This window comes from Celeribacter naphthalenivorans, from assembly GCF_020524585.1.
GTDB lineage: Bacteria > Pseudomonadota > Alphaproteobacteria > Rhodobacterales > Rhodobacteraceae > Celeribacter > Celeribacter naphthalenivorans.
Window position 1 is genome coordinate 1 of record NZ_JAIVLK010000011.1, and the last position, 56,510, is coordinate 56,510.

Here is a 56,510-nt window from a genome sequence, read left to right on the forward strand (position 1 = left end):
AACCAATAAATACCGATAAGTAACAGATAGTTAAGCGCCTCCCCCGGGAGAATTTTGTCGTTTCAAATTGCCGAAACGCACACAGCCAAAATCAAAATCGCATACATAGTGGCAGGCCGGCAACAAGCTTCCCTCACGTCACCTCCGCGCACACCAAGGTGTATGTCTTTGCGTCTCCGCACAGCTACTATGACCGCGAGTGATATTGTGAATACGGGGGAATGGGTGTGAACACCTATTATCGAAAAATTAAGCAAACAGCAGGGTTGGCTCTGTTTGGAGTTTTGGCAACGGCGGGCGCGTCGCAAGCGATGAATGTCAATAATGTCCGCCTTTTTACTGACGGCGACTGCGGTGGATCAAGCCCGTCGACCTTTCTCATCAGCGTTCAGGGAAACGCCGGGGAGTTTCCAGATCAGGATGTTCTGATCGATTTTGGTGGAGGTAATACGCAGTATTATGACGCCCATATGTGGTATGTCATGGATGCCACGAACAAGATCATCGGCACCACTTACGGGAATAATTTTGCAACAAATACAGGAGTCTACGGAGACTCCTTCTTCTCGGTCAACATGCGTCCGTCGGTCACAGGCAACTTCACCGTTGCGCTTCAGGACGAGGCGGATGGCACGGCGGATCAATCCCTTGGCGCGACTTATGTCGCGGGTTCGGGACAGCGGGCATCGACGTCATTTAACGCCGCCGCACTAGACGCGGATTGTGTGCCCTCTGCGCCGTCAGACAGCGAACAACCCGTCGTCACAGTCCCCTCGAACATCACTGTCTCGACGGATACGGGCGTGGCAACGGCCGTCGTCAACTATGCGACGATCACGGCGACCGACAATGTGGGTGTGACCTCTGGGCCGACGCTGACCGCGGGGCTTGCCTCCGGGGCAGCCTTCCCCCTCGGAACCACCACGGTAACCTATGAGGCCTCGGATGCCGCAGGCAACACCGGCAGTGCCAGCTTTACGGTGACGGTCGAGGACAATGAGGCGCCTGTCATTCGCCCGATCGCGCCTTTGACACTGGAGGCCGAGCCTGCGGGAACGCGCCAACTCGGTTTTTCCACCCTTGTCGATGATAACGTCGACACGGGTTTGGTGCCGGTGTTCTCATTGAATGGTTCTGTCATCACAAGCCCTTATGCCTTCCCCATCGGGACCAATGTGATCAAAATAAACGCCACGGACACGGCAGGAAATGATGCGTCCGAGGTCGAGTTCATCTTTACCGTGACGCCCGGCACGCTTCCGGATGCGCCAGTATTGACCACCTCCGACATCAACGCCAACCGGTCGATGACAATCGCGGGAACCGCTGTTGCTGACGGTCTCGTGACGGTCACATTCCCGGACAGCACCAATCAGCAGGTGACCGCCACAGGAGGCGTGTTCTCGGTGACATCTGCAGCGGATATGCAGGGAGGGACCGTCTCTGTGACGGTGAAGGATACCCGCGGATACACCTCGCTGCCGGCGACGGTCGATCTCTATCCTGATTACGTTCAGCCCACAGTGAGCTTGAGCACGGCAGCGGCTTTGACGTCCGGACCCTTCGAAGTGACCGCCAGCTTTAGCGAAGATGTCACGGGGTTCGACCTGTCACACGTCGTGGTCGGAAATGGTGCGGCGTCGGCTCTGATCTCTGACACCGCCTCGAGCTATCGCTTCACCGTGACGCCCGCAGCGGATGGTACGGTGACGGTCGATGTGACCGCTGCCGCCGCGCAGGATGCGGCGTCGAACGATAGCTTGGCGGCGACGCAGTTGAGCGTGACTTCGGACAGCACAGCGCCGACGGTGACGCTCTCGGGCCCGGCAACTCCGCCGTCCGGTCCGTTCGAAGTGACTGCCAGCTTTAGCGAAGACGTCACGGGGTTCGACCTGTCGCATGTCGTGGTCGGCAATGGGGCGGCGTCGGCTCTGATCGCGGACACCGCCTCGAGCTATCGCTTCACCGTGACGCCCGCAGCCGATGGCGTGGTGACGGTCGACGTGACCGCCGCTGCTGCGCAGGATGCGGCGTCGAACGACAGCTTGGCGGCGACACAGCTGAGCGTGACTTCGGACAGCACAGCGCCGACGGTGACGCTCTCGGGCCCGGCAACTCCGCCGTCTGGTCCGTTTGAGATGACCGCCAGCTTTAGCGAAGACGTCACGGGGTTTGAACTTTCTGATGTTCTGGTGACGGCTGGTGTTGCGTCGGCCCTCATTGCGGACACCGCCTCGAGCTATCGCTTCACAGTCACGCCGGATTTGGGCGCGCCTGTCGTGATCGACATCGCAAGTGGCGCGGCAGAAGACATCGCCGGGAACCTGAGCGAAGCTGCCTCGAGTTTTATCATCGACACGGCCTCGCCCTTGACTGTGTTTGACGAGAATGAAGAGGTCATTCGCGAGATCGTTCAGAGCATTGCCGTTGCCTCCACCCGCGAACGCCTTTTGGTGCGGGAAGGTATGATGGCCGATGCCCGGGGGCGCTTTATCAGGGATCGCTCCGGGAGCGGGGCTGAAACTTCGCGTGGCGGGTTTAATGGCTCTGCTACAGACGGCTCTGTGATGATGAGCGGGTATTACGGTCTGAGCCACGGCGACGCCGACGGTGGGGTTCGCCGGTTGGTGTTCGGCGAGTTCAATATCAGCAAAACCAGCGATGAGATCACCACGGGCACGCTGTCTGGGACGGCGGCTTGGGAAAAACTGGTCTTTGGCAAAACGCTGGCCGGTGTGTTCCTCTCTGCCGATGTGAGCAACGCCAACATCGATGCGACCTTTGAGGGCTCTCAATTGTCCTTCGGCGCGAGTGCCGGGGCCTATGCCGTGACGGAGTTGCGGGAAAATCTGTTCCTCGACGGCTATCTGTCCGTCGGCATGGGGACGCATGATCTCGATATGAGCAACGGCATTCTGGACCTCTCATCGGAGTATACCACCCGAAATGCCGAGGCCGGTGTGACCCTTTCTGGCACGGTGGACGGCAAAGGGTTCCAGCTGCGCCCTGCGCTTTCGGCGTCTTACGGATATGTCGATCTCGGCAATATCGGGATGACGGGCACGGCCTATGGTCTGGTCGATGACACGCTTGTCTTGGATGCGGGCCATGTCTCTGTGGGGCGTTTGAGCTTTGTCCCCGAATTCATCGTTCCGCTTGATGGCTTGAGTGCCGAGCTGACCCAAACCTCTTTTGCGCTTCAGCCGAAGCTGAGCTGTGAGTGGGTCGATATGGGCACAACAGAGGAAGATTGCGGTGCCGGGCTAGGCCTGTCGATCATGTCTGTCGATACCGACAGTGGTGCCCGGTTCAACGCCGAATACGCCTATGAAAAGATCGGATCGGTTGAAACCACATCGGTTAGCATGAAGCTGGTCTTCGAATTCTGATCGGTCTGAAATAGGTCCTGAAAATGAGAAACGCGCCAGAGATAATCTGGCGCGTTTTTTTGTGCGTGTCCCCAAATGTCGTTCAGCCGAAGGGGATATGTGCTGGCCTGTCGCGAGAACCGGCCAGCGTCCGTGGGATCACCCCTGCGGCAGGGCGTAGGCGATCAGGTAGTCCCCGCGATCCGGCGACTGACGGGCACCGCCAGCGGAGATCACGATGTACTGACGCCCGTCTTCCTGAGACACGTAGGAGATCGGCGTGCCTTGCGAGCCAACCGGCAGGCGGACTTTCCAGACCTCTTTGCCGGTCGCGCTGTCAAAGGCACGCAGCCAGTAGTCTTGCGTGGCAGCAAAGAAGACCAGACCGCCCTGCGTCGACAGAGACCCGCCGATGGTCGGCATGCCCACAGGCATCGGGAGACGCATCTTCATGCCGAAGAGAACCGTGTCCTGAACCGTGCCAAGCGGCGCTTCCCACGCAACGGACTGCGTGTCGAGATTGACAGCGGTCAGCGTGCCGAACGGCGGTTCCTGACAGGGAATGCCCAGCGGCGAGAGGAAGCGGTTTTTGTTGACGGAGTAGGGCGTGCCTTTGAGCGGAACGCCACCCATCACGGTGTTAACGGCTTCGGAGCCATTGGAGGCCGCAGCATCCGGGTCCTGTTCCATCATATGCACCCAGAGGCCCAGACGCATGTCGTTGATGAAGATGGTGTTCGCGGTCGGGTCATAGGACAGACCGCCCCAGTTCATCCCGCCAAGCGAGCCCGGGAAGGACAGCGAATAATCGGTGTCCGGCGCGGTGTAGAGACCCTCGTAGCGATAGCCTTTGAAAATCACACGACACATCAGCTGATCGAACGGGGTTGCGCCCCACATGTCTTTCTCGGTCAGATGCGGCGCACCGATTTGCGGCATGCCAACGGAGAGCGGCTGTTTCAGGGCGTATTTCTCGCCCGGAATGGTCGCCGGTTTGACGTCGATCTCTTCGACCTCGGTCAGAGGCTGACCCGTCGCACGGTCGAGCACAAAGATCTGTCCGGCTTTGGTGCCAAAGATCAGCGCAGGTGTACCTTTGAAGTCGATCAGCGTCGGCTGCATCGGCACGTCAAAGTCCCACAGATCGTGGTGCACGGTCTGATAGACCCATTTCTCGTCACCGGTGGTGGCATCGAGGGCGAGGATGGAGGCGCCGTATTTCTCGTCTTCCGGCGTGCGTTCCACACCCCAGAGGTCGATGGCGGCGTTGCCGACCGGCATGAACACGGTGTTGCTTGCCGCGTCATAGGTCATCGGCGCCCAGACGTTCGGCGTGGACCGCGTATAGGCCGAGCCATCGGCAGGCGCATTGCGATCTTCGGGGTTGCCCGGATCGAAAGCCCATTTCATCTCGCCGGTGATGGCGTCAAAGCCACGCATTACACCGCCCGGCATATCGAGCGCCACGTTGTCGGCGACACGACCACCCACAACGATGGTGGAGCCCGCGAGAAGCGGCGGAGAGGTCAGCGAGTAGAGCGGCGCTTGCGCGTCCCCCAGACCCTGTTTCAGGTCGATCATGCCCGCGTCACCAAAGGTTTCGCAAAGCGCGCCGGTTTCGGCATCCAAAGCCACGAGCACCGCGTCGATGGTGTTCATGTAGATGCGTCTCTCACAGGCAGCGCCTTCCGGCAGGTTGAACGGGGTCACAGGTGTTGCGCCTTCGACGGTCGGCTGTTCGAGCGGAATAGACGTGTCGAGATAGGCCAGACCGCGACACCGCACCCAGGTGCGGGTGTCGGTCGGGAAATCATGACGCCAGTTCTCTTCGCCGGTCGTCGCGTTCACGGAGATCACGATGTTATTGGGCGAACAGAAATAGAGGTCTTCACCGACTTGCAGCGGGGTGCCCTGATCCTCGGAGCCGCCGCCATTGGGGGAGTCCGGAATGTCGCCAGTGCGGAAGGTCCAAGCGATCTCAAGCTCGTCGACGTTGTCGGGCGTGATCTGATCCAGCGCCGCAAAACGCGTGGCGTCGGGCGTAGAGCCATAGCTGCTCCAGTCCGTCGGCGCGCCTTCGGCGACGGGTGTTTCCCCCGAAGCGATCTCGAAATTATGCTGGCCATGCGGCTGGAACATGCCCCAGACCATGCCCAGAACGACAACCAGAGACACCGCGGCAATGCCGAGGAACGGTCCCGTCATCGGCGCACGACCGGCGCGTTTGAGCGTCAGCGGGTGCAGCGCCATCATGAGCATGAAGATGATCAGGAAGGTAAAGATCCGGGCGTGCAGCGGCCAGAAATCGAGGCCCGCTTCCCAGAACGCCCAAATCACGGTGAGGGCAAAGGCGATGACGTAGATGAATGTGCCGCTCGGCGAGCCGCGCATGATCTGAACGCCGGAGGCCACAAGTGCGAGGCCCATGAGCAGATAATACCAGCTGCCGCCGCGCGTGATCAGCATCACGCCGCCACCAGCCAGCCCGAGACCCACCAGCGCCAATACTGCGCCAAGCAGGACGAGCAGCCATGTCCATGACTGCTTCGAGGAGGTTTCTTCGGTCATTTCGTTTCCTAAGAGACAGTGTTTTCACTGTTATCTGAACCGCGTCGAACGATCGCCCCTCCTCCCCAAGACGATCACGTGGCACAAATGAACACCGCGCTCTTCTCACGTGCGGCAAGTTGCCTCAAGGTCAAGAAACGAACATTGGTGTGCGCTAACATGCACATGTTAACGGATACCTGTGCGGAGACGGGACGCAGCCTCTCCTGTGGAGGGGCGTTCGCGCCCTACCCACGCGTCGCAATCGAAGAGATGAAGCGCAAAGCTTTTCTCATCTCCCCGAATGCGGGACGCATCTGGGCTTTCAGACGGTGTGCTGTCATTTGGTCAGGATCAGCTTTCCGGCGCGGGTGATGCGCAGGGTGTAAAGCTGGCCGTCCAAATTGATCTGGCGCGTGCTGCCATCGGCAATCAGGCTGCGGGCATCGACGGGGGGAAGTTGACCGGCGTCTGCGGTCATCGAAGTTACATGTGCGTTCATATCAGAGGCCTTTACGGTCTTGTCGGTTTCATCGGTCATATTGACCCGCCTGCCTTGCGGGTGGGCGGTGCGTTTATCGCGCGGTTAAAATCACCAAGACTGGCTGGACGTGTCTCGTCTCTGCTTGCCAAGGATGCCGCGCTGTCCACGCGACTCGCCGAAATGCTTCGGTCCTTGTCTCTGGATATTAAACCTTAGTTTTTCTGTCAACTTTATCTGTAGGTGAAATTTTAAAAGATCTCGGAGAGCATCGCGTACACAAAAGGAAATGCGATTAAATTTAATATTGACGGAAGTGTCATTTCTAATGTTTGAAAGATATAGACCAAAGTGCATATCAAGGCGACGGCCAATGTTGCGGCCGCGAAAATGTCAGGAGACGGACATGATCCCGCGAAAGACAGTTGGAAAAACAGTCGGATGGCTCGCGATGGCGTTGCTGCCCATCTCCGCTTTCGCGGAAACGCCTGTGGTCGTCGAACTGATCAAGGCTCAGTCGCACCCCATCGAACAGGAATTGCGATTGGTGGGATCGGTCGAGGCCTCCGACAGCTTTCCGGCGTCGTTTCGGCGCGGTGGCCAGATCGACGTGTTCAACGCCGAGATCGGCATGCATTTCAAAGCAGGCGAGGTGATCGCCCGGATCGATCCGACCAATATTGTGGCCGAGCTGGACGCAGCCGAGGCCAATCTCGATGCCGCAGAGGCCGCTCTTGTTCAGGCGGATCAGGCGCGCACCCGTGCTCAGAGCCTTTTGGATCGCGGCGTCGGCACACAGGCGCAATATGACGAAGCGCAGCAAAGCTATCTGGCCGCAAAAGCCACGCGGGATCAGGCCGCAGCGCTTTTGGAAACGGCGGAACAGGCTAATGACGACACGATTCTACGTGCGGATCGCGACGTGATCGTAACGGATCGTTTTGTGGACCTTGGCGAGGTGGTCTCCGCCGGCAAAGCCGTGGTGCAGCTCGCGCCAGAAGGCGACTTGCAGGCCATTTTCCTCGCCCCCGATGCGGCCGGTCTGTCGCGGATGCGCGGGCGCGAGGTCGAGCTGGACCCGAACGGCCCGCTGCCGCCTTTCGTCGCGACGGTCACAGAGGTTTTGCCCGTCTTGAACGCCACCGGGACCGTCGAAATCCGTGCCGATATTCCGGTCGAACGGACCGAAGACATCCCCATCGGCACGTCGATTTCCGGTCGCGCTGCGGTCATGACGGACACCCGGATCGTTCTGCCCTGGACGGCCCTGAGCGCCAATGCCGAGGGGCCAGCCGTCTGGCGGGTCGACCCCGTTGGTTTCACCGTCTCCCTGACGCCGGTGACGATTGCGGGCTATGACGATACGCAAATCGAATTGTCGGATGGGCTGAATGACGGCGATCTTGTCGTCGGTGCCGGATCGCATCTTTTGTATGACGGGCGTGCCGTCCAGACCATGGAGGCGACACAATGAAAAGGATCGTTTTGAGCCTTTGTCTCTGCCTCGCCTCGCCAATGTTTGCCGCAGGTTCGGCTCAAACCTCCGAAGTCGTGGTCGAGGGGGTGCGCCCGGTCGTCACGGAATTCATTTCTGCAAATCCAGTCGAAGAGCGTCAGTTCTCCGGCGTGATCCGGGGCGAAGATGTCGCCGCTCTGGCGTTTCAGACCAGCGGGCGTTTGGCCGCGATGAATGTCGAGGCGGGGGACCGGATCAAGGCGGGGCAGGGGCTTGCGACGCTGGATCAGATCACGTTGGCGCAAGATGTTGCGGTGGCTGAGGCGGCTCTGTCCTCGGCCGAGGCGCAGGCGGAATTTGCGCAGTCGCAATATGATCGTGTTGCGGCGCTTTTGGCCCGCAATGTCGCCACCACGGCCCAGATCGAGGCGGCGCGTGCCGCCCGCGATGCCGCCGTGGCTCAGGCGGAAAGTGCCCGCGCCGATCTGGTCCGCGCGCGCGAGGCGGCTGGCTATGGCCAATTGATCGCGCCGCGTGACGGCATCGTTTTGAGCACGGATGTCGAACCGGGCACGATGGTCAGCCCGGGTGTAAGCGTGATGGAAATCGCCGACCCTATGGGGCGTGAGGCGATCATCGATGTGGCGGAAAGCTTTGCCACGATCATCCCAGCGCATGCGCGTTTCACGGTCTATCACCGCGCCGAAGGCGTGGCGCCGGTCGAAGCGGAGCTGAGCGTCATCGAACCTGTTGCTGAGACCAGCCTCGACACGCGGCGGCTGCGTCTGATCCTGATCGACCCGCCGGAGGACTATCGCATCGGTACCTTGATCACCGCGAGTTACAACAGCGACAGAGCGCCCGTGATGACCCTGTCGCAAACGGCGATTGGCGGAACGGCTGAGGCACCGGGCGTTTGGCGCGTCACGACAGAGGGCGACACGCGGGTCGCGCATTTCACACCCGTCACGTTGGGTGCCGAGGTTGGGGATCGCATCGTGATCACAGAAGGCCTCGCAGAAGGCGATGAGATCATCACGCACGGGGTTCACGGATTGGAAGACGGCCAAGAGGTCGGGGAGCGTTTGCAATGAAGGGGTTCAACCTGTCCGATTGGGCGCTGGGGCATCGCTCCTTTATCTGGTTTCTGATGATCGTCGCGGTGATCGCTGGCGCCTTGAGTTACATGCGTTTGGGGCGCGAAGAAGACCCGTCTTTCACCGTCCGCACCATGATCGTCACCGCCAGCCTGCCGGGCGCGACTGCCGAGGAGACCGTGACGCAGGTCACCGACCGGATCGAACGCAAATTGCAGGAATTGCCGACGCTCGATGGCACGCGCTCCGTGACCTATCCCGGCATTTCGATGGTCTATGTCGACCTGCGCGACGATGTGCCCAATAGCGAGATTACGCCGTCCTGGACCCGCGTACGTCAGATGATGTCCGACATTCGCCCTGAATTTCCCTCGGAATTTCAAGGCTTTTCCTTCAATGACGATTTTGGCGATGTGTTCGGCACGATCTATGCCTTCACCTCCGACGGGTTCCGCCCGGAAGAGGTGAAAGACTATGTCGAGGACATCCGCGATGTGGTGCAAAGCCTCGATGCGGCGGGCAAGGTCGAGCTGTTCGGCACCCGCGATCAGGTCATTCATCTCGAATTCTCCGCACTTCGACTGGCGGCCTTTGGCCTCGACGCCGGTGCGGTGCTGTCCTCCCTGTCGGCGCAAAACGAGATTGTGCCTTCGGGGATGATTTCCACCGAAGACGAGAACATCCTGCTGCGTGTCACTGGCCAGTTTGACACCGTTGAGGCGCTGGCCCAGGCGCCGTTGCGCTCGGGCGATATTTTCTTCACGCTTTCGGATGTCGGCGAGATTTCCGAGGGCTATGATGATCCCCCGAGCGAACTCTTCCGTTTCAATGGCGAGCCCGCCATCGGGCTCAAGATCGGCATGTTGGACGGCGGCAATATCCTCGATTTCGGCGCGGAACTTGACCGCACGATGATCGAGCAGGCCGCGCTTTTGCCGATGGGGATCGAGATGCATCACGTCGCCGATCAGCCGAAGGTGGTGGACGACTCCGTCGGACATTTCGTTAAGGCGCTGATCGAGGCGGTGGTGATCGTTTTGGCGGTGAGTTTTGTGTCCTTGGGCATGCGCGCGGGCTTTGTCGTCAGCCTGACGATCCCGCTCGTGCTGGCACTGACCTTCGTGTTCATGGAAATTCTGGGCATCACGTTGCAGCGGATTTCCCTGGGCGCCTTGATCATCGCGCTGGGCCTTTTGGTCGATGACGCGATGATCGCGATCGAAACGATGATCTCGCGGCTCGAACTGGGCGAGGGGCGGCGCAAGGCGGCGTCTTATGCCTGGACCTCGATTGCCTGGCCGATGCTGACCGGCACGCTGATCACCACGGCGGGGTTCATTCCCATCGGGCTTAATAGCTCTCAGGCGGGCGAATACACCCGCACGCTGTTCTATGTGATCGCGATTTCTCTGGTGCTGAGCTGGATCGTCGCGGTGCTCTTTGCGCCTGTGCTGGGCGCCACTTTCCTACCGAAGAAATGGAAACATCACGATGGCGAGGCGGGATGGCTGCGGCGTCGGTTCCACGTCATGTTGCGGCTGGCGATGCGCTATAAAGTCCTCACCGTGCTTTTGACATTCGTGGTGTTCGGCCTCTCGGTCGTGGGGATGACCAAGGTCGAGCAACAGTTTTTCCCAAGCTCGGATCGCCCCGAAGTCGTGGTCGATGTGACCCTGCGCCAGAATGCAAGCATCTACGCGACCGACAGCACCATCGCCAGTTTCGAGGCCTGGCTGAAGGATCAGGACGAGGTGGTCTTTTGGACGTCTTACGCTGGAACGGGTGCGCCGCGTGTTGTGTTGACGCTCGAATCTCTCACGCCCGGCCCCAACATCGGCCAGCTTTTGATCATGACGCCCGATCTGGGGGCGCGGGATCGGTTGATTGCGAAAATCCGTGCCTATTCCGAGGCGTTGCCGTCGGCGGAATTTTATCCAAAGACCTTTGAGATGGGGCCGCCGGTCGGCAAGCCCGTGCAATACCGGGTCTCCGGGCCGGACTATGCCGAGCTGCGCGATCATGCGCGGGAATTTGCGGCGGCGATTGCGGCGGATGATCGGCTGACGGCGATTGCCCTCGATTGGAATGAGCCGACGCGGGTGGTGCGGGTCGATCTCGATCAGGCGCGTTTGCGGCAGTTGGGGCTGACCCAGTCCGATGTGGCGGGCGTTCTGTCGTCGCTCTTCGAGGGCTCGACGGTGACCCAAATCCGCCAGAACCGCGACCTGATCAATGTCGAAATCCGGGGCGCCGAAGAGGATCGGAAAACACTCACTGCGCTGGAGAACCTGCAATTCGCCAACACCCAAGGCGTGGCCATCCCGCTGTCCTCCATCGCGACGCTCGATTGGGTCACCGAACAGCCGTTGATCCGACAAGAGGACCGCGCGCCGGTGATCACGGTCAAGGCGGCGATTGCCAATGACGATTTGCCGGCCACGATTGTCGATGATCTCGCCCCCATCGTGGCGGAGTTCGCCGAGACATTGCCGCGCGACTATACGGTCGAGGTCGGCGGCACGGTGGAAAGCAGCGCCGACAGTCAGGCGCCGATCATGGCGGTGATGCCGATCATGCTGCTGATCATTCTGACGCTGACGATGATTCAGGTGCAGAGCTTCCGCCTGATGTTCGTCGTCATGGCCGTGGCACCATTGGGGCTGATCGGTGTCGTTGCCTCGCTCTTGACGGCAGGGGCGCCAATGGGCTTCGTAGCACTACTTGGGGTTTTGGCCCTCTTCGGCATCCTGATCCGCAATTCGATCATCCTCATTCAGGCCATCGAGGATTTGCGCCGCGAGGGCAAATCGCGCTGGGCGGCCGTCTTTGAGGCCTCCGACAGCCGCGCGCGTCCGATCCTTTTGACGGCCGCAGCGGCCTCTTTGGCGCTGATCCCGATCTCGCGTCAGGTGTTCTGGGGGCCGATGGCCTTTGCCATGATGGGCGGCATCATCGCGGGGACGTTGATCACTCTTTTGTTCGCGCCCGCGCTCTATTGCATCGTGTTCGGCGTCAAACCTGAGGCGGAGTCCGGAGTGGAGACATGAACGATATGCCCGAGCAACAGAAAGAAGATCACCGCACGCGGGTCGGCCAAGAACGGCGGCAAAAGACGCTGGATCGGTTGATCGAAGCCGCCATTCTGGTCTTTGCCGAACGCGGCCTGAATGGCACGGTGATCGACCATGTGGTGAGCCGCGCGGGCGTGTCGCGCGGGACGTTTTACAACTATTTCGACACGATCGAAGATGCATTGGAAACGGCGCGGATTGCGCTGGGCCGCGAGGTGGTTTTGCTGGTCAAGGATTCTGCCGACCTGAGCCAGCCGCCGGCGGAACGCATTGCCCATGGCATTCACGTGTTCATCGAGATCGCCCGGCGCAATACTTTGTTTCTCGAATTCACCGCGCGTCTTGGGCGGCGCAGTTTCAGTTTCGCCGCTGTGCTTTGTGAAACCGGGCCGCGATTTATCTCCGACGGGATTGAGTGCGGTGCGTTTCAGGATGTGCCAGAGAGCCTGATTTTCGACATGCTCGAAGTCGGCACCATCGCGATCCTGCGGCGGATCATGGCGGGCGAAGCGGTGGATGTAGAGGCTTTCGTGGCGGCCATGCTGCGCGTTCTTGGGCTCGATTTTGAGAGCTCTGTTGCGGTGGCAAAGCAGGCCGTGCCGCAAAGCCTGCCCGACATTCCTGAGGATAGCCTGTTGGCGCGCGGCAATGCGGCCTGGCTTGGCTCGCACTAAACGTTTAGCTCGTGTGTTGCTGCATCCGGCCCATCGCCTGCGCAAGCGCGGTGGCCGCCCGCACCCCGTCGATCAGCACCAGCCCGGTTTGCGCGGAGAGCACCGCGTGATGCGCCGACATGCCCGCACAGCCGAGGATGATCGCGGACGCGCCCGCATCGCCCATGCGTCTGATGTTCTCGGCCAACCGGTCCAGCACTTCGGGGCGGCCCTCTTCGACGTCGAGCACTGGAATGCCGCTGGCTTTGACGCCGAGGCACGGACCGCTGAAGCCTTGTTGTTGGATGTTCCCTTCGATCACCGGCACGGAGACGTCGAGCGTGGTCACCACGCCAAAGTTTTGCCCCATCAAAAGCGCCATGTGATAGGCCGCCTGTCCGATGCCGATCACCGGGCAATGCGCCTCTGCGCGCATCTCATTGAGGCCGGTGTCGTCGAAACAGGCGATGACGATGACATCGACGCCCTCGGCGCGCGCTTTCGGCAAAAGCGCCATTTGCCCGGCCAGAGCCGCCGCGCCATCTTCGGGGCCTTGAATGGCGGGCGGGCCATCATGGTTGGTCCAGCCGAGGATGTCTGCCTCCGGCAAGGTGGCGCGGGCGGTCGCCACGACGCTCTCGGTCATGGCCTCGGTCGAATTGGGGTTGAGAAAGAGAATCTTCACGTTTCGGCCCTCAGACACCTTTGCCCGCATCCGACCCGAACCGGGCGCGGCGTTTGCCCAAGATCCAGACGGTCAACAGGAACGCCCCAATGATCAGCAATGAGAACAGCGTGGTCATCGTGCCCAAAGCATAGATCACCGGCGTGGTCACATTGGTCGTCATGCCGAAAATCTCCAGAGGCAGCGTGTTGTAGGAGCCTGCAGTCAAAAGCGTGCGCGCGAATTCGTCATAGGACAGCGTGAAGCCAAAGAGGCCAACCCCGATGAGCGAGGGCGCGATGATCGGCAAGACCACATAACGCACGGTTTGCCAAGGGGAGGCGCCTTGGTCGCGGGCGGCTTCCTCGAAGGATTTGTCGAAGCGGTTGAATACGGCGAACATGATCAAGAGACCAAAGGGCAGGGTCCAGGTGAGCTGCGAGCCAAAGCCCGAGGTGGCCCAGTGAATTTTCAACCCGAACTGGTTGAAGATCAGGCCCACGCCCAAAGAGATCAGGATCGAGGGGATCACCAGCGAGGCAATGATCAGGTAAAACAGAATGCCGGAGCCTGCAAAGCGTTTGCGGAAAGCAAAGCCACCCATGACAGAGACCACAACGGTCGTCACCATCACCATGAGGCCAAGCGCAAAGGAGCGGCGGAAACTGCCCCAGATGTCGCCCACGGCTTGTTCCTGAAACAGTTCGCGGAACCAGTTGAGCGAAGTGCCCTGCATCGGAAATGTAAGCCCTCCGCCGGGGCCCTGGAACGACAGGATGCCGATGGTCAGCGTCGGGCCGTAGAGGAAGAGGATGAACAGCCCAAAGAAGGCGGTGAGCACGTAGAAGGATTTGGATTTCTTTTCCATGGCTCAGAGCTCCTTACGGATGTCGACGAAGCGCAACAGGATGCCGATCACGATCAGGACGGTGATCAAAAGGATCACGGCGGTGGCCGCAGCAGACGGATATTGCAGCAGGGAAATGTCGTTCGAAATGAGCCGCCCGACGTTGGCCTTTTGCGACCCGGACATAAAGCGCACGGTGATGAAATCGCCCATCACGAGGGTCAGAACAAAGATCGTGCCGATCATGATGCCGGGCTTTGTGAGGGGCAAAATCACGTGGGTTAGAGTCTGAAATCCGCTGGCGCCATTGTCGCGGGCGGCTTCGATCAGGGAATGATCAATCCGCGTCATCGTGTTGAAAATCGGCACGACCATGAAGAGCGTGTAGAGGTGCACAAAGGCAAGGATCACGGAAAAATCGGAATATAGAAGCCATTCCAAAGGCTGATCGATCACGCCCCAACTTTGCAGCATGGAGTTCGCGATGCCGTTACGCCCGAGAAACGGAATCCACGAAATCATCCGAATGATGTTCGAGGTCCAGAACGGGATGGTGCACAAGAGAAACAGCGCGATCTGCGTCGTCTGGTTCTTGATGTGAAAGGCCAGATAATAGGCGACGGTAAAGCCGATCGCGAGGGTCAGCGCCCATGTGATCGCGGCATATTTAAAGGTCGCGAAGAACACTTTGTAAGTCACCGGAGAGCCGAAGAGGAATTCGTAATTCTCAAGCGTAAACGCCGGGATGATCGAAAACTCGGTGGCCTGCCAGAAACTCACCACCACGATGGTGATGATCGGCAGGATCAGGAACCCGATCAGGATCAGGGTCAAAGGCGAGGCCTGAAGCCAGCCCTGGATGTGACGGTTCTTGAGCATCGTGTGCCTTCTTCTGTCTCAAAATATCCCGGGGGAGGAGACGTGCAGGCATACCGCCTGCACGGTGGAGGGGGCAGCGCCCCCTCTTTACATTAGGACGCGATGAACTCGTTCCATTTGCGAACCATATATTGGTTCTCGTCCATCACAGCGTTCCAGCAGGCCACAGCCCCCATGCGGTCGTAGAACGACCCACCATCGCGCGTGTCGCCCGCTTGGGCCAGCACGTCGCCGGTCGGGGAGGTGATGACGTCGGTCGCGGGCTTGCCCTCGAACCAGTAGCCCCATTCGTTCTCGGTCATGAAGTCTTTCGAGGTTTCCGGAACTGCGGAGTAGTAGCCCTGACGCATCAGATAGCCGCCGACCCAACCGGAGAGATACCAGTTGATGTATTCGTAGGCCGCGTCGAGTGCCATGCCGGAGAGCGAAGAGGACAGGCCGATGCCGCCGCCCCAGCTCCGATAGCCCTCTTTCAGCGGCTGGTAGACACAGTCGATGCCGCGCGATTTCACCGCGGTGATCGCCGGCGACCACATGGATTGGATCACAACCTCGCCCGAGGCCATCAGGTTCACGGACTCGTCGAAGGTCTTCCAGAAGGCGCGGAACTGGCCGTTCTTTTTCGCCTCGGTGAAGATCGCCATGGTCTTGTCGATCTCTTCGCGGGTCATGTTGCCCTTGTCGCCATATTGGATCTCGCCCATGGCTTCGCAGACCATCGCCATATCCATGATGCCGATTGAGGAAATGTCGAGGATCGAGGCTTTGCCTTTGAATTCCGGGTTCAAAAGCTCGGTCCAGCTTTCGATCGGACGACCGATCAGGTCGGGGCGGATGCCCAGCGTGTCCGCGTTGTAGATCGTCGGGATGAGGGTCATCCAGCCGGTCTCTTCATCGGCAAATGAGGTGCCGCCCGGGCCATCGACGAAGCCCACGGAATGCGGTGCTGTGCCCTGCGCGATGGTGCTCTCGGGCGTCAGTTTGCCGCTGCGGAAAATGCCGACGATCTTGTCGTAATTGGCGATTTTCGAGGTGTCCATGGCCTGAAGGTTGCCGGTCGGCCAGACTTTCTTACAGATCCAGTATTCGATGTCGGCGATGTCAAAGCTGTCGGGCTGGGTCGCGGCGCGCTGGGTCACGGAGTCAGAATCCAGTGCGGTCATCTCAAGCGTGAAGCCGAGGTCTTCTTTCACCTTATTGGCCACATCGTTGAGGTTCGACACGCCGGTGCCGAATTGGCGCAGCGTGATGTCCTTGATTTCCTGGGCCCAGACCATCGGCGCCGGAAGAGCCGAGGCGGCAACGGCGGCGGCACCGCCTTTGAGCACGGCACGCCGAGAGTAACGCATTTTAGACATGTAAGTTCATCCCTTGTTGGAGTGGTTTTTATCAGGCTTGGAGGCGGTGTAGCCGCCCCTCGTCCCAAGCGAGGCTCACCGCATCGCCCGGATTTTTCGGATTGGAAAAGAAGGTGCTTTCGGGCACGAGGGCCAGCACCTCTTCGCCCGCTTCCGTCATCGAGGTCATCGCCACATGGGCGCCCTGATATTCGACGGAGGTGACGGTGGCGGGCAGACCTGTGTCGCCAAGCTTTACCTCATCGGCGCGCAGCGCGACCTTGGCGCCATCCAGAGAGATCACATTGTGACCGCCCATGAACCGCGCGACAAATTCGGTTTTCGGCGTGTTCCACACATCGCGCGCCGGACCGGCCTGTTCGATGACGGAATTGTTCATCACCACGATCTCGTCAGCCAAAGCCAAGGCCTCGTCCTGACCGTGGGTCACGTGCAGGAAGGTGATGCCCAACTCGCGTTGAATGCGTTTCAGCTCCGCACGCACCTTGATGCGCAAAAACGGATCGAGCGCGGAGAGCGGTTCATCGAGCAACAGGACGCGGGGCTTCGTCACCAGAGCGCGGGCCAGAGCCACACGCTGTTGTTGGCCGCCGGAGAGTTGTGCCGGAAGGCGGTCGGCGTAATCGGTCATATGCACCAGCTCAAGCATCTCGCCCGCCGCTTTGTGGCGCTCCGCCTTGTCGACACCTTTCATGCGCAAGGAAAACGCCACATTGTCGCGCACGTTAAGGTGCGGGAAGAGGGCGTAGCTTTGAAACATCATCGCCGTGCCGCGTTTGGCGGGCGGCAGATGCGAAATGTCGAACCCGTCCAAGAGGATCGAGCCGTCGGTGACGCTTTCATGTCCGGCGATCATCCGGAGCGTCGTGGATTTGCCACAGCCCGACGGGCCCAAGAGGCACACATAGGTGCCATTCCTAAAGACGTAATTGATCGCGTCCACGGCGGTGGTGTCGCCATAGCGCTTGGTCAGTGCCACGAGTTCCAGGTCTTTACCAGAGCGCATATCTCACCTGCTGCTTGCGTTTCGATGGGTTTACGCTTGTCCGGTTTTTGTCTGAGCCGAAGTTTTTTTCGCAGTTGCAGCGCCGCTGGGCATAAAATGCCTGCTGTTTGTGCGCTTCGTACATAAGAGTGCATTAATTATGCGCTAAAATCGTATACAATGACGTAAACAATATTATTTCCCTTCCAGACTTGAGAATCGGAAGCGAGGGCGGAAACTAGGACAACGGTCGAGTGTGAAGGATAAAAACATGCAGGGTCAGGCGGATCAGAGGGAAAGCGGGAGCGCAAGGGTCGCGGAGAGCCTTGCCATAGCCATCCACGAACATCGCCTGTCGCCGGGCATGAAGCTGAGCGAGGACGAGGTCGGTGAGATTTACGGCGTGAGCCGCACCGTGGTGCGCGCCGCGTTGCAGGAACTGGCCCATGACCGTCTGGTCGAGTTGAAACGCAATCGCGGTGCCTTTGTCGCGCAACCTTCCGTCAAAGAAGCGCGCGAAGTTTTCGAGGCACGGTCTCTGTTGGAGCCCCGCACCGCGAAATCTGCGGCTGAACGCGCCACGCCCGAAGACATCAAAATTCTGCAAAAGCATATCGACGAAGAACATGCCGCGCTGCACGCCGGCGACACGGGCCGCGCATTGCACCTGTCCGGCATGTTCCATGTCGAGATCGCCCGCATCGCCGATCAATCCACTGTCGCCGACTTCATCGCCCAGCTGGTGTCGCGCTCGTCGCTGATCATCGCGCTCTATTGGCAACGGCGCACGGCGCTTTGTGAAAGCCATGCCCATGATGCACTGATCAAGGCGCTGGCCCGCCGGGATGGCGCTGCCGCAGAGGAATTGATGAAACATCACCTTCTGGACCTTTTGACCTCGCTCGATCTGCGCGATCAGCCGTCTGTGCCGAAATCCCTGAAAGAGGCGCTCAATTGATCCTGCGCGGCGCAAGCCCCGCAGAGGTTGCGACGATGCTCGACTGGGCCGCCGAAGAGGGGTGGAACCCGGGGCTTGAGGATGCAGACGCCTTCGCATGTGCCGATCAGGACGGCTTCTTTGTCGCGGAAAAGAAAAGCGGCTTGGCGGCGGCGATTTCTGTCGTGAACCATTCGCCGGGCTTTGCCTTTCTGGGGCTTTACATCTGCAAGCCGAAATATCGCGGACGGGGCATTGGTCTCAAGCTTTGGAGTCACGCGCTTGAGCACGCAGGAGCGCGCACCGTGGGCCTTGATGGCGTGACGGAGCAGCAGGCAAATTATGCCAAATCCGGCTTTGAGAAAACCGGCGCCACCCTTCGCTTTGAGGGGCCTGTGCCAGAGGTGACCTGCGAGGGCCTGCGGGGGCTTGGTCCGCGTGAGGCCGCCGATCTCGGTCAGCTCGATCTTTTGGCCAATGGCTTTCTGCGTCCTCGGTTTCTGTCCTCCTGGCTTTTCGACACGGAGACCCGCCGCACCGTGGTGTTGGACGGGCCTGACGGTCCGGTCGGTTTTGCCACCGCGCGGCTCTGTCGTGAGGGCTGCAAGATCGGACCTCTGATTGCACCTGATGCCGAGGCGGCTTTGGCGCTGATGTCCACTGTGGCACGGGCGCTGGGCCAGACCCGCGCCATTCTGGACGTGCCGAGCGTGCAGGGTGCGTTTTGCAATCGCCTCGTGTCGCTCGGCTGGCAGGCCACTTTTGAGACCGCCCGCATGTATCGCGGCACGCCGCCACAGCCGGGCCATCCCGAAACACTGTTCGGTGTGGCGACGCTTGAGCTTGGCTGATGGTATTCGCTCTGCCATAAGGCGCGCAGCAACCAGCGTGACGGAGGGGCGATGTTCGATCTGGTGATCTTCGATTGTGACGGCGTTCTGATCGACAGCGAGGTGATTTCCGCGCGCATGTTGATCGACGAATTGGCCGGCTTTGGGGTCGAGATCGACGCGGAGTATGTGGCGCGGCATTTCCTTGGGCGCAGCTATCCGGTCGTGATGCAACAGATCCGCGAAGAGTTCGGCCTGACCTTGCCGGAGGGATTCGAAGCCGCCTATCGCGCGCGTCTGATCGCGGCCTTTCAACAAGAGTTGCGCCCCATCCAAGGCGTGCGTGAGGTGATCACAAGGCTCTCCGTACCCTATGCTCTGGCCACAAGTTCAAGCCCGCCGCGTCTGGCGGATTCGTTGCGCATCGTGGGCTTCAGCGATCTTTTCGAGGGGCGATGCACCACCGCCTCTGAGGTCTCGCGCGGCAAACCTGCCCCTGATCTTTTCCTTTTGGCGGCTGAGAGAAACCGTGTCCCTCCAAGCCGTTGCCTCGTCATTGAGGACTCGCTTGCGGGGGTGCAGGCGGGATTGGCGGCGGGCATGACCGTCTGGCGTTTCACCGGCGGAAGCCACCTGCGCGGGCTTGATTTGAGCGGGTCAAACGGGGCGGAGCCGCATCGCATGTTTGCATCATTCGCGGATTTCTTTCATTCTGCATCGCATCTTTGCGGGGGAATATCCGGGTCATGACCAAAGGAAATGTGCAAGGCTGTGTCGAGGACAGCGATGTCTCGCCGCGCGATTTGGCGGCCCGTGCAGCGTGGCTGTCCTTTGTCGGCGGGATGACGCAGGACCAGATCGCGCAGGAGCTGGGCATTTCCCGTCAACGCGCACAGCGGCTTGTCGCGCGCGCCTCTGCCGAGGGGTTGATCCGGGTGCGGATTGACCATCCGATTGCGCGCTGTCTGGAGTTGGAGCGTGATCTCAAGGACCGGTTTGGGTTGGAGGCGGCCTGGGTCTCGCCGGGGATCGGGACGGGGGCCGATCCGTTGATCGGGCTGGCGCCCTTTGTTGCGCCGGTGTTGGAACGGTTCTTCGAGGACACGCAGTCAAAAACCTTTGCGCTGGGCACCGGTCGGACGCTCAAGACCGTGGTCGAACATCTGCGCACCGTCGATGGCGCGCATCACAAGCTGGTGTCGCTCATTGGCAATGTCGCGCCGGACGGCTCTGCCTCGTTTTACGAAGTCATCATGCGCTTTGCGGAAAAGACCCGCGCCAAGCATTACCCGATGTCCGCCCCGGTCTCGGCGCGCGATGATGCGGAGCTGGTGCTTTATCGGTCCCTGCCGCATGTGAAGGCCTCGCGTGCCTTGGCGAAATCGGCCGATCTCGCCATCGTCGGCATCGGACAGATGGGCGATGACGCGCCGCTTTATGTGGACGGGTTTCTGACCGCTGAGGAGCTCACCGATCTGCGGGCCGCAGGGGGTGTTGGCGAGATTTGCGGGCATATTTTCGACGGCGCTGGTCGCTACCTCGATCACCCGGTGAATCACCGCATGGTCGGGGTGCAAGTGCCGGTGCAGGAGATGCCGGTTTACTGTGTCGCGGCGGGCGACTCCAAGCTTCCGGCGCTGCGTGCGGCTCTGGGCGGAGGGTTGTTGGCCGGTGTTTTCACCGATGAGCGCACTGCCAGGGACTTGATTTCCCAATAAGATTTTCCAGAACAGATGACATCATGGGCGTTTTGGAAAAGCGTCTTGACAGAAATGCGCACATAGGTGAGCATTAGTTCATGATATGGGCAAATGCTCAAATCTAATGGGAGGATATCATGAACACGACTTTCCGCGCCCTCATGGGGGCGTGTGCTCTTGCTGCATTGGCGACAGGGGCCACTTCCGAGACCATCACGGTCGCCACCGTCAACAACGGCGACATGATCCGCATGCAGGGTCTGATGGATGATTTTTATGCCAAACATCCCGACATCGAGGTGGAGTGGGTCACGTTGGAGGAGAACGTGCTGCGCCAGCGAGTGACGCAGGACGTGGCCACCAAAGGCGGCCAGTTCGACGTCATGACCATTGGGACCTATGAGGTGCCGATCTGGGGTGAGCGTGGCTGGCTTGTGTCGCTGAACGATCTGCCGGAGAGCTATGATGTCGACGATCTGTTGCCTGCGATCCGCGACGGTCTGACCGTCGACGGCGAGCTTTATGCCGCGCCGTTCTATGGCGAAAGCTCGATGGTGATGTATCGCACCGACCTGATGGAAAAAGCCGGACTTGAGATGCCGGACGCACCGACCTGGGCCTTTATCAAAGAGGCCGCCGCCGCGATGACCGACAAGGACAACGAAGTCTACGGCATCTGCCTGCGCGGCAAGGCAGGCTGGGGCGAGAACATGGCGTTCCTCTCGGCGATGGCCAACTCCTATGGCGCGAAATGGTTCGACATGGATTGGAAGCCGCAGTTCGATAGCGAGGCCTGGGCCAACACGCTCAACGACTATCTTGAGTTGATGAACAATTACGGTCCTCCGGGCGCGTCGGGCAACGGGTTCAACGAGAACCTCGCGCTGTTCCAGACCGGCAAATGCGGTATGTGGATCGACGCCACCGTCGCGGCCTCTTTCGTGACCAACCCGAATGACAGCCAAGTGGCCGACAGCGTCGGTTTCGCGCAGGCGCCGGACAATGGTCTTGGCCCGCGTGGCAACTGGCTTTGGGCGTGGAACCTCGGCATTCCGGCGGGCACGCAGAAAGTCGATGCGGCGAAGGCCTTTGTCGAATGGGCGACGTCGAAAGACTACACCGAGCTCGTCGCGTCCAAAGAAGGCTGGGCCAATGTACCGCCGGGCACGCGTCAGTCGCTTTACGAGAACCCGGAGTATCAGAGCGTGCCTTTCGCGAAGATGACGCTCGAGTCCATCCTGTCCGCGGACCCGAAGAATCCGACTGTGGATGAGGTGCCTTATGTGGGCGTGCAATTCGTCGCGATCCCGGAATTTCAGGGCATCGGCACCGCTGTCGGTCAGCAATTCTCTGCGGCTCTGGCCGGTCAGATGAGCGCCGAACAGGCTTTGGACAACGCCCAGAAACTCACCGAGCGTGAGATGATGAAGGCCGGATACATCAAGTAAACCGTCCTCCTCGCGGGCCGGTTCCCCCAGTTCCGGCCCGCATTTTTCCCTCTGATCGCCGAGGCACATCACATGGCCACGAAACATTCTCGCATGAGCGCGCGGCTCATGATCTCGCCCGCTGTTCTTTTGCTTTTGGGCTGGATGCTGATCCCGCTGTCGATGACGCTCTATTTCTCATTCTTGCGCTACAACCTGTTGATGCCGGGGATGGAGGAATTCACCGGGCTCACCAACTATCGCTTTTTCCTCACGGACCCTGCGTTCTTTGCCGCGCTTTGGAACACGATCGCGCTGGTGGTTGGTGTGCTCGTGGTCACTGTGATCGGCGGCATCCTTTTGGCGCTTTTGCTCGATCAACCGTTTTTCGGTCAGGGCATCGTGCGCATTCTGGTCATCGCGCCGTTCTTTGTCATGCCAACCGTCTCGGCGCTGGTGTGGAAGAACATGTTCATGAATCCGGTGAACGGCCTCTTCGCCCATGCCGCCAAGGCGCTTGGATTGCAGCCCTTTGACTTTCTGTCCTCGGCGCCGCTGGCCTCGATCATCGGCATTGTGAGCTGGCAATGGCTGCCCTTTGCGACGCTGATCCTGCTGACCGCTTTGCAGTCGCTCGATCAGGAACAACTCGAGGCGGCCGAAATGGATGGTGCGCCGTGGATCAAGCGGTTTTGGTACATCATGCTGCCGCATCTGGCCCGCGCGATCACCGTAGTGATCCTGATTCAGACGATTTTCCTCTTGTCGGTTTTCGCCGAGATCCTCGTGACCACCAACGGCGGTCCGGGCACGGCGTCCACGAACCTCACCTACCTCATCTACATGCAGTCTCTGCTGCAATTCGATGTGGGCGGTGGGTCCGCCGGTGGCGTCGTCGCCATCATCCTCGCCAATATCGTTGCGATCTTCCTGATGCGGATGATCGGCAAGAACCTCGACGCGTAAGGAGGCGATCCCATGGCACGTTCCGTTTCGACCCGGCGCAAACTCATCACCACCGTCTTCGCCTGGGCCATCGGCATCGCGATCTTTTTCCCGATCCTCTGGACCATCCTGACCTCGTTCAAGACCGAGGCCGCCGCCATTGCTGATCCGCCGGTGTGGTTCAATTTCCATTGGACGCTGGACAATTACGCCACGGTGCAGGAGCGCTCGAATTATTTCCGGCACTTCATGAACTCGGTGATCATCTCCGGGGGCTCGACGCTTTTGGGTCTGATCATCGCGGTGCCCGCCGCATGGTCGATGGCCTTCGTCCCCGCCAAGCGCACCAAGGACGTTTTGATGTGGATGCTCTCGACCAAGATGCTGCCGCCCGTCGGCGTGTTGGTCCCGATCTATCTGTTGTTCCGCGACCTTGGTCTTTTGGACACCCGCATCGGTCTGGTGATCGTTCTGACGCTCATCAACCTGCCGATCATCGTCTGGATGCTCTACACCTATTTCAAGGAAATCCCCGGCGAAATTCTCGAAGCCGCGCGGATGGATGGCGCCAGTTTGCGCTCTGAAATCATCCATGTGCTGACGCCGATGGCGATCCCCGGCATGGCTTCGACGGTGCTGTTGAACATCATCCTCGCGTGGAACGAAGCGTTCTGGACCCTCAACCTGACCGCTGCGAAAGCGGCGCCGCTGACGGCCTTCATTGCCAGTTACTCAAGCCCCGAGGGCCTGTTCTACGCGAAGCTGTCCGCCGCCTCCACCATGGCCATCGCGCCGATCCTGATCATGGGCTGGTTCAGCCAGAAACAACTCGTCCGGGGCCTGACCTTCGGCGCTGTGAAATAATAAGAAAAGGACCTTCGACATGGGACGCATCACACTTGATAAAGTGCGCAAGGCCTTCGGAGATATCGAAGTCATTCCGCCGCTGGATCTGACCATCGAGGATGGCGAATTCGTGGTCTTCGTTGGCCCGTCGGGCTGCGGGAAATCCACTTTGCTGCGGCTGATCGCGGGGCTCGAAGATGTCTCCGGCGGCCAGATCCGTATCGACCGCGAAGACGCCACCAACCTGCCGCCCGCCAAGCGCGGTCTGGCGATGGTGTTCCAATCTTACGCGCTCTATCCCCATATGTCCGTTCGCAAAAACATCGCCTTTCCGATGAAAATGGCGGGTCTGCCGCAGGACGAACAGGAGCGCCGGATCGAGGGAGCGGCCAAGGCGCTCAATCTCACCGATTACCTTGACCGCAAGCCGGGGCAGCTCTCGGGCGGCCAGCGTCAGCGGGTCGCCATAGGTCGCGCCATCGTGCGCGAACCGGCGGCGTTTCTCTTCGATGAACCGCTCTCGAACCTCGATGCGGCGCTGCGGGTGGGGATGCGGTTGGAAATCTCCGAGCTGCACAAACGCCTCGCCACGACGATGATCTATGTGACCCACGATCAGGTCGAGGCCATGACCATGGCCGACAAAATCGTCGTTCTGCGTGCGGGCAATATTGAACAGGTCGGCTCGCCCTTGGAGCTCTACAATCGTCCCCGCAATGTCTTCGTCGCGGGCTTCATCGGCTCGCCGAAAATGAACCTGATCACCGGAGCTGAGGCGGCCAAACATAATGCCACCACCATCGGCATCCGGCCCGAACACCTTGCGATTTCGACCGAGGGCGGCGCGTGGAAGGGCGAGATTGGCGTGTCCGAACATTTGGGCTCTGACACCTTCTTTCACGTGACTGTCGAGGGTCAGGTCGAGCCTCTGACTGTGCGGGCCTCCGGCGAAGTGTCTTTGTCCTATGGCGACACCGTTTGGTTGACGCCGAATGAGGCCAATCTGCATCGGTTTGACGCCGAGGGGCTTAGGATCGCATGACGCGGCTTGTCGGGAAACTGTCGGGTAAAACTGCGCTCATCACGGGGGCGGCGCGCGGCATCGGGCTGGCCTTTGCCAAGGCCTATGTCGCCGAAGGGGCGCGCGTGGCCATCGCCGACATCGACATCGAGCGCGCGCGTCTGGCCGCGACCGAGATCGGCGCGGCGGCGATCGCGGTCGAGCTTGATGTGACGGATCAAGCCAGCATTGATCGCGCTGTGTCAGAGACTGCGGAGCGACTCGGCGGCATCGACATCCTGATCAACAACGCCGCGATCTTTACCGCAGCCCCCCTCGTCGAGATCACCCGCGACGACTATGACCGCGCCTTTGCGATCAACGTTTCCGGTCCGCTCTTCATGATGCAGGCGGTCGCGAAACACATGATCGCGCGCGGGCAGGGAGGCAAGATCATCAACATGGCCTCGCAGGCCGGGCGGCGCGGCGAGCCTCTGGTGGCGGTCTATTGCGCGACCAAAGCGGCGGTCATCAGCCTGACCCAATCGGCGGGGCTGAACCTCATCTCTCACGGCATCAACGTTAACGCCATCGCGCCCGGCGTGGTGGAGGGCGAACATTGGGATGGGGTCGATGCGTTCTTTGCCAAATATGAAAACAAGCCCTTGGGACAAAAGAAAAAAGAAGTCGGCGAGGCCGTGCCTTTCGGGCGCATGGGCCGGGCGGAGGACCTGACCGGCATGGCCGTGTTCCTTGCCACGCCCGAGGCCGATTACATCGTGGCGCAGACGTATAACGTCGATGGCGGCCAGTGGATGAGTTGAGCGGATGAGATGAGAAGGACAAGAAGATGAAACTCTCGAATGCCACTTTGAAAACCCTGCCTGACGCGATCAAACGCCCGGAGTATGACCGAAGCGCGCTCACGCCGGGCATCGTTCATATCGGTCTCGGCAATTTCCATCGCGCGCATCAATCCTGGTATCTGCACCGTCTGATGCAGATGGGGCTGGCGCAGGATTGGGCCATCGTAGGCGCCGGTGTGCGGCCCTATGATGAGGAGATGCGCCAGAAATTTGTGGCGCAGGAGTATCTGACCACACTGATCGAGCTGGACCCTGCGGGGTCTTCGGCGGAGGTCGTGGGCGCGATGATCGACTATGTGCCGGTCGAAGAGGGCAATGGCGCCCTGATCGAACGCATGGCGCAGCCCGACATTCGCATCGTCGCGCTTACTGTCACAGAGGGCGGCTATTACATCGATCCGGCGACCAAAGGGTTTGACGCCACGCATCCGGATATTGTCCATGACGCCGAAAACCCGTGGCGCCCGCGCACGGCTTTTGGTGCGATTGTCGCGGCGCTAAAGCTGCGCCGGGAACGTGGGGTCGGGCCTTTCACGGGGCAGTCCTGCGACAATCTACAGGGCAACGGCGAGGTGTTGCGTCAGACGGTGGTCTCGCTCGCCAAGCTGTCCGATCCCGATCTGGCGGAGTGGATCGAGGCCGAGTGCAGCTTCCCCAACGCCATGGTCGATTGCATCGTGCCCGCGACCGGGCCGCAGGAGTTGGAGTTGGTGCAAGACTTCGGCATCGAGGACTCTGTGCCCGTCACGCATGAGAATTTCCGGCAATGGGTGATCGAGGATAATTTCTGCGCGGGCCGTCCCGATTGGGACAAGGCGGGCGCGGTGTTCTCCGAGGATGTGCACTCTTACGAGACGATGAAAATTCGTATTCTCAACGGCGGGCATCAGGTGATTGCCGCGGTCGGCGAATTGCTTTCCGTTGCGACGATTTCCGGCTGTATGACGCATCCTCTGATCGGCGCTTTGTTCGAAAAAGTCGAGCGCGAGGAAATCATGCCCCATATCGCGCCGGTGCCGGAGTTTACGCCAGAGACCTATGTCACGTTGATCAAAGAACGGTTTTCCAATCCGAAGATCATCGACACGACGCGCCGTGTGGCCTTTGACGGCTCGTCGCGGCAGCCGGGCTTTCTTGTGCCGTCGATCCACGCCTGTCTCGCAGGGGGGATTGCGCCGGAGGGGCTTGCGCTTAGCTCTGCGCTTTGGGCGCGCTATTGTTTGGGGGCACGCGAAGATGGGACCGAGATTGCGCCCAATGATCCGTTCTGGTCGGATCTGACGGCGCTGGCGGCCAAGGCCAAAATCGACCCGAAAGCTTGGCTTTCCATGCGTCACATCTATGGCGATCTGGCGGAGGAGCCGCAGTTTGCGGAGGCTTTCGCGCGCTGGCTTTCGATGATCTACCGCGAGGGTGTGGAGGCGGCGCTCAGCTCTTATTTGACCTGAGCGCGCAGAAGCCGCACCAAATTGGCCGCCACGAACAACAGAGCAGCAACGCAAACGATGGTCGGGCCGGTCGGCGTGTCAAAGGTGAATGCACTTTGAATGCCGCCCAGGACGGAGAGCACGCCGATCACCATCGCGATGGCGGCCATGCGCTCGGGCGTGCGCGAGAAGGTGCGCGCACTTGCGGCCGGGATCAACAGCATCGCGGCGATCAACAGCGTGCCGACCACTTTGATGGCGACCGCGACGACGAGGGCCAAGGCGAGCGACAGGATCATCTGTTCGCGCTTGGGCGAGATGCCGGAGGCATAGGCCAAATCGGGGTTCAGCGTCGCGGTCAAAAGTGCCGACCAGCGCCAATACAACAGCCCGACGACCAAAGCCGCGCCAAGCCAGATCACCAAAAGATCGCTGCGCCCGACGGCGAGGATGTCGCCAAAGAGATAGGCCATGAGATCGACCCGAACGCCCGGCACAAAGGAGACGGCGACGAGGCCGAAGGCCAGCGAACTGTGCGCCATGACGCCGAGGATCGTGTCCATGGCAAAGCCCCGACCCGAGAGTGCGGAGACGGTCACGGCCATGATCAGGGCGATGCTCAGAACACCGGCGAAAATCGAGATGTTGAAAGCCAGTGCCAGAGCCACGCCCAACAAGGCCGCATGCGCCGTGGCGTCGCCGAAATAGGCCATGCGCCGCCAGACGACGAAACAGCCCAGAGGGGCGGCGGCCAGAACGAGGCCCAGCCCGGCCAAGACCGCGCGGACGATGAAATCATCCAAAAGGCTCATGCGCTTTCCTTATGTGCTGTGTCGTGATGGTGGTGATCCGAGGTGTGATCATGATCGCAGGCATCGTGGTCATGGTCGTGGCGATAAAGCGCCAGCGCGCCATGGGTGCCGGTGCCAAAGAGCGCGCGGTATTCTGGCGCGGAGGCGACATGTTCCGGCGCGCCGTGGCAACAGACATGACCGTTGAGACAGATCACGCGATCCGAGGCCGCCATCACGACATGGAGCTCATGCGAGACCATGAGCACGGCACAGCCTTTTTCGCGGCGCAGCCGCTCGATCTGGCTGTAGAAATCGGCTGAGCCGGGTTGGTCGAGGCCTTGGGTCGCTTCATCCAAAATCAACAGATCGGGATTGGTCAAAAGCGCGCGCGCCAAAAGCACGCGTTGAAATTGCCCGCCCGAGAGCGCGGTCATCTGATGATGGCAAAGATGCCCCGCGCCCGCGTCATGAAGCGCGGCATGGGCGGCATCATCGCTCACGCGCTTCGGCAGCGACAGGAACCGGCGCACGGTCAGCGGCAGGGTCGGATCGATATGCAGCTTTTGCGGCACATAGCCGATCTTGAGGCCTTTTTTGCGGGTGATCTTGCCGATCTTGGGCGAAAGCGCCCCGATGATGACCCGCAAGAGCGTCGATTTGCCGGAGCCGTTCGGACCGACGATGGTGACGATCTCGCCGGGCTCGATGTCGAGCGAGACCTGATCCAGCACCTGACGTCCGCCGAGATGCAGGCTGATCGTGTCTACGGAAACGAGGCTCATTTCGGGTCTTTCGCCTGATCGTTCGCGAGGCAATTGGGGCAGGTGCCCTCGGCCTCGAGCACCGCGCGGCTGATGCGAAAGCCCGTGGTGTCGGCGATCTGGTTCAACAGGCTGTGCGAGGGATCGGTTTCCGCCTCGGCCACCGCATCGCAGGTGGTGCAGATCAGAAACGCCGGGGTGTGAATGTCGCCCGGGTGCGCGCAGGCGATAAAGGCGTTCAGCCGCTCGATCTTATGGGCAAAGCCGTTCTTTGTCAGAAAGTCGAGGGCGCGGTAGGCCACCGGTGGCTGGCTGCCGAACCCGTCTTCGGCCAAGCGGGCCAGCACGTCATAGGCGCCCAAAGCACGGTGTTCTTCGAGCAGGATTTCCAAGGCACGTTTGCGCACAGGCGTCAGTTGCAGCCCGGCCTTTTGGCAGGTCCGATCCGCCTCGGCGACGGCATCGGCGACGCAATGGCTGTGATCGTGCTTTTGAAATCCGATCGGGTTCGGGTCCATAGGGCTGTGCTCCGTAAGGGCGCGAGGCGCGGGGGTGGGTCTTTGAGGAGACTCGTGACAGGAGGACTTGATATGTTATCACCTGTGATATATCAAGCCCGTCACGTAATAACATAACACACCAAATCCTGAGGCCAGAATGTCCCTACGTTCCTCCCTTTTCTTTGTTCCTGTTCTCGCGGGCGCACATTTCGCACACGTCACCGCCGCGCAGGCCGAGGTCCCGAATGTCGTGACCGACATGGCGCCGATTCACTCTCTGGTCATGCAGGTGATGGGCGATCTGGGCGAGCCTTCCGTCTTGATGCCGCAGGGCGCCTCGCCGCATGGCTATGCTCTGCGCCCTTCCGATGCGCGCGCGGTGCAACAGGCGGATGTCGTGTTCTGGACCGGCCCGAAGATCGAACCCTGGCTCGATGAGGTGATCGACGAGATCGGCGATCAGACGCTGTCCGTGCCGCTCGCGAATGTCGAGGGGGCGACCGTGTTGGAGGTCCGTGAAGGCGCGACCTTTGAGCGTCATGTGCATGGCGAGGATGAGCATGATCACGATCATGATGAGGCTGAGGCGCATGACGATCATGATCACGACGACCACGACGATCATGGGCATGAAGAAGAGGCGCATGATGACCACGACGATCATGCGCATGAGGCGGAGGATCACGACGACCACGATCACGACCACGACGATCACGCGCATGAAGACGAAGGGCATGATGATCACGATGGTCACGACGACCATGATCACGCTCATGAGGGCACTGATGGTCACGCTTGGCTCGACCCGATGAACGGCCGGGTCTGGTTGGGTGTCATCGCGGAAGAGCTTGCCGCGCTCGATGCGGAAAACGCGGAAACCTACCGCGCCAATGCCGCCGCCGCCCAAGAGGCGCTGGACGTGAAAATCGCGGAGATTCAGTCAGAGATGGCGCCGCTCTCCGAGATGAATTTCATCGTCTTCCACGATGCTTATAACTATTTCGAAAACCGTTTCGGTCTGTCGGCGGCAGGTTCGATCTCGATCAGCGACGCCAGCGCGCCGAGCCCCGCGCGCATTCGTGAAATTCAGGACAAGGTGAAAGAGATCGGCATCACCTGTGTGTTCTCCGAGCCGCAATTCAACGCGGGTCTTGTCAACACCGTGCTGGACGGCACCGAAGCCAAAAGCGCGGTCATCGACCCGCTGGGCGTCGACCTGACGCCGGGGGCCGGGTTCTATGGCGATCTGATGGACTCTCTGGCGGGGGCCTTCACGGCCTGTGCCGAAGACTGATCTGATCTGAGAAAAAGGTGAAAAAAAGGGCGCGGGGCTTTGTCTCGCGCCCTTGTTTGTCCGGGGGGCGCACTTTACATCCAAGGACATGAAACTTCGCATCCCTTTCCGCAATGGCCCGCCAAGGGTCAATGTCGTGCGTCTGAATGGCGCGATCATGACCCGTCAGGGCGGTTTGAACGACCAAAGCCTTGCGCCCGCAATCGAGCGCGCCTTTCGCAAGGGCAAGCCCACGGCGGTGGCGCTGTCGATCAATTCTCCGGGCGGCTCGCCGGTGCAGTCGTCTTTGATCGCGGCGCGGATTTCGCGGCTGGCGGCGGAAAAAGAACTGCCCGTCTATGCCTTTGTCGAGGATGTCGCGGCCTCGGGGGGCTATTGGCTGGCCTGTGCCGCCGATAAGATTTTCGTCGATACAAGCTCTATCGTCGGCTCGATCGGGGTGATTTCGGCGGGCTTTGGCTTTGATCAGCTGATCGCCAAGCACGGGATCGAACGTCGGGTCTATACTTCTGGTAAATCGAAAAGCCAGATGGACCCGTTCCGCCCGGAAAATCCCGAAGATGTGGCGCGGATCAAAGGGCTTCAGGAAGAAATCCATGAGGCCTTTATCCAGCACGTCACCACGTCCCGCGCCAAACGGCTCTCGAAAGAGGTCGAGCTTTTCGATGGCGCGTTCTGGACCGGGGCGAAGGGGGTCGAACTGGGCCTTGCGGATGGTCTCGGCCATCTCGTGCCGAAGATGAAAGAGATGTACGGCGATAAGGTGCGTTTGACGGTGTTCGGGCCGAAACGTCCCCTGCTGCGCCGCTTCGGGACTGAACTGGCCTCCGGTCTGACGGCGCAGGTCGAAGAACAGGCGCTTTGGGCCAGGTTCGGGCTCTGACGCCATGATGTTCAAGGTTATCAGCGTTTTCCTGATCTTCATGATGGTTTTGGCCATCTTCGGACGGCTGCGCTTTCCTGGACAGCAAAAACTCAAAGACATGAAATGCCCCCGCTGCGGGCGTTACAAGATAGGCAAGGGCGCATGCGCCTGTGAAAAGGGCAAACCCTGATGGATTTCATTTACGCGGTCGCCGGTTTGGTGCTTTTGCTCGTGGCGGGCGACATGTTGGTGCGTGGCGCCGTGAACCTGTCTCTGCGACTTGGCATTCCGGCGCTGATCGTCTCATTGACCGTTGTGGCCTTTGGCACCTCCGCGCCGGAACTTCTGGTCTCCGTCTCGGCGATTTTCGATGGTGTGCCGGGGCTGGCGCTGGGCAATGTGATCGGCTCGAACACCGCCAATGTCTTGCTTGTGCTGGGCATTCCTGCACTGATTTCGACGCTGCATGTGATCGACAATTCCACCCGCGCCTCCTACCTTCAGATGATCGGCGCGACGGTGCTTTTCATTCTTTTGGCGATGCGTGGTCAATTCGACTGGATCGCCGGGATTGTGCTTTTGGTCGCGCTGTTCTCGATGATCGGCCATGCGATCTATCAGGCCCGTTGTCACCGCGTGGCGCAGCGCGATGTCGAGGAAGAAGAGGTCGAAGGCGCCGATCCGGATATGCCTTGGACAAAGATCATCGGTTTTCTCGTTGCCGGTCTCATCGGCCTGCCTTTGGGGGCGGATCTTCTCGTCGATGCCTCGACCAATATCGCGCGGGCTTTCGGCGTGTCTGAAACCGTGATCGGCCTGACGCTTGTGGCCCTTGGCACCTCCTTGCCGGAGCTTGCGACCACGGTGATGGCGGCGCTCCGCAAACAAGCTGATGTGGCCTTTGGCAACGTCATCGGCTCGAACATGTTCAACCTTTTGGGCATCATCGGGGTGTCGAGCCTTGTCGGGACGCTTCCGGTCGATGCCGAGCTGATGGATTTCGACATCTGGGTGATGCTCGTATCTTCGATGATCCTCGGTGTGTTCGTGCTCAAACGCATCGACATCACCCGTCTTTGGGGGATCGTCCTTTCCGCCCTATATGTCCTCTACGTTTTGGCTGTTCTGAGCTGAGGAGAGGATTTTGCGGGACAAAAGAGCGCTTGTGACCGGGGCGGCGCATCGGCTTGGCCGGGCTATGGTTTTGGCCTTGGCGGAGGACGGGTTCGATGTCGCGGTGCATTGCAACCGTTCGACGGAGGCCGCAGGGGCGCTGGTTGCGGAACTGCGCGGCATGGGGCGCAAGGCCTCTGTTTTACAAGCCGATCTTTTGGATGAGGCACAGGTTGAAACGCTGGTCCCGCGTGCGGTCGATGCCTTGGGCGGGCCTTTGACGCTTTTGGTGAATAATGCCTCGATTTTCGAACAGGACAGCCTGCCGGACGTGACCCGTCAAAGCTGGGATCGGCATATGGAAAGCAACCTGCGCGCGCCCTTTGTGTTGCTGCAAGCCTTCGCAGCGCAGGCGCCCGAGCCGGTAGCGGACGCGCGTGGGCGACCCGTGGCGCAGGGCCTTGTGGTCAATATGATCGACCAGCGGGTGCGCAAGCTGACGCCGCAGTTCATGAGCTACACTCTGGCTAAATCCGCGCTCTGGGCGCTGACCCAAACGGCGGCACAGGCATTGGCGCCGAAGGTGCGTGTGAATGGCATCGGGCCGGGGCCGACCCTACAGGGCGCGCGCCAGTCGGATGAGGCCTTTGCCACCCAGCAAAGGGCCACGCTTTTGCAACGTGGCGTGGACCCCGAGGACATCTGTGCGGCACTGCGGTATCTGTTGGGTGCAAGCGCTGTGACTGGGCAATTGATCTGCCCTGATAGCGGTCAACACCTGGCCTGGGAAACGCCCGATGTGGATGTCGCAGAGTGACCCAGCGGCAGGCTGTTGCGAAAAGTTTTGCACCTTGGGCCGATTTGTTTCAATTCCGTTACTAAAATGTAAATCATTTCAATGATTTGCGAGGGTCTTGAAAATATTTATTTTAAAATCAATAGCTTAAAAATGTGACTGTTTTTTGGGCAAACTCACGAAAGCGCATGGAAACAAGGGAAAATCGCGGTTCACGAAAACTTATCGGCAGGGTTATCCACAGGAATCGTGGATGAGTTTCCTCTTGCCCCCAGTGCGATAAGATTGCAGCCAGAGACGGGAATCAGAGACAGGCAGATGAGCGAAGAGACGACCCCAAAAGAAAGCGCTTTGGAGAGCACAGAGGTGAGTCCGGAGATGAGCAAAGACATCCCGCGCGGTCACAAGGTGATCGACGCCTATGTCAAACAGCTCGACGGCTCGCCGGGCGTGTATCGCATGCTCGATCCCGAACATAACGTGCTCTATGTCGGCAAGGCGAAGAACCTGAAGAACCGGGTCTCGAACTATGCGCGTCCGCATGGCCATTCGGCGCGGATCGCCAAGATGATTTCCGAGACCTCGCAGATGATGTTCCTGACCACGCGGACGGAAACCGAGGCGCTTCTCTTAGAGCAAAACCTGATCAAACAGCTCAAGCCGCGCTACAACGTGTTGTTGCGAGACGATAAGTCGTTTCCGAACATTCTCGTCACCCATGATCATGAGTTCCCGCAGATCACCAAACACCGCGGTGCGCGCAAGCGCAAAGGGTCCTATTACGGCCCCTTCGCCTCGGCCTCCTCGGTCAATCGCACGCTGAACCAGTTGCAAAAGGTGTTTCTGCTGCGGAACTGTTCGGATGTGGACTTTGAGTCTCGCACGCGGCCCTGTCTGCAATATCAGATCAAGCGCTGCACCGGGCCTTGTGTCGGCAAAATCTCGAAAGAGGATTACGCCGAGCTGGTGAATGAGGCGGAGCGGTTCTTGCAGGGGCGGCACTCTGGGCTTCAGGAAAAACTGGCGCATGACATGCAAGAGGCCTCCGACGCCATGGAGTTCGAAAAGGCGGCGGGGCTGCGCGACCGGATCCGGGCGCTCACCAATGTGCAGACCGCCCAAGGCATCAACCCGCGCACGGTGGGCGAGGGCGATGTGATTGGTTTGCATATGGAGGGCGGGCAGGCCTGTGTTCAGGTCTTCTTCATCCGTGCGCATCAGAACTGGGGCAATAAGGATTTCTATCCGAAAACCAACGGGGCGGAGGCCGAAGAGGTCTTGGCCGGTTTCATCGGCCAGTTCTATGAGAAACGCGATCCGCCGCGTCAGTTGATCCTGTCGCATGACATCGAAGAGCGCGAGCTGATGGCCGAAGCGCTGTCGGAAAAAGCGGGCAAGAAAATCGAAATCCTCGTCCCGCAACGTGGCGAGAAACAGGAGCTTGTCGCCTCTGCGCTGCGCAATGCCCGCGAAAGTCTCGGTCGGAAAATGTCCGAGGGGGCGGCGCAGGAGAAACTGCTCGAAGGGCTCAAAGAGGCTTTCGACCTGCCGCAGGTGCCCGCGCGCATCGAGGTCTACGACAACTCTCATATTCAGGGTGCGCATGCGGTTGGCGCGATGATCGTCGCGGGGCCGGAAGGTTTCATGAAGAACCACTACCGCAAATACGACATTCGCGGTGACGACATCACGCCGGGCGATGACTTTGGCATGATGAAAGAGGTGCTGACGCGGCGATTTAAACGCCTTTTGAAAGACGACCCGGATCGTTCCAAAGGTCTCTGGCCCGATCTTCTGTTGATCGACGGCGGCGCGGGGCAGGTCTCTGCCGTGCATGAGATTATGGTCGAACAGGGGGTCACAGATGTGCCGATGATCGGCGTCGCCAAGGGCATCGACCGCGATCAGGGCAAGGAAGAATTCCACCGCATCGGCCACCGCGTCATGGCGCTTCGGCGCAACGATCCGGTGCTCTATTTCATCCAGCGGATGCGCGACGAGGCGCACCGTTTTGCCATCGGCACCCATAGGGCGAAGCGTTCGAAAGCCATGGGGCTTACGCGGCTCGACGAGGTGCCGGGTGTTGGCGCGACCCGTAAACGGGCGCTTTTGGCGCATTTCGGCTCGGCCAAGGCGGTGTCGGGCGCGAACCTCGCCGATCTTAAGGCCGTGGACGGAATTTCAGAGAAAGTGGCCCAGACCATCTACGACTTCTTCCATGAAAACGGATGACGGGGTAAGGAGAGAGCCATGACATGGAACCTGCCCAATATCCTCACCGTCTTCCGGCTGCTTTGCGCGCCGGGGGTGGCGCTCGTTTTTCTGATCCTGCCGCGCCCCGTCGCCGATTGGGCCGCGCTGATCCTGTTCGCCTCCGCCTCGATCACCGATTTTCTCGACGGCTATCTGGCGCGCAAATGGGACCAGATGTCAAAATTCGGCGCCATGTTGGACCCGATCGCCGACAAGGCGATGGTGGTCACGGCGATTGCGGTTCTGACCATGTTGCATGGCGCGAATGCTCTGATCGTCATTCCAGCCGCTTTCATTTTGCTGCGCGAGACCTTTGTGTCTGGCCTGCGGGAATTCTTGGGCGATACTGCCGGGACTTTGAAAGTCACGAAACTCGCCAAATGGAAAACCACGGCTCAGATGGTCGCCATCGCCGTGCTCTTTGCCTATGGGGCAACCGCTATGGCGCTGCTCTTTACGCTGGGTCTCATGATCTTCTGGATCGCCGGGATTTTGACCGTGATCACCGGCTGGGACTATCTGACCAAGGCCATGCCATACCTGCGAGATCATCATGAAGATTGAGGTGCTCTATTTCGCATGGGTGCGCGAGCGCATCGGGGAGCCGCGTGAAACGGTGGAGACCGAGGCCGCGACGGTGATGGGTCTGGTCGAGGAGTTGAAAGCCCGCGAGCCGCGCTATGATCTGGCATTTTCCGATCTCAAATCCCTGCGTGTGGCGCTGGATCAGGAATTGACCGACTTCGATGCGTCCCTGGCAGGCGTGCGCGAGGTGGCGTTCTTTCCGCCGATGACGGGCGGGTGACGGGTGGCTGACATGAAGATTTCCGTCCAGTCCGAGGATTTCGACCTTGCCCAAGTGCTCAAAGGCTTTGGCAAAGCGCCCAACACAGGGGCGACCGTCAGCTTCACCGGGCTGGTGCGCGATGACACCGGCATGCTGGAGCACATGGAGATAGAGCATTATCCCGGCATGTGTGAGGCGGCGATCACCACGATTGCGGAAGAGGCCGCCACGCGCTGGTCGCTCACCGATTGCCTCGTGATCCATCGCTACGGCCAGCTCCGCCCCGGCGATCAGATCATGATGGTCGCCACCGCCGCCCGCCACCGGGTCGAGGCCTTTGAGGCGGCCGAATATCTCATGGATTACCTGAAATCCCGTGCGCCTTTTTGGAAAAAAGAAGTGACGCGCGAGGGCGCCGATTGGGTCGCCGCGAAAGACGCCGATGAAGAGGCATTGAACCGCTGGTGAACCCGCAGATTTTAACCAAGACAACGACCGAGAAACCAACCATGACCAAACGTATCGCGCTTTCAAGCGACCATGCCGCCATCGAGCTGCGTCAGGCGATTGCCAAACATATCACCGAGCTGGGCTATGAGGCCGTCGACATCGGCCCGACCACGCCGGAGAGCACGCATTACCCGAAACACGGTCAGGCGGCGGCGGAGCTTGTCGCCTCTGGCGATTGCGATCTGGGCATCATCCTCTGTGGCACCGGCCAAGGCATCATGATGGCCGCCAATAAGGTCAAAGGCATCCGTTGCGGTGTCTGTTCTGACAGTTTCTCCGCCCGGATGATCCGGATGCACAACAACGCCAATATGCTGTCCATCGGCGCGCGTGTGGTGGGCGAGGGCCTCGCACTCGACATCGTGGATGCTTATCTCTCCGCCGAATTCGAAGGCGGCCGTCACGCCACGCGCGTGGACATGATCGAAGCGGACTAAGTCACGCCCAAAAGAGAAAACGCGGGGGAATTACCCCGCGTTTTGCCGTTCGATATAGGCGCGCAGCTCTTCGGCTTCGTGACGCGCCTCCCGCAGACCTTCCATCGCGGCGCGCAGTTCCGCATCGGTTTGATTGGCCTGAGTGGTCAGCTCGGATTCGCGTTGCTGATAATAGTGGATCGCCTGATCGCGCTGTTCCTCTGCCTCGTGCAATTGCTGCGCCATCGTGTCGAGATCGTTCATCTCGCCCTGACCCACACGCACAAAGCGGTGGATCAGCCAATGCGCAAACCAGCCCAGCAAAAAGGCGATGAAAAGCACGACCGCAGTCGCGATGATCAATTCGGTTCTGTTCATTCTTCGGTTTCCCCGTCGTCCTCAGGCGCGGCATCCGCACCCTCTGTCGTCGCATCCTCGGCCTCAGGCGCCGCATTTTCCCCCTGCGGTTCCTCAGACGTTTCCTGTTGCGCCTCGTCTTGCGGTGTTGCCGTTTCTGGCTCTTCCGCGTTCAGCAATTTAAATTCGATCCGACGGTTCGCCTCGCGCCCCTCTTCGGTGCCATTGTCCGCGATGGGTTGGCCTTCGCCATAGCCCTGCGCGGTAAAGCGCACGCCGGCCACACGGCGCATCAGAAGCCCGTCGAGCACGGAATTGGCGCGTTGGGTCGAGAGGTTGAGGTTCATCTCCTCGCCACCTTGGCTGTCGCTGTGGGCGCCGATCTCCATTTCGACGTCTTCGCAATCTTTGAGCGCCTCGGCGATCTGGTCGAGGGTCTCATTGGCCGCATCGTTCAGCTCGGTCGAGCCGGGATCAAACACGATTTTGCTCGCCGCGATCCGCTGGTTGGCGCGCGCCACGCATTCCTGCGGTGTCGGCAGGTTCAGCACCGGATCGAGTTTCCGCACGTATGTGACGTCGATGGTGAATTGTTCGCCGTCGCCCAGTTTCGCAGACAAAAGACTCGCGATCTCGGCGCGGGCGTTTTCGTTGCCGGTCTCGCCGCGTACGGTCACGAGGTCCTCGGTCATGGTCGCGGAGCCTCGGTTCAGTTCGGCCAGCGCCTCGATGGCGGCCATGGCGCGCAGGGACCAGCCCTCGGGCAGGCTGTCGTCAACACGCATCGCGGAATAGACCGAGGCGCTGCCGAAGGCGGCTTTGGCCAGCGCTTCTGTCGCGGCCTGACTGCGCTCGTCGGCGATGCGGCCACGGAGTTGCGTCTGGCCCTCGGGGGAGCGGATGACGATGAACTCGGGGCGGGCTTCTTCTTCGGCCTCGGTTTCCGCCTGCGGCAGGCTGCTGTGAAGGGTGAAGGTGGCGGGCAAGTCAGCCTCCAGCTCGCCCACGACCCTGTCGAAGAGCGACGTGGCGGTGCCCTCTGCGGCGATCAGGCTGACGTCGCCGTCGGAATAGGTGATGCTGCCTTGGCCCAGATCCTGAAGCGCGCGCATGCCGGTTTCGACGGCCGACGCCCATTGTGATGTCGGCGAACCGAGGCCGATGGTACAGGTCGGATTTTCGATGCCTGCGGCTTTCGCAGCGGCCAGAATGCGGGCGTGACCCGACGGCGTTTCGGCGACACAGGCGTCAAAGCGCGGGCCGTTTGCGTCGATGATAAAGCGCACGGTGAATGGCGTGATCACGGGACGGGGGGCGGCCACGTCGATGGCCACCGGAAGCGTGTCGGGCAGGGCGCGGATCAGGGCGCGCTCAAACGTGATCTTTTGATCCTTGCTGTCGGCCAGAGCCGTGAGCGTGATCCCATCGGCGGCGATGGAGATTTTCGAGCGCGGCAAAAGACCGATTGCGGTGCGGCCGAATTCGGTGGCGTCGCCCCAGTTTTCGGGCACCGGATAATCCGCCTGTTCCAGAAGATCGGCGACAGAACCTGTGCCGCTCGCGCGTTTCAGGGCCTCGATGAAACCTTCGCGATCCCAACCGCTGGGCACCAGACCGATCAGAGAAATGCCACTGTCGTTGCGCAGGATCTCGATGGAAAACCGCGGCGCGGGGATGGCCTCTTGTTGCACGACGTTCATCACGTTGATCACGCGGGAGGGATCGACCACATGGCCGGCTGCGCGCTGGGCCGCCAGTTGCGTCTGTTCGTCCGGCGCGGTGCCGGTGAGCACGATTTGTAACCCGTCGCCTTCGACATCCACCCAATCATAGCCACGCATCGCCAATTGGTTGTCCACGGCTTTGGTCGAGGTGGTCTCGATCACGGTGGCCCCGATGGCGGCGGCCCCGAGGCTTAGGATGAGGCCCGCGATGAGGGCGGCGAAGACGGGTAGGAATTCTGAAATGCGCATCAGGGAACAAGACGCCTGTTTGTGACTTTGGCCTTTGTCTTAGGGGGTTCGGCGGATTGCTGCAATCAAAGGAAGACCGCGATGGCAAGAAACAGCGCAGCCAAGAGCCCTGTGTCACGGTTCGCGCGGAACAGATAGAGGCAGCGATCCGGGTCTTCGGTGTCGAGCCGCGCCATCTGCCAAGTCATGTGCAGCCCCATCGCCCAGGGCGCGCCAAGCCCCACGACGAGCACCAAAACCGAACGGTCTGCCAGCGCCTCGATGATGCCTGCGGCCATGAGCACCACGGTGATCACGAGAAACCGTTTGAGCCAGCGCGGGGTCTCATCGCCAAAGCGGCGCGCGGTGGATTTCACGCCGATGAGGGCATCGTCTTCCTTGTCTTGGTGCGCATAGATCGTGTCGTAAAAGATCGTCCAGGCAATGCCCGCGAGATAGAGAAACACAGGCGCGGTGGTGAGTTTGCCCGCGACAGCGGCATAGGCCAAGAGTGCCCCCCAGTTGAAGGCGATGCCGAGGAATACCTGCGGCCACCACGTGAATCGCTTGGCGAAAGGATAGATCGCGACGGGCAAAAGAGAGATGACGCCCAAGAGGATCGCGAGCTTGCCGAAGGTCAAAAGGATCAGACAGGCAATGAGGCTTTGCACGATCATCCAAGTGGCGGCCTGTTTGACCGTGACCTGCCCCGAAGGAATCGGGCGGCTTTTGGTGCGCTCCACCTTGTCGTCGAAATCCCGGTCGGTGATGTCATTCCATGTGCAACCCGCACCGCGCATCAACCAAGCGCCCAGAGCGCAGCCGACGATGATCCAGACCGTGCGCAGGCTCAGCGTGCCGACCTCGGCCGAGGCCAAAAGCGCGCCCCACCAGCAGGGAATGAGCAACAACCACGTGCCCACGGGCCGATCCGCCCGCGACAGCCGCAGGTAGGGACGCGTGGCGTGGGGCGCAAGCCGGTCCACCCAATTGCCCTTCACCGCATCGGCCACTTGTCCGTTCATCTCTGGTGTTGGCTGCTCATCGGTCATATGTAATGTCCATGGTTGAAGCGAAAATCAGGCTCTATGTAGATCACCCGCTGGCAGTGGGGCAATCCATTCCTCTGGAACGGGATCAGGCGCATTATCTTTTTGGCGTGATGCGCCAGGGGGAGGGCGCCTTTGTCGCACTGTTCAATTCCCGCGACGGCGAGTTTCTGGCCGAGGTCACGCAGGCGGGCAAGCGTGGCGGTGAATTGACCTGTCGCGAAAAGACTCGCGAGTTGCAGATGCCGCCCGATCTCTGGCTCTTGTTTGCGCCCATCAAAAAGACGCGCACCGATTTCATCGTCGAGAAAGCCGCGGAGATGGGGGCGAAACGGATCGTGCCTGTCGCGACAGACTTCACCAATTCCGAACGCATCCGGCAGGACCGGTTGCAGGCCCACGCCGTTGAGGCCGCCGAGCAATGCGGCGGGACTTATGTGCCAGAGGTAGCTGATCTGGTCAAACTCGACCGGCTTTTGGCCGATTGGGACGCGGAGCGACAGATCATGTTCTGTGACGAGACGCTTGTGGGCGCAGAGGAAGCACTTGGCGATGTAAAGGGTGGCAAATGGGCCATCTTGATCGGGCCAGAGGGCGGGTTCTCAGAGATCGAGCGCAAGCGCCTGCATGCGCTTCCCTATGCCCATGCGGTGTCTCTCGGGCCCCGTATCCTGCGCGCCGACACGGCGGCGGTCGCGGCGCTGACCATCTGGCAACAACAGCTCGGAGACTGGTGATGCGCCCCGAGGTGAAAGCCCTGCTCTGGCGCTGGCGTGAGGTTGTCGTGGCGCTTGTGGTCGTCGCACTCATGGGGCTTTGGGCTGCGTCCTCATTCGGCGTCATGCGCTGGATCGCATTTGCGTTCACCGCGCTCTCCGTCATTTTCGCCATAGCGGCCATTCAGCGCGCCCGGTTCGACCGAGGTGGCGGGGGCTTTGGTGCGGTCGAAGTGGACGAAGGTGTCGTCTCTTTCTTTTCTCCTCTGACGGGCGGGCAGGTCGAGATCGAGGCGCTGACTGCCGTCACCCTCATTCCCACTGGAAAGGGTCATGCGCATTGGCAATTGGACGCCCCCGGACAGCCGCCTTTGACCATTCCGGTCAACGCTCACGGCGCCGAGGCGCTGTTCGATGTCTTTGTCACGCTCGAAGGCCTTGAGACCGAAAAAATGCTGCGCCAAATCAAACAGACGCCGGATCATCCGGTCGTGATCTGGCGGAAACGCACAGCGGTTCTTCACTGAGCGCAAATCACAGAAGCTGCAGGCCGCATTGACTTCGCCGCCCGCATCGCACAACTGTACCCGAACGATTTGCAACTCTTTCGGAGCACCTTCCCCCATGTCTATTCCTCAATCCGGCGGCGGGCCGATCGAAAGCTATGACGATCTCGTGGGTTATCTCGCTGATGGCTGCAAGCCCAGAGAGCAGTGGAAAATCGGCACCGAGCACGAGAAATTCGGCTATTGCGAAGATGCTCTGAAACCGCTGCCCTATATGGGCGATCGCTCGATCAAGGCGATCCTCGAAGGGTTGCAGGACCGCTATGGTTGGAACCCGATTTTCGAGGGCGAGCACCTTATCGGGCTTGAGCTGAACGGTGCGAATATCTCTCTGGAGCCGGGTGGTCAGTTGGAACTGTCCGGCGCGCCTTTGGACACAATCCACCAGACTTGTGACGAGGTGAACGAACACCTCAAGGAAGTGCACACGATCGCTGACGAAGTGGGCGCGCGGTTTATCGGGCTTGGCATGGCGCCGACCTGGACCCATGACGAGATGCCCTTGATGCCGAAAGGCCGTTATAAGCTGATGGACTCCTATATGGCGACCGTGGGCGAGACCGGCAAAGACATGATGCGCCGCACCTGCACCGTGCAGGTGAACCTCGATTTCGCCTCCGAGGCCGACATGGTGCAGAAATTCCGCACCGCTCTGGCGTTGCAACCCGTCGCGACGGCGCTCTTCGCCAATTCGCCCTTCAAAGAGGGCAAGCTCAACGGTCACAAATCCTGGCGCTCGCGCATCTGGCGCCACCTCGACGCCTCGCGCACCGGCATGCTGCCGTTTGTGTTCGAAGACGGCATGAGCTTTGAGCGCTATGTCGAATATGCCCTCGATGTGCCGATGTATTTCGTCTACCGCGACGGCAAATATATCAACGCGCTGGGCCAGTCCTTCCGCGATTTTCTGAAAGGCGAGCTGCCCGCGATGCCCGGCGAAAAGCCGACGATGTCGGATTGGGCGGATCACCTCACGACCTTGTTCCCCGAAGCGCGGATCAAGAAATACATGGAAATGCGCGGCGCCGATGGCGGCCCGTGGCGTCGTCTTTGCGCACTTCCGGCGTTTTGGGTCGGGCTGATGTACGATCAGAGCGCACTCGATGCGACCTCCGATCTGATCAAGGGCTGGACGCCCGAATTCCGCGAAGAACTGCGCGTGGCGGCCTCCGTCGATGCGCTTCAGGCCGAGGTTGGCGGCGTTAAAATGCTCGATCTCGCGCGCGAATGCGTGTCGATTGCCGAGGCGGGTCTCAAGGCGCGTGGACGTGCGGGCGCGGGCGGTATGGTGCCGGACGAAACCCATTTCCTGAGCGCACTTAAGGACAGCATCGAAACCGGCCAAGCGCCCGCAGACGAGCTGATCGCGCATTTCGAAGGCGACTGGAACGGCGACGTGACCCGCGTGTTTGGCGAATACAGTTATTGATCAGAGGGGCCTCAGCCCTTCTGACCGATCTTTGTTTCCGTCCCGGCCTTGAGCCGCGCGATGTTCTCGCGGTGTTTGTAGAAAATCAAGCCGGTCAGGATCAGCACAAGAATGGCACCATGCAAATGGTAGAAAAACGCGGTGTAGATCGGCGCCAAAAGCGCGGCGATCAGGGCCGAGAGGCTTGAATAGCGCGTGATCACTGCCACCAAAAGCCATGTGCCACAGGCCAAAAGCCCGACAGGCAGGGAGAGCGCCAAAAGCGTGCCGAGGAAGGTTGCAACGCCTTTCCCGCCCTTGAACCGCAAGAACACGGGATAGAGATGCCCGAGCATGGCAAACAGCCCGGCGATGCCGACCAGTTGTTCGCCCAACAGCGCCCGCGCCAGGATCACCGCCAGAGCACCTTTGCCGCTGTCGCCCAAAAGCGTCAAAAAGGCCGCCAATTTATTGCCGGTGCGCAGAACATTCGTCGCGCCAATGTTGCCCGACCCGATCTGGCGCAGATCGCCCAAACCGAACAGCCGTGCCATGACGATGCCAAAAGGGATCGAGCCCAAAAGATAGGCCAAAAGCGCGGTGATGATCATCAAGAGAAGCGTCATGGGCATTTCCTTGGTTTAAACCGTCTCTCAAAACTTGAGGTACTCAATTTTTGAGAGACGGTGCGACATCCCTACAGTGTGGTGACGTTTTTCGTCAAACCCGAAGCGGGATCAACGAAAAACGCTTTAAATACTCAAAATCGGATGCGACGGCGGGGCTCAGCCGTCGAACACCTGCATCCCATCGACCCAAGTGCCTTTGACAATGCCCTGCATCCGCGCGCCATCAAAGGGGGTGTTCTTGGATTTTGACCGAAGCTTGAACCGATCCAGCACAAAGGGCGCATCCGGGTCGAAGAGCACGAGATCCGCAGGCGCGCCCTCGGACAGTCGCCCGGAGGCCAACCCCAAGCGTTTCGCCGGGTTCAGTGCCATCGCGCGGAATAGCTCCGGCAGGGTCAATTGGCCCGCATGATAGAGGCGCAGCGCGGCGGGCAGCAGTGTTTCAAGACCCACGGCCCCGGAGGCGGCCTCTTCAAAGGGCAGACGCTTACTCTCTTCGTCCTGCGGCGTGTGCATCGAGGAGATCACATCGATCAACCCGGAGGCCACGGCCTCGACCATCGCCAAACGATCGTCTTCGGAGCGCAGCGGCGGTTTGACTTTGAAGAACGTCCGATAGTCGCCTACGTCCAGCTCGTTGAGCGTCAGGTGGTGGATCGACACGCCCGCCGTTACATCAAACCCGTTCTGTTTCGCCCGCTCCAGCGCCGGAAGTGCGCGGGCGGTGGTGATCTGGTCGAAGTGATAAGAAGCACCGGTCATCTCGATCAGCGCCAGATCGCGGTCGAGGCCCATGCGTTCCGCCATCGGCGACACGGCGGGCAGACCGCGCAGGGCCGCGAATTTGCCGGAGGTGGCGGCGGCGCCGTTTGACAGACCCGGGTCCTGCGGGTGGCCAATCACCAGCGCGCCACAGGATTTCGCGTAGGTCAGCGCGCGCTGCAACACTTTGGTGTTCTCGATGACATGATCGCAATCGGTAAAGGCCACGGCGCCCGCGTCGCGCATGAACCCGATCTCGACCATCTCACGGCCCTCGCGGCCCTTGGTGAGAGCGGAGAGGTGTTTGACTTTGACGATGGCATCAGAGGCCGCGCGGCGTTGAACAAATTCCAACACCTCGGGCGTGTCAATCGCGCTCAGCGTGTCGGGGCGGGTGACAATCGTCGTCACCCCACCCGCGGCGGCGGCGCGACCGGCGGAGGCAAAGCTTTCCTTGTGACGCTCGCCGGGTTCCGAGACTTTCACACCCAGATCGACGATCCCGGGGGCAAGGCATTTGCCGCCACAGTCAATCGTCTCGCCCATCGGCGGCGTGCCTGTGCCGCTTTCCGCGATGACATCGCCTTCGACGCGCAGCCACCCCAAACTGTCGGTCTGGGCCTCCGGGTCGATCAGGCGGGCATTGGTGAAAATGGTCATACGGAGCCTTTCTGAATATCGCGGATCAGCCCGTAGACGGTGCGGGCATCGGGGATAAGAGCAAACGCGGGCGTGCTGTCGAATTGTTCACCGACAATCGGCTCTGCGCGGGTGTTGAAACTGATCGTGCCTGGGTCTTGGCCGTCGAACTCGACCCCCAAAGAGGGGCGCAGGTCGAGGGCCAAAAGGGTCTTGCCGGAGAACGGCATGTCGCTTGCGAAAAACGCGCGGCGGGAGCTGAGCGAATACCATGTGCGCCGCGCGATGAAAGGGCCGAGGAGCAAAGGCGCAAATGCCACGAGGAGGCCGGTGACGAATTGGAACAGGCCGAAAATCCAGAACCCGCCTGCCGCAAAAGCGCTCACCATCCAAAAGAGGGCAAATCCCGCAAAGATCACGCCGAAAAACGCAAACGGCAGGCCGGGGCCACGCCATTGGATCTTCTGATCCGGCTGGCCTTGCCAGAGCACCCGCTCATTGGGGTGGAGGATATCCGCCCAGCCCTCGGTCATCCGCCGATCCAGACGAAGACGGCGACAAAGATCGCGAGGAAGATGAGAACGAAGGTCGCGACCATGCCGGAGATGCGCGCCGAGGATTTCGCCGGTTTGCCCTGCGGCAGTTGGCCTTTGGCGCTGTCGCTCTCGATCCCGATCACCGGCGGGATGTCGAGGGTGGTGCCATAGCGCCCGATCAGGGCGAAGGGCGGCTCCGGCGCAAAGCGGGTGTCTTTGTCATTGAGCGCTTTGGCGTGGATCAAAAGGAGAGAGCCGGTGAGCGCATCGAGGCGGGAGGCGTCCTCGCCAATCTCAAACCCGCTGGCCTCAGAGAGATAGCGCGCAAACCCATAGTCTCGCATGCTCTCCAGATCAAAGCGCTCGATGTTGGCCATGTCAGGCGTGGCCCAAAGGCCCAAAGCCTCGGCCAGCTCCTCGGTGCTCAAAGCCTCAAGCGCCTCGAGAGGTCCCTCGTAAGAGAAGGCCCAGATCAGCTTTTGCCCGGAATGGGGTATGACGAGCGCGTCGCTCACACCATCACCCCCGCCTCTTCGCGCGAGGCTTTGAGGTTGCGCGCGAGCAAATCCATCGCCGCCATGCGTACGGCGACGCCCATTTCGACTTGTTCCTGAATCACAGATCGGTTGATGTCGTCGGCGATGGTGCCGTCGATCTCGACACCGCGGTTCATCGGCCCCGGGTGCATGACGATGGCGTCGGGTTTGGCATGCGCCAACTTGTCGGCGTCCAGCCCGTAGCGGTAGAAATATTCCCGCTCGGACGGGATAAAGCCGCCGTCCATGCGCTCTTTTTGCAGGCGGAGCATCATCACCACATCGACGTCTTTCAGGCCCTCGGCCATGTCGTCGTAAATCTCGCAGCCAAACTCGCGGAACTGCTGCGGCACCAAAGTGGGCGGGCCGACGAGGCGCACGCGGTTCTCCATTTTGCCAAGGAGCATGAGGTTCGAACGCGCCACGCGAGAGTGGGCAATATCGCCGCAAATCGCGATGTTGAGACGGTGCAGCCGGCCTTTCGCGCGGCGGATCGTCAGCGCATCGAGCAAAGCCTGCGTCGGGTGCTCATGTTTGCCATCGCCCGCGTTCAGCACCGCGCAGTTGACCTTTTGTGCCAGCAAATCCACAGCGCCCGAATGCGGATGGCGCACCACCAACAGATCGGGATGCATGGCGTTCAAGGTCAGCGCCGTATCAATCAGCGTCTCGCCCTTTTTGATCGAGCTGGCCTGCATCGCCATGTTCATCACATCGGCGCCAAGACGTTTGCCCGCAAGCTCGAAAGACGACTGCGTGCGCGTCGAGTTCTCGAAGAACATGTTGATCTGGGTAAGGCCCTTGAGGGCGTCGGAATGTTTGTCGGCCTGACGGTTCAGGTCGACGTAACGCTCCGCCACATCGAGAATGGTGGTGATCTCATCGGGATGAAGCGGCTCGATCCCCAGAAGGTGTTTTTGCCGGAATGCCATGTGAGATGCCCCCTATGTGCTTTGCCTCCGCTTATAGAAAAGCACGCGCGGGCGGGCAATGCGCCATTCTCGACTTTTACGCGATTTACCTCCTCGTCCGGGCCTTGTAGCTTGGCCGTCATGGAGACTCAGATCGACTATTGGGAGGCGCACGCTCTTTTGGAGTGGCAGATCGAGCTTGGCGCGGCCGAGGCGATCTCCGAGACGCCTGTCAATCGCTATGAAATCCCGGAAAAAGCACCGAAACCTGCGGCTGCAGCCCCGGGCGCCCCGCAGGCCTTCGTGCCCGAGAAAACGGAAGATGCATCCGAGATCGCGTTGAAGCTGGCGCAATCGGCGGGGAGTTTGGAAGCGCTGCGGGAGGCTTTGGAGGGTTTCGAGCTTTGCGATCTCAAACGCGGCGCGCGCAATGTCGTGTTCTCGGACGGCAATCCGAAAGCCCGCGTGATGATCGTCGGCGAGGCGCCGGGGCGGGACGAGGACATCAAGGGCAAGCCCTTTGTCGGGCGCGAGGGGCAGCTCTTGGACAAGATGTTCGCGGCCATCGGTCTGGATCGGACCTCACCTGACTCTGAACATGCGCTTTACATCACCAACCCTATCCCGTGGCGTCCGCCGGAAAATCGCGATCCATCGCCCGCGGAGATCGCGATGCTGAAACCGTTTTTGATCCGCCATATCGAGCTTGCCGATCCGGATGTGATCGTGCTCATGGGCAATTGGGCCTGTACCGCGCTTCTGGGCCGTGCCGGGATCACGAGGCTTCGGGGCCAATGGCAAAAGGTGCTGGGCAAGCCTGCCATGCCGATGATGCATCCGACCTATCTTTTGCGCACGCCCCTAGCGAAACGCGAGGCCTGGGCCGATCTCTTGGACATTCAGGCCAAGCTGAAATCATAGGGCATCGCCCTTCACCGGAGGCATCATGAGCCACATCGACGACACCCTCGAATTTATCCCCGTGCGCATTGCGGTTCTGACCGTCTCGGATTCGCGCAGCTTTGCGGATGACAAATCCGGCGACACTTTGGTCAAGATGATCGAAGAGGCCGGGCATGTGGTGGCGGATCGCAAGATCGTCACAGATGACCGTCCGCTCATTCGTGACACGCTTCAGGCATGGATCGACGATAAAGACGTCGATGTGGTGATCTCCACCGGGGGCACGGGGCTTACGGGCCGCGACGTGACGGTCGAGGCGCATCGCGATGTCTATGAAAAGGAAATCGACGCTTTCGGCACGGTCTTTACGATTGTCTCGATGCACAAGATCGGCACCTCCGCTGTGCAATCGCGGGCCACGGGCGGCGTGGCGGGGGGGACTTATCTGTTCGCGCTGCCCGGTTCGACCGGGGCCTGCAAGGATGCGTGGAACGAGATCCTGAAATTCCAGCTCGATTATCGTCACAAGCCCTGCAATTTCGTCCAGATTTTCCCTCGGCTCGACGAGCACAAGCGTCGCAAGTGACAAACAATTCCGTGAGTTGACAAAAAACCGCGCCGGAAATCGGCGCGTGCATCGTATGCTTCTCAACCATGAGCGAGGTGTTGACGCCTCCAAGCAATTGACGCCAGCACAAAAGGCCCGCCTCTATGCGATTTCTCCGCCGTTCCCTGATTGGGTTGTTCCTGACCTGCGCCACACTTGCCCTTTTGGTGGGGGCCGGATATCGGGTCTACTCGGCCTATCAGGCCCGTCTGGCCGCCGAAAGCATGCCGCCGCAGGTGCGTGAACGTCAGTTTGCGGTCAATGTCACGGAGGTGGTGCCGCAGCAGCTCACCCCCATGCTCACCAGCTACGGTCAGATCGCCGCGCGCCAAAGCCTTGAGCTGCGCGCGCCGGATGCAGGACGGATTGTCGAGCTGTCCGAGGCCTTTGAAGAGGGCGGCGCGGTCAAGGCGGGCGAAGTGATCCTGAAAATCGACACCGAAGACGCCGATGCCGCGCTGCGCGTGGCACGGGCCGATCTGTTGGAGGCCGAGGCCGATCTGCGTGACGCCGAACGTGCCCGAACGATTGCCGCCGACGATCTGGAGGCCGCCCGCGCGCAGCTCGATCTGCGCAAGGCCGCGCTTGATCGTCAGCAAAGCCTGTTCGACCGGGGCGTCGGCAGCGCCAGCTCCGTGGAGGAGGCCGCATTGTCCCATGCCGCCGCCGGTCAGTCCGTTTTGTCGAAACGTCAGGCTCTGGCCGATGCGGAGGCCGCCGTCGACAGTGCGAAAACCTCCGTGCTGCGGGCCGAGATTGACCGCGACAACATGCAACGCACGCTCGACGATATGACGGTCACGGCCGCTTTCGATGGGGTGCTGAGCGATGTGTCTGGCGCGCTGGGCACGCTTTTGAGCACCAACGAGCAATTCGCCACGCTGATCAATCCCGACGAGTTGGAGGTGGCGTTTCGCATTTCCACGGAACAATACGCCCGGCTGGTCACCGACCGCGCGCGCCTGCCGCAGATGGATGTCACCGTGACGCTGGATGTGGCGGGGCTGGATCTCAAGGCCCAAGGCCGCGTCGTGCGCGAAAGTGCCGCCGTCGCGACGGGGCAAAGCGGGCGGACACTTTATGCGCGGCTTGACGATGTGCTGGGCTTTCGTCCCGGCGATTTCGTGACCGTGGAGCTGGAAGAGCCGGTGCTTGAACGCGTGGCCTTGGTGCCCGCATCGGCTGTGGGCGGCAACAACACAGTGCTGGCGGTGACCGAACAAAGCCGTCTCGAAGAGATGCCCGTCTCCGTGCTGCGCCGTCAGGGTGATGATGTGATCATCGGCACAGAGGGCTTGGTCGGACGTCAGGTCGTCGCCGAGCGCTCGCCCTTGTTGGGGGCGGGCATTCGGGTGCGCGTGAACGGTGCTCAAGAGGCGGGACAAGCCGCGGCTCAGGGCGTGGCACAGGGCGCTGCCGAAGCCGATATGATCGCCCTCTCTGAGGACCGCCGCGCCGCGCTTTTGGCCTTTGTCGCCAGCGCGGACGACATGCCCGAAGAGCTGCGTGTCCGCGTTCAGGAACAGCTTGCCGCGGACCAGGTGCCTGCCGATTTGGTCGAGCGTCTCGAACAGCGGATGGGGAGCTAAGCCATGTCTGTGCAGGAAGCGGGGTTGGCGAAGGCAAAAGGCATTCTCTCCTATTTCACGCGCCACCGGACGGCGGCGAACCTTGTGTTGGTGCTTTTGATCTGTGCCGGTCTGGCCGCGATCCCGCAGATGCGGTCGCAGTTTTTTCCGGATGTCGTGGTCGACAGCGTGCGCGTCTCGGTCGCTTGGGACGGTGCGGGGCCTGAAGATGTCGACAATGGCATCGTGCAGGTGCTTGAGCCCACGCTTTTGGCCGTCGAAGGCGTGCTGGAATCGAGTGCCACCTCGATTGAAGGGCGGGGCAATATCACGCTGGACTTCGAGCCGGGCTGGGATATGCAGCGCGCCGCCGATGATGTGAATGCGGCCATTGATACAGTGACCGAACTGCCCGATGGTGCCGATGATGCCCAAGTGCGCTGGGGCGGTTGGACGGATCGCGTGACCGATGTGGCGATCACCGGCCCTGTGGGGCTGGATCAGCTGGCGCGGTTTGCGGACGAATTGGTCGCACGGCTCTTTACGCAGGGTGTGACGCGGACGACGATCTCGGGCGTCGCGGCCTCTGAAACCATCGTGCGCGTGCCGACGCTGAGCCTGATCGAACATGACGTCTCGATGGAAGAGATCGCCAATGCCATCGCTTCGGCCGCCGATACTAGCCCGGCGGGCAATGTCGGCAACGGCGGCGCGCGGGTGCGCACGGGCGTCGAGAAACGCGGGGCGGCAGATATCGCCAGCATCGTGCTGCGCAGCAATGACGACGGCTCGCAACTGACCATCGGAGATGTGGCCACCATCGAGGTCAACGGCGTGGACCGCAACGAAGCGTTTTTTGTGGGCGACAATCCGGCGGTGTCGGTGCAGGTGGCGCGCTCTGATATGGGCGATGCGATCGGCATTCAAAGCATTGTCGAAGAGGTCGCCGCCGAGATGGAGTTGACCCTGCCCGAAGGGGTGACGCTCGATCTTTACCGCACGCGGGCGGAGTCGATTCAGGGCCGTCTCGATCTGTTGCTGTCGAATGGCGCGATGGGTCTGGGACTTGTGCTGATCCTGCTGTTTCTCTTCCTCAATGCACGCACGGCGATTTGGGTCGCGGCGGGGATTCCGGTCGCGATGCTGTCGGCCATCGCGATGATGTATGCCGCCGGTCTGACGATCAACATGATCTCTCTTTTCGCGTTGATCATCACTTTGGGGATCGTCGTGGATGACGCCATCGTGGTGGGGGAACATGCGGATTTCCGGGTGCGCCGTTTGGGCGAGGGCCCCGTCGAGGCCGCAGAGAATGCCGCAAAACGGATGTTTGCGCCGGTGTTTTCCTCGACCGTGACCACTGTGATTGCCTTCTTTGGCCTGACCGCCATTTCGGGGCGTTTCGGGGATATGATCTCCGACATTCCCTTCACCGTCATCGTGGTGCTGATCGCCTCTCTGGTCGAGTGTTTCATCATTCTGCCCAATCACCTGAGCCATTCTTTGACCGCGCAATCGCGGTCGCATTGGTATGACTGGCCTTCGCGTCAGGTCGACAAGGGCTTTCGGGTGTTTCGTGAACGTCTGTTCCGTCCGCTGGTCACTTGGTCCGTCAAACTGCGCTATCCGGTCGTGGCGGGGGCTGTGTTGCTCTTGGCCATCCAGATCTCCTTGCTGATCTCCGGTCAGGTGCAGTGGCGGTTCTTCAACTCGCCGGAACAGCCGGTGATCACCGGCAACTTCGCCATGGTGCCCGCCGGTCTCCGGGGTGATTCCATCGCCATGGCGCAGGAGTTGCAGCGCGCGGCCGAGGCCGTTGGTCAGCGCTATGAGGACGAATATGGCACCAATCCTCTGGTCTATGTGATCACCCAGATCGGCTCGAATGCCGGGCGTGGCCTGTCGGGGACCAATGGCAAAGAGGATTACCAACTGGGCGGCATCACGGTCGAATTGATCGACGCCGACCTGCGCCCCTATTCCTCCGCCGCCTTCGTCAGCGATCTGCAAGAGGAGGTGGTGAACCATCCGATGGCGGAAACCGTGTCCTTCCGGCGCGGGCGGTTTGGCCCCGGCGGCGATGCGATTGACGTCGATCTCTACGGTGCCGATTCCGAGACGCTGAAGGCCGCCGCAGAAGAACTTAAATCCCGCCTGTCGCAATTCCCCGAAGTCTCCGCCCTCGAAGACAACCTGTCTTACGACAAGGAGGAGCTGGTGCTCGAGTTGACGCCACAGGGCGAGGCGCTGGGCTTTACCATCGACGCGTTGGGCTCGGTTCTGGCGCATCGTCTGGGCGGTATCGAGGCGGCGACCTTTCCCGAAGGCGTGCGCACCGCGAGCATTCAGGTCGAAGTGCCCGAAGACGAGCTGACCGCCGACTTCCTCAATCGCACCCAGATGCGCGCGGCCTCGGGCGCCTATGTGCCGCTTTCCGATATTGTCACCGTTGAACGCAAGACCGGCTTTTCCACCGTGCGGCGCGAAAACGGGCTTCGGATTCTCACCGTCTCCGGCGATATGGACGAGGGCAATGCGGCGCGTTCGGCGGAGCTTCAGGATGAAATTCGCAATGAAATCCTGCCCGAGCTGGACGCGCAATTTGGCATCACGCACCGGATTTCCGGGCTCGCGGAGCAGGAGAACCGCTTTATCTCCGACGCCTTCCTTGGCCTCTCTGGCGTGCTCCTGGGGATTTACCTGACGCTGGCGTGGATTTTCTCGAGCTGGACACGGCCTGTCGTGGTGATGTCGGTGATCCCCTTTGGCCTCATCGGTGCGATCCACGGTCATGCGATCTGGGGCGTGCCTTTGTCGATGTTCTCCATCGTGGGGCTGATTGGGATGACCGGGATCATCATCAACGATTCCATCGTTTTGGTCTCGACCGTGGATGAATATGGCCGCGATCGCGGGCTGATCCCTGCGGTAATCGACGCCGCCGTCGACCGTTTGCGACCTGTGATGCTGACCACGCTGACCACGGTTTTGGGTCTGGCGCCGCTGCTTTATGAAAGCTCGGCGGATGCGCAGTTCCTCAAGCCGACGGTGATCACGCTGGCCTATGGTTTGGGCTTTGGCATGGTGATCGTGCTGATGCTGGTGCCGGCCATTTTGGCGATGCAGCTTGATGTGGCGCGTCAGGTGGCGGCGTTGCGGCGCGGGCTGTTCAACCCGAAACGCACGGGCACGGTGGGCAAGGTTCTGATCGGCGCGACCGCCTTTTCGGCGCTGTGGTTCGTGATGACCATCGGGCCGGTGGTGTTGCCCGGTGTGTTGCCGATGCTCTTTGGCTCCGGCAGTTTCGGGTCGGCTTTGGTGTTGTTCTTGGTCGGGCTGATCGCGGCGTTCGCCTCGACCTATATGGTGGTGGCGGGCATGCGGGTGCGGGACGGACAGAAAATCTGACCCGTCTCGCGGCTTTTAAAGTGTTTGGAGTTTAGCTTCCGGTGCAGCCCTGCGCCTCATAGGCGCGCCCGCCGCCGATGACGGAAATGGTCAGCGCCGAACGGTCGATGAAGAACGGCTGGGCCTCCGCGGGCACGAGATCGCTTTGCACCTCCACCGTGCCGCCTTTACGCTGCATCTGGGCCTCGGACACCCAGACGGAATGGTCGGGGTGTTCGATCACGGCGACCGCATCAGATGGCAGCGACGGCAGGTTCAGATGTGCGGTCAGGCGCATGCCGTCGCGCAGAGGTGCGGCGTCGCATTTCACATTGGCCACAGGCGTCGGGCGATCCGCCAGCGCCGCCTTGATCTGATTGTTCATGGAGCCTTTGCCCTCAGGCGTGAGCGTCGCGTTTAATTGCGCCTGCATCGGCATGCAGATGTCATTGCACACGCCCAGATCCATCGTGCCGTTTAGCCGAATGGCACCATTGGCCTCGGGCACCAGTTCAATCGGCAGGATCAGCTCATGCTCATAGCCGAGATACCACATGCCATTGTCGGAGAAGAGTTCAGGCACCGGCCAGTGCAGCTCCATGTGGGACAGGTTGTCGGAGCCTGCGAGATTGAAACTCGGGGGAATGCCGCTTTCGCCGGGGCTGCGCCAATAGGTGTGCCAGCCGGGCGCGAGGCGAATGCGGATCGCGGCCATGCGGTGCCCGTTGTCCATCTGCCACCCGGGCAGAATGTCGATCCGCGCCATATCTGAGGCCTCCTGCGCATGTGCGGCAGGGGCGGAGAGAGCGAGGCAAAGAGCGGTGGCAAGCGGCGCGAAAGGTGTTTTCATAGGTTCGATATAAGGAGAGAGCAGATCGTTACAAACTCACATTTGGACGATCTGGCCGTGAAGAGGGGCATTCTGTTGCGCAAATGTCTGCCTCTGCGTGCTGGCTCTGCGCCCTTCCGCGTCATTTTGCGCAAACATCTGCGTGACGAAGCCTTGCACCTCCCGGCACATTGCGGTGATGTGGGCCTATGGAACCCGTTTCTTCTGATTTGACAGGCAAGCTCCTGATTGCAATGCCGGGCATCGGCGATCCGCGCTTTGATAACGCGGTGGTTTTCATGTGCGCGCATTCCGCCGAGGGCGCGATGGGGTTGATGATCAACAAGCGCTCCGAGGAAATCGCCGTGGCCGATGTCCTCGATCAGTTGGAGATTCGCCCAAGCCCCGATATGCGACCCTTGCCCGTTCATTTCGGTGGGCCGGTCGAGGTCGGGCGCGGGTTCGTGCTGCATTCGACGGATTATGACGCCGATCATGCCTCGATGTCGGTGAGTGAGGGCTATGCCATGACCGCCTCGCGCGAAATTTTGCGTGATATGGCATTGGGGGGCGGGCCTTTGGATCGGCTCTTGTGCCTCGGCTATGCGGGGTGGGGGCCGGGTCAGCTTGAGGGCGAGATCGCGCAAAACGGCTGGCTCAGTTGCGATGCGGATCACGACATCATCTTTGCCACGCCCGATGCGCAGAAATGGGAAGCGGCGCTGAACTCTCTGGGTGTCAGCCCCGCGCTTTTGTCCGTCGACGCCGGGCGCGCCTGATCGCGCATCGCCGCGCAGGGCTCCGTGACGCAGCGTTCGGGTTGGGACGCGCAGAGGGGTTCGTTAGTCTCATAGACAAATTTGCGGTGACTCATAGGCTTGCTAAACTGTCCCGCTCAGGAGGAGACCCATATGACCTATCGCGCGCCGGTTTCGGATTATCAGTTCATTCTCGATCATATCGTCGATTTCGCCTCCGTCCTGGAGAGTGACAGTTTCGAAGATGTGGATGCGGAGACCATCGCTGCGATCCTGTCCGAGGCCGGCAAGCTTGCCAGCGATGTGGTCGCGCCGCTGGACCGTGGCGGCGATCTGACGCCTGCCGCGCTGTCCGACGGAGTGGTGAAAACCTCGCCGGGCTTTGCCGAGGCGCATGGTCAGATTGCCGAGGGCGGTTGGATCGGCATGCTGGCCGATCCTGAAAATGGCGGCATGGGCCTGCCTTTGACGGTGGCAACGGCGGTCAATGAGATGATGTCCGGCGGCTGTCTGTCGCTGTCGCTTCAGCCTTTGATGACCCAGGGTCAGATCGAGGCGCTGGAACACCACGCCTCGGACGCGATCAAAGAACAATATATCCCAAAGCTCATCTCCGGCGAGTGGACCGGGACGATGAACCTGACGGAATCGGGCGCCGGTTCGGATGTTGGCGCGCTGCGCACCAAGGCGGAGCGCAATGATGATGGGTCTTACACCATCACCGGCCAGAAGATTTTCATCACCTGGGGCGACAATGATTTCTCCGAGAATGTCTGCCACCTCGTGCTGGCGCGACTGCCCGATGGGGCGCCGGGAACGAAGGGTATTTCTTTGTTTATGGTGCCGAAAATTCTGCCGAATGAGGATGGGTCTTTGGGCGAGGCGAACAGCCTTCATGTGGTGAGCCTCGAACATAAACTCGGC

At 60.6% G+C, this 56,510-nt stretch carries 53 protein-coding genes (1 of these 53 running past the window's edge); 34 read left to right on the forward strand and 19 right to left on the reverse strand.

Annotation, left to right across the window (positions count from 1 at the left end; translation table 11 throughout):
• The first annotated feature begins 482 nt into the window (after positions 1-482).
• Entirely contained in the window at positions 483-3,389 is a 2,907-nt protein-coding gene (locus LC094_RS19655; protein ID WP_226554483.1) for an Ig-like domain-containing protein, read from the forward strand.
• Positions 3,390-3,527: 138 nt separating this feature from the next.
• Here LC094_RS19655 and LC094_RS19660 read toward each other — a convergent pair whose 3' ends face one another.
• Entirely contained in the window at positions 3,528-5,936 is a 2,409-nt protein-coding gene (locus LC094_RS19660; RefSeq protein WP_226554484.1) for a membrane-bound PQQ-dependent dehydrogenase, glucose/quinate/shikimate family, read from the reverse strand.
• Between the two features lie 319 nt (positions 5,937-6,255).
• Entirely contained in the window at positions 6,256-6,417 is a 162-nt protein-coding gene (gene hemP, locus LC094_RS19665) for a hemin uptake protein HemP (protein ID WP_219785121.1), read from the reverse strand.
• Between the two features lie 385 nt (positions 6,418-6,802).
• Between hemP and LC094_RS19670 the strand changes: the two genes are divergently transcribed.
• The 4 genes from LC094_RS19670 to LC094_RS19685 are packed head-to-tail and all read left to right on the forward strand — an operon-like array spanning position 6,803 to position 12,694.
• Positions 6,803-7,870: an efflux RND transporter periplasmic adaptor subunit gene (locus LC094_RS19670; RefSeq protein WP_226554485.1), complete on the forward strand. Its 1,068-nt coding sequence runs from the start codon at positions 6,803-6,805 to the stop codon at positions 7,868-7,870.
• Positions 7,867-8,946, forward strand: a complete 1,080-nt coding sequence (locus LC094_RS19675; protein WP_226554486.1) for an efflux RND transporter periplasmic adaptor subunit — start codon at positions 7,867-7,869, stop codon at positions 8,944-8,946. Before LC094_RS19670 ends, LC094_RS19675 begins: the two co-directional genes overlap by 4 nt.
• Positions 8,943-11,996 carry an efflux RND transporter permease subunit gene (locus LC094_RS19680; protein WP_226554487.1) on the forward strand — a complete coding sequence of 1,018 codons (3,054 nt, stop codon included), beginning with the start codon at positions 8,943-8,945 and terminating at the stop codon, positions 11,994-11,996. The genes LC094_RS19675 and LC094_RS19680 overlap by 4 nt, the downstream gene beginning before the upstream one ends.
• Positions 11,993-12,694: a TetR/AcrR family transcriptional regulator gene (locus LC094_RS19685; protein WP_226554488.1), complete on the forward strand. Its 702-nt coding sequence runs from the start codon at positions 11,993-11,995 to the stop codon at positions 12,692-12,694. Before LC094_RS19680 ends, LC094_RS19685 begins: the two co-directional genes overlap by 4 nt.
• Before the next feature lie 4 nt (positions 12,695-12,698).
• Here the strand turns inward: LC094_RS19685 and LC094_RS19690 are convergent, their stop codons facing one another.
• From LC094_RS19690 to LC094_RS19710, 5 genes are all read right to left on the reverse strand, one after another.
• Positions 12,699-13,358 carry an aspartate/glutamate racemase family protein gene (locus tag LC094_RS19690; protein ID WP_226554489.1) on the reverse strand — a complete coding sequence of 220 codons (660 nt, stop codon included), beginning with the start codon at positions 13,356-13,358 and terminating at the stop codon, positions 12,699-12,701.
• 10 nt (positions 13,359-13,368) lie between these two features.
• Positions 13,369-14,205 carry an ABC transporter permease gene (locus LC094_RS19695; protein WP_226554490.1) on the reverse strand — a complete coding sequence of 279 codons (837 nt, stop codon included), beginning with the start codon at positions 14,203-14,205 and terminating at the stop codon, positions 13,369-13,371.
• Between the two features lie 3 nt (positions 14,206-14,208).
• The gene (locus tag LC094_RS19700) at positions 14,209-15,063 is read right to left on the reverse strand and encodes an ABC transporter permease (RefSeq protein ID WP_226554491.1); all 855 of its coding nucleotides are present in this window, start codon (positions 15,061-15,063) and stop codon (positions 14,209-14,211) included.
• 92 nt (positions 15,064-15,155) lie between these two features.
• Positions 15,156-16,421 (reverse strand): ABC transporter substrate-binding protein, encoded by a 1,266-nt coding sequence (locus LC094_RS19705; RefSeq protein ID WP_226554492.1) that lies wholly within the window; start codon positions 16,419-16,421, stop codon positions 15,156-15,158.
• A 31-nt stretch (positions 16,422-16,452) separates the two neighbouring features.
• Entirely contained in the window at positions 16,453-17,427 is a 975-nt protein-coding gene (locus LC094_RS19710) for an ABC transporter ATP-binding protein (RefSeq protein WP_226554493.1), read from the reverse strand.
• Positions 17,428-17,677: 250 nt separating this feature from the next.
• On the opposite strand from LC094_RS19710, the gene LC094_RS19715 reads away from it, so the two are divergent.
• From LC094_RS19715 to LC094_RS19760, 10 genes are all read left to right on the forward strand, one after another.
• A complete protein-coding gene (locus tag LC094_RS19715) occupies positions 17,678-18,364 on the forward strand; it encodes a GntR family transcriptional regulator (RefSeq protein WP_226554494.1) in 687 nt (228 codons plus the stop codon).
• Entirely contained in the window at positions 18,361-19,194 is an 834-nt protein-coding gene (locus tag LC094_RS19720; RefSeq protein WP_264186602.1) for a GNAT family N-acetyltransferase, read from the forward strand. Before LC094_RS19715 ends, LC094_RS19720 begins: the two co-directional genes overlap by 4 nt.
• A gap of 51 nt (positions 19,195-19,245) precedes the next feature.
• Positions 19,246-19,923 carry an HAD family hydrolase gene (locus LC094_RS19725; RefSeq protein ID WP_226554495.1) on the forward strand — a complete coding sequence of 226 codons (678 nt, stop codon included), beginning with the start codon at positions 19,246-19,248 and terminating at the stop codon, positions 19,921-19,923.
• Entirely contained in the window at positions 19,920-20,891 is a 972-nt protein-coding gene (locus tag LC094_RS19730) for a sugar-binding transcriptional regulator (protein ID WP_226554496.1), read from the forward strand. Before LC094_RS19725 ends, LC094_RS19730 begins: the two co-directional genes overlap by 4 nt.
• A 119-nt stretch (positions 20,892-21,010) precedes the next feature.
• On the forward strand, positions 21,011-22,321 hold the full coding sequence (locus LC094_RS19735) for an ABC transporter substrate-binding protein (RefSeq protein WP_226554497.1): 1,311 nt from the start codon (positions 21,011-21,013) through the stop codon (positions 22,319-22,321).
• A gap of 72 nt (positions 22,322-22,393) precedes the next feature.
• Positions 22,394-23,266 carry a carbohydrate ABC transporter permease gene (locus LC094_RS19740; protein WP_066702406.1) on the forward strand — a complete coding sequence of 291 codons (873 nt, stop codon included), beginning with the start codon at positions 22,394-22,396 and terminating at the stop codon, positions 23,264-23,266.
• Positions 23,267-23,278: 12 nt separating this feature from the next.
• The gene (locus LC094_RS19745) at positions 23,279-24,109 is read left to right on the forward strand and encodes a carbohydrate ABC transporter permease (protein ID WP_096805960.1); all 831 of its coding nucleotides are present in this window, start codon (positions 23,279-23,281) and stop codon (positions 24,107-24,109) included.
• Between the two features lie 19 nt (positions 24,110-24,128).
• Positions 24,129-25,133, forward strand: a complete 1,005-nt coding sequence (locus LC094_RS19750; protein WP_226554498.1) for an ABC transporter ATP-binding protein — start codon at positions 24,129-24,131, stop codon at positions 25,131-25,133.
• Positions 25,130-25,915 carry an L-iditol 2-dehydrogenase gene (locus tag LC094_RS19755; RefSeq protein WP_226554499.1) on the forward strand — a complete coding sequence of 262 codons (786 nt, stop codon included), beginning with the start codon at positions 25,130-25,132 and terminating at the stop codon, positions 25,913-25,915. Before LC094_RS19750 ends, LC094_RS19755 begins: the two co-directional genes overlap by 4 nt.
• 26 nt (positions 25,916-25,941) lie before the next feature.
• Positions 25,942-27,405 carry a mannitol dehydrogenase family protein gene (locus tag LC094_RS19760; protein WP_226554500.1) on the forward strand — a complete coding sequence of 488 codons (1,464 nt, stop codon included), beginning with the start codon at positions 25,942-25,944 and terminating at the stop codon, positions 27,403-27,405.
• Here LC094_RS19760 and LC094_RS19765 read toward each other — a convergent pair.
• From LC094_RS19765 to LC094_RS19775, 3 genes are read right to left on the reverse strand one after another with little or no spacing between them, the layout of a single operon-like run.
• Complete coding sequence (locus LC094_RS19765) at positions 27,393-28,196, reverse strand: metal ABC transporter permease (RefSeq protein ID WP_226554501.1); 804 nt, start codon at positions 28,194-28,196, stop codon at positions 27,393-27,395. The genes LC094_RS19760 and LC094_RS19765 overlap by 13 nt on opposite strands.
• A complete protein-coding gene (locus LC094_RS19770) occupies positions 28,193-28,960 on the reverse strand; it encodes an ATP-binding cassette domain-containing protein (RefSeq protein WP_226554502.1) in 768 nt (255 codons plus the stop codon). Before LC094_RS19770 ends, LC094_RS19765 begins: the two co-directional genes overlap by 4 nt.
• Positions 28,957-29,457, reverse strand: coding sequence for a Fur family transcriptional regulator (locus LC094_RS19775; protein ID WP_226554503.1), 501 nt, complete (start codon positions 29,455-29,457; stop codon positions 28,957-28,959). Before LC094_RS19775 ends, LC094_RS19770 begins: the two co-directional genes overlap by 4 nt.
• A gap of 139 nt (positions 29,458-29,596) precedes the next feature.
• Between LC094_RS19775 and LC094_RS19780 the strand changes: the two genes are divergently transcribed.
• From LC094_RS19780 to rpiB, 10 genes are all read left to right on the forward strand, one after another.
• Complete coding sequence (locus tag LC094_RS19780; RefSeq protein WP_226554504.1) at positions 29,597-30,733, forward strand: zinc ABC transporter substrate-binding protein; 1,137 nt, start codon at positions 29,597-29,599, stop codon at positions 30,731-30,733.
• A gap of 88 nt (positions 30,734-30,821) precedes the next feature.
• On the forward strand, positions 30,822-31,616 hold the full coding sequence (locus tag LC094_RS19785) for a S49 family peptidase (RefSeq protein ID WP_226554505.1): 795 nt from the start codon (positions 30,822-30,824) through the stop codon (positions 31,614-31,616).
• A 4-nt stretch (positions 31,617-31,620) separates the two neighbouring features.
• Positions 31,621-31,788 (forward strand): hypothetical protein, encoded by a 168-nt coding sequence (locus LC094_RS19790; protein WP_167602755.1) that lies wholly within the window; start codon positions 31,621-31,623, stop codon positions 31,786-31,788.
• Positions 31,788-32,732, forward strand: coding sequence for a calcium/sodium antiporter (locus LC094_RS19795; protein ID WP_226554506.1), 945 nt, complete (start codon positions 31,788-31,790; stop codon positions 32,730-32,732). Before LC094_RS19790 ends, LC094_RS19795 begins: the two co-directional genes overlap by 1 nt.
• A 7-nt stretch (positions 32,733-32,739) precedes the next feature.
• Positions 32,740-33,528 (forward strand): SDR family oxidoreductase, encoded by a 789-nt coding sequence (locus tag LC094_RS19800; protein ID WP_404815062.1) that lies wholly within the window; start codon positions 32,740-32,742, stop codon positions 33,526-33,528.
• Between the two features lie 357 nt (positions 33,529-33,885).
• Entirely contained in the window at positions 33,886-35,739 is a 1,854-nt protein-coding gene (uvrC, locus tag LC094_RS19805) for an excinuclease ABC subunit UvrC (RefSeq protein WP_226554712.1), read from the forward strand.
• Between the two features lie 18 nt (positions 35,740-35,757).
• On the forward strand, positions 35,758-36,324 hold the full coding sequence (gene pgsA / locus LC094_RS19810) for a CDP-diacylglycerol--glycerol-3-phosphate 3-phosphatidyltransferase (RefSeq protein WP_226554508.1): 567 nt from the start codon (positions 35,758-35,760) through the stop codon (positions 36,322-36,324).
• Positions 36,314-36,565: a molybdopterin converting factor subunit 1 gene (moaD, locus tag LC094_RS19815; RefSeq protein ID WP_226554509.1), complete on the forward strand. Its 252-nt coding sequence runs from the start codon at positions 36,314-36,316 to the stop codon at positions 36,563-36,565. Before pgsA ends, moaD begins: the two co-directional genes overlap by 11 nt.
• Positions 36,566-36,577: 12 nt before the next feature.
• Entirely contained in the window at positions 36,578-37,015 is a 438-nt protein-coding gene (locus LC094_RS19820; RefSeq protein ID WP_226554510.1) for a molybdenum cofactor biosynthesis protein MoaE, read from the forward strand.
• Between the two features lie 41 nt (positions 37,016-37,056).
• On the forward strand, positions 37,057-37,494 hold the full coding sequence (gene rpiB, locus LC094_RS19825) for a ribose 5-phosphate isomerase B (protein ID WP_226554511.1): 438 nt from the start codon (positions 37,057-37,059) through the stop codon (positions 37,492-37,494).
• 30 nt (positions 37,495-37,524) lie between these two features.
• Here the strand turns inward: rpiB and LC094_RS19830 are convergent, their stop codons facing one another.
• The 3 genes from LC094_RS19830 to ubiA all read right to left on the reverse strand — a co-directional run bounded on the left by LC094_RS19830 (position 37,525) and on the right by ubiA (position 40,834).
• Positions 37,525-37,851, reverse strand: a complete 327-nt coding sequence (locus LC094_RS19830; protein WP_226554512.1) for a hypothetical protein — start codon at positions 37,849-37,851, stop codon at positions 37,525-37,527.
• Positions 37,848-39,803: an OmpA family protein gene (locus LC094_RS19835; RefSeq protein ID WP_226554513.1), complete on the reverse strand. Its 1,956-nt coding sequence runs from the start codon at positions 39,801-39,803 to the stop codon at positions 37,848-37,850. Before LC094_RS19835 ends, LC094_RS19830 begins: the two co-directional genes overlap by 4 nt.
• A gap of 65 nt (positions 39,804-39,868) precedes the next feature.
• Positions 39,869-40,834 carry a 4-hydroxybenzoate octaprenyltransferase gene (gene ubiA / locus LC094_RS19840; protein WP_226554514.1) on the reverse strand — a complete coding sequence of 322 codons (966 nt, stop codon included), beginning with the start codon at positions 40,832-40,834 and terminating at the stop codon, positions 39,869-39,871.
• An 11-nt stretch (positions 40,835-40,845) separates the two neighbouring features.
• Here ubiA and LC094_RS19845 point away from each other — a divergent pair, with 11 nt between their 5' ends.
• The 3 genes from LC094_RS19845 to LC094_RS19855 all read left to right on the forward strand — a co-directional run bounded on the left by LC094_RS19845 (position 40,846) and on the right by LC094_RS19855 (position 43,542).
• Complete coding sequence (locus tag LC094_RS19845; protein WP_226554515.1) at positions 40,846-41,568, forward strand: 16S rRNA (uracil(1498)-N(3))-methyltransferase; 723 nt, start codon at positions 40,846-40,848, stop codon at positions 41,566-41,568.
• Positions 41,568-42,074 (forward strand): hypothetical protein, encoded by a 507-nt coding sequence (locus LC094_RS19850; protein ID WP_226554516.1) that lies wholly within the window; start codon positions 41,568-41,570, stop codon positions 42,072-42,074. Before LC094_RS19845 ends, LC094_RS19850 begins: the two co-directional genes overlap by 1 nt.
• A 97-nt stretch (positions 42,075-42,171) precedes the next feature.
• Positions 42,172-43,542 carry a glutamate--cysteine ligase gene (locus LC094_RS19855; protein WP_226554517.1) on the forward strand — a complete coding sequence of 457 codons (1,371 nt, stop codon included), beginning with the start codon at positions 42,172-42,174 and terminating at the stop codon, positions 43,540-43,542.
• Between the two features lie 11 nt (positions 43,543-43,553).
• On the opposite strand, the gene plsY is transcribed toward LC094_RS19855, so the two are convergent.
• The 5 genes from plsY to LC094_RS19880 form a co-directional block, all read right to left on the reverse strand.
• Complete coding sequence (plsY, locus tag LC094_RS19860; protein ID WP_226554518.1) at positions 43,554-44,147, reverse strand: glycerol-3-phosphate 1-O-acyltransferase PlsY; 594 nt, start codon at positions 44,145-44,147, stop codon at positions 43,554-43,556.
• A 159-nt stretch (positions 44,148-44,306) separates the two neighbouring features.
• The gene (gene pyrC / locus LC094_RS19865) at positions 44,307-45,572 is read right to left on the reverse strand and encodes a dihydroorotase (RefSeq protein WP_226554519.1); all 1,266 of its coding nucleotides are present in this window, start codon (positions 45,570-45,572) and stop codon (positions 44,307-44,309) included.
• Positions 45,569-46,084, reverse strand: coding sequence for an aspartate carbamoyltransferase catalytic subunit (locus tag LC094_RS19870; protein ID WP_226554520.1), 516 nt, complete (start codon positions 46,082-46,084; stop codon positions 45,569-45,571). The genes pyrC and LC094_RS19870 overlap by 4 nt, the downstream gene beginning before the upstream one ends.
• A complete protein-coding gene (locus tag LC094_RS19875) occupies positions 46,081-46,602 on the reverse strand; it encodes a hypothetical protein (RefSeq protein ID WP_226554521.1) in 522 nt (173 codons plus the stop codon). The genes LC094_RS19870 and LC094_RS19875 overlap by 4 nt, the downstream gene beginning before the upstream one ends.
• Positions 46,599-47,555 carry an aspartate carbamoyltransferase catalytic subunit gene (locus LC094_RS19880; protein WP_226554522.1) on the reverse strand — a complete coding sequence of 319 codons (957 nt, stop codon included), beginning with the start codon at positions 47,553-47,555 and terminating at the stop codon, positions 46,599-46,601. The genes LC094_RS19875 and LC094_RS19880 overlap by 4 nt, the downstream gene beginning before the upstream one ends.
• A 120-nt stretch (positions 47,556-47,675) precedes the next feature.
• Between LC094_RS19880 and LC094_RS19885 the strand changes: the two genes are divergently transcribed.
• The 4 genes from LC094_RS19885 (at position 47,676) to LC094_RS19900 (ending at position 54,020) form a co-directional block, all read left to right on the forward strand.
• Positions 47,676-48,455 (forward strand): uracil-DNA glycosylase, encoded by a 780-nt coding sequence (locus tag LC094_RS19885; protein ID WP_226554523.1) that lies wholly within the window; start codon positions 47,676-47,678, stop codon positions 48,453-48,455.
• Between the two features lie 25 nt (positions 48,456-48,480).
• On the forward strand, positions 48,481-49,023 hold the full coding sequence (gene moaB / locus LC094_RS19890; protein ID WP_226554524.1) for a molybdenum cofactor biosynthesis protein B: 543 nt from the start codon (positions 48,481-48,483) through the stop codon (positions 49,021-49,023).
• 125 nt (positions 49,024-49,148) lie between these two features.
• A complete protein-coding gene (locus tag LC094_RS19895; RefSeq protein ID WP_226554525.1) occupies positions 49,149-50,633 on the forward strand; it encodes an efflux RND transporter periplasmic adaptor subunit in 1,485 nt (494 codons plus the stop codon).
• Between the two features lie 3 nt (positions 50,634-50,636).
• A complete protein-coding gene (locus LC094_RS19900) occupies positions 50,637-54,020 on the forward strand; it encodes an efflux RND transporter permease subunit (RefSeq protein ID WP_226554526.1) in 3,384 nt (1,127 codons plus the stop codon).
• Positions 54,021-54,051: 31 nt separating this feature from the next.
• Here the strand turns inward: LC094_RS19900 and LC094_RS19905 are convergent, their stop codons facing one another.
• The gene (locus LC094_RS19905) at positions 54,052-54,849 is read right to left on the reverse strand and encodes a protein-disulfide reductase DsbD domain-containing protein (protein ID WP_226554527.1); all 798 of its coding nucleotides are present in this window, start codon (positions 54,847-54,849) and stop codon (positions 54,052-54,054) included.
• 188 nt (positions 54,850-55,037) lie between these two features.
• On the opposite strand from LC094_RS19905, the gene LC094_RS19910 reads away from it, so the two are divergent.
• Both LC094_RS19910 and LC094_RS19915 read left to right on the forward strand, forming a co-directional pair.
• The gene (locus LC094_RS19910) at positions 55,038-55,607 is read left to right on the forward strand and encodes a YqgE/AlgH family protein (RefSeq protein ID WP_226554528.1); all 570 of its coding nucleotides are present in this window, start codon (positions 55,038-55,040) and stop codon (positions 55,605-55,607) included.
• 132 nt (positions 55,608-55,739) lie between these two features.
• Positions 55,740-56,510, forward strand: the 5' end (the start) of a protein-coding gene (locus tag LC094_RS19915) for an acyl-CoA dehydrogenase (protein WP_226554529.1). The gene runs 939 nt beyond the window's last position; only the first 771 of its 1,710 coding nucleotides appear in the window; its start codon is at positions 55,740-55,742; its stop codon lies beyond the right edge, outside the window.

Bases quoted from the DNA above. Each gene is read 5' to 3' on its own strand.
- LC094_RS19655 (WP_226554483.1), top strand. From the start codon at position 483: ATGGATGCCACGAACAAGATCATCGGCACCACTTACGGGAATAATTTT.
- LC094_RS19660 (WP_226554484.1), bottom strand. From the start codon at position 5,936: ATGACCGAAGAAACCTCCTCGAAGCAGTCATGGACATGGCTGCTCGTC.
- hemP (WP_219785121.1), bottom strand. From the start codon at position 6,417: ATGAACGCACATGTAACTTCGATGACCGCAGACGCCGGTCAACTTCCC.
- LC094_RS19670 (WP_226554485.1), top strand. From the start codon at position 6,803: ATGATCCCGCGAAAGACAGTTGGAAAAACAGTCGGATGGCTCGCGATG.
- LC094_RS19675 (WP_226554486.1), top strand. From the start codon at position 7,867: ATGAAAAGGATCGTTTTGAGCCTTTGTCTCTGCCTCGCCTCGCCAATG.
- LC094_RS19680 (WP_226554487.1), top strand. From the start codon at position 8,943: ATGAAGGGGTTCAACCTGTCCGATTGGGCGCTGGGGCATCGCTCCTTT.
- LC094_RS19685 (WP_226554488.1), top strand. From the start codon at position 11,993: ATGAACGATATGCCCGAGCAACAGAAAGAAGATCACCGCACGCGGGTC.
- LC094_RS19695 (WP_226554490.1), bottom strand. From the start codon at position 14,205: ATGGAAAAGAAATCCAAATCCTTCTACGTGCTCACCGCCTTCTTTGGG.
- LC094_RS19700 (WP_226554491.1), bottom strand. From the start codon at position 15,063: ATGCTCAAGAACCGTCACATCCAGGGCTGGCTTCAGGCCTCGCCTTTG.
- LC094_RS19705 (WP_226554492.1), bottom strand. From the start codon at position 16,421: ATGTCTAAAATGCGTTACTCTCGGCGTGCCGTGCTCAAAGGCGGTGCC.
- LC094_RS19710 (WP_226554493.1), bottom strand. From the start codon at position 17,427: ATGCGCTCTGGTAAAGACCTGGAACTCGTGGCACTGACCAAGCGCTAT.
- LC094_RS19715 (WP_226554494.1), top strand. From the start codon at position 17,678: ATGCAGGGTCAGGCGGATCAGAGGGAAAGCGGGAGCGCAAGGGTCGCG.
- LC094_RS19725 (WP_226554495.1), top strand. From the start codon at position 19,246: ATGTTCGATCTGGTGATCTTCGATTGTGACGGCGTTCTGATCGACAGC.
- LC094_RS19730 (WP_226554496.1), top strand. From the start codon at position 19,920: ATGACCAAAGGAAATGTGCAAGGCTGTGTCGAGGACAGCGATGTCTCG.
- LC094_RS19735 (WP_226554497.1), top strand. From the start codon at position 21,011: ATGAACACGACTTTCCGCGCCCTCATGGGGGCGTGTGCTCTTGCTGCA.
- LC094_RS19740 (WP_066702406.1), top strand. From the start codon at position 22,394: ATGGCCACGAAACATTCTCGCATGAGCGCGCGGCTCATGATCTCGCCC.
- LC094_RS19745 (WP_096805960.1), top strand. From the start codon at position 23,279: ATGGCACGTTCCGTTTCGACCCGGCGCAAACTCATCACCACCGTCTTC.
- LC094_RS19750 (WP_226554498.1), top strand. From the start codon at position 24,129: ATGGGACGCATCACACTTGATAAAGTGCGCAAGGCCTTCGGAGATATC.
- LC094_RS19755 (WP_226554499.1), top strand. From the start codon at position 25,130: ATGACGCGGCTTGTCGGGAAACTGTCGGGTAAAACTGCGCTCATCACG.
- LC094_RS19760 (WP_226554500.1), top strand. From the start codon at position 25,942: ATGAAACTCTCGAATGCCACTTTGAAAACCCTGCCTGACGCGATCAAA.
- LC094_RS19765 (WP_226554501.1), bottom strand. From the start codon at position 28,196: ATGAGCCTTTTGGATGATTTCATCGTCCGCGCGGTCTTGGCCGGGCTG.
- LC094_RS19770 (WP_226554502.1), bottom strand. From the start codon at position 28,960: ATGAGCCTCGTTTCCGTAGACACGATCAGCCTGCATCTCGGCGGACGT.
- LC094_RS19775 (WP_226554503.1), bottom strand. From the start codon at position 29,457: ATGGACCCGAACCCGATCGGATTTCAAAAGCACGATCACAGCCATTGC.
- LC094_RS19780 (WP_226554504.1), top strand. From the start codon at position 29,597: ATGTCCCTACGTTCCTCCCTTTTCTTTGTTCCTGTTCTCGCGGGCGCA.
- LC094_RS19785 (WP_226554505.1), top strand. From the start codon at position 30,822: ATGAAACTTCGCATCCCTTTCCGCAATGGCCCGCCAAGGGTCAATGTC.
- LC094_RS19790 (WP_167602755.1), top strand. From the start codon at position 31,621: ATGATGTTCAAGGTTATCAGCGTTTTCCTGATCTTCATGATGGTTTTG.
- LC094_RS19795 (WP_226554506.1), top strand. From the start codon at position 31,788: ATGGATTTCATTTACGCGGTCGCCGGTTTGGTGCTTTTGCTCGTGGCG.
- uvrC (WP_226554712.1), top strand. From the start codon at position 33,886: ATGAGCAAAGACATCCCGCGCGGTCACAAGGTGATCGACGCCTATGTC.
- pgsA (WP_226554508.1), top strand. From the start codon at position 35,758: ATGACATGGAACCTGCCCAATATCCTCACCGTCTTCCGGCTGCTTTGC.
- moaD (WP_226554509.1), top strand. From the start codon at position 36,314: ATGAAGATTGAGGTGCTCTATTTCGCATGGGTGCGCGAGCGCATCGGG.
- LC094_RS19820 (WP_226554510.1), top strand. From the start codon at position 36,578: ATGAAGATTTCCGTCCAGTCCGAGGATTTCGACCTTGCCCAAGTGCTC.
- rpiB (WP_226554511.1), top strand. From the start codon at position 37,057: ATGACCAAACGTATCGCGCTTTCAAGCGACCATGCCGCCATCGAGCTG.
- LC094_RS19830 (WP_226554512.1), bottom strand. From the start codon at position 37,851: ATGAACAGAACCGAATTGATCATCGCGACTGCGGTCGTGCTTTTCATC.
- LC094_RS19835 (WP_226554513.1), bottom strand. From the start codon at position 39,803: ATGCGCATTTCAGAATTCCTACCCGTCTTCGCCGCCCTCATCGCGGGC.
- ubiA (WP_226554514.1), bottom strand. From the start codon at position 40,834: ATGACCGATGAGCAGCCAACACCAGAGATGAACGGACAAGTGGCCGAT.
- LC094_RS19845 (WP_226554515.1), top strand. From the start codon at position 40,846: ATGGTTGAAGCGAAAATCAGGCTCTATGTAGATCACCCGCTGGCAGTG.
- LC094_RS19850 (WP_226554516.1), top strand. From the start codon at position 41,568: ATGCGCCCCGAGGTGAAAGCCCTGCTCTGGCGCTGGCGTGAGGTTGTC.
- LC094_RS19855 (WP_226554517.1), top strand. From the start codon at position 42,172: ATGTCTATTCCTCAATCCGGCGGCGGGCCGATCGAAAGCTATGACGAT.
- plsY (WP_226554518.1), bottom strand. From the start codon at position 44,147: ATGACGCTTCTCTTGATGATCATCACCGCGCTTTTGGCCTATCTTTTG.
- pyrC (WP_226554519.1), bottom strand. From the start codon at position 45,572: ATGACCATTTTCACCAATGCCCGCCTGATCGACCCGGAGGCCCAGACC.
- LC094_RS19870 (WP_226554520.1), bottom strand. From the start codon at position 46,084: ATGACCGAGGGCTGGGCGGATATCCTCCACCCCAATGAGCGGGTGCTC.
- LC094_RS19880 (WP_226554522.1), bottom strand. From the start codon at position 47,555: ATGGCATTCCGGCAAAAACACCTTCTGGGGATCGAGCCGCTTCATCCC.
- LC094_RS19885 (WP_226554523.1), top strand. From the start codon at position 47,676: ATGGAGACTCAGATCGACTATTGGGAGGCGCACGCTCTTTTGGAGTGG.
- moaB (WP_226554524.1), top strand. From the start codon at position 48,481: ATGAGCCACATCGACGACACCCTCGAATTTATCCCCGTGCGCATTGCG.
- LC094_RS19895 (WP_226554525.1), top strand. From the start codon at position 49,149: ATGCGATTTCTCCGCCGTTCCCTGATTGGGTTGTTCCTGACCTGCGCC.
- LC094_RS19900 (WP_226554526.1), top strand. From the start codon at position 50,637: ATGTCTGTGCAGGAAGCGGGGTTGGCGAAGGCAAAAGGCATTCTCTCC.
- LC094_RS19905 (WP_226554527.1), bottom strand. From the start codon at position 54,849: ATGAAAACACCTTTCGCGCCGCTTGCCACCGCTCTTTGCCTCGCTCTC.
- LC094_RS19910 (WP_226554528.1), top strand. From the start codon at position 55,038: ATGGAACCCGTTTCTTCTGATTTGACAGGCAAGCTCCTGATTGCAATG.